Below are 57671 nucleotides of genomic sequence, written 5' to 3'. Positions count from 1 at the left end.
GGCACGAGTCCGCCGTCGCCGAGTGCGACCGCCTGCAGGCCACTCTGCGCCAGGCCGAAGCCGCCGTCGATGAAGCCGAGGCGTCCGCCCGCTCGGCGCAGGAGCAGCTGGATGCCGCGCTGGAGGCGCCGCGCCCGATGCTCGACGCGTCGGCCCGCGACGGACTGCTGGACGAGCTCGAGGCGGCGCGGGACGCCGAGATGCGTGCCCGGCTGGAGGTCGAGACGCTCAAGGAGCGGGTGCGTGCCGAGGAGAGCCGCGCCCGATCGCTGGAGCAGCAGCGGGAGCGCGAGAAGGCGGCCGCCGCCGAGGCCGCCCGCCGCACCGTGATCCGGCGCGCGCAGCGCGACGTGGCCGCCGGGGTCGCGGAGCGGCTGCCGGCACTGCTCGACTCGATCGACCGCTCGGTCAGCGAGGCCCGCGTGGGGCTGGCCGCGGCCGAGAGCGAGCGGACGGCGGTGACCGCCGAGCTGGCGCAGCTGCGCGCCGACGACGCCGGCGTGCGCGAGCGGCTTGCCGGGCTGACCGAGAGCGTGCACGGGCTGGAGATGCAGATCCACGAGAAGCGGCTGCACGTGACGAGCCTGCTGGAGCGCGTGCACTCCGAACTCGGACTCGAGGAGGATATTCTCGTTTCGGAATATGGTCCGGATCAGGAGGTCCCGAACGACGACGACCCAGATGATGCCCCGACCGCCTTCGACCGTGCCACCCAGGCACGACGGCTGCAGGCGGCGGAGCGCAAGCTCGCACAGCTCGGCCGGGTCAACCCGCTGGCTCTGGAGGAGTTCGAAGCGCTCGAGCAGCGTCACAAGTTCCTCACCGAGCAGCTGGGTGATCTGACCCAGACCCGCACCGATCTGATGGCGATCATCGACGAACTCGACGAGCGGATGCAGTCCATCTTCCTCGCCGCCTTCGAGGACACCCGGGTCGCGTTCGGAGAGGTCTTCCCGATCCTGTTCCCCGGCGGCGCCGGCTCGATCTCGCTGACGAACCCGGATGACCCGCTGACGACCGGGATCGAAGTGGCGGTGCGCCCGGTGGGCAAGAAGATCGAGCGCCTGTCGCTCGCTCTCCGGTGGGGAACGCTCCCTGGCGGCGGTGGCGCTGCTGACGGCGATCTTCAAGGCGCGCCCGAGCCCGTTCTACATCCTCGACGAGGTCGAGGCCGCGCTGGACGATGCGAACCTCGGCCGGCTGCTGGGCGTGTTCGAACAGCTGCGGGTCTCCAGCCAGCTGATCGTGATCACCCACCAGAAGCGGACGATGGAGATCGCCGACGCCCTCTACGGCGTCTCGATGCGCCAGGACGGCGTCTCGGCGGTCGTCGGCCAGCGGGTCGGCGACCGCAAGGCCCGTGAGAGCGAGCCCGCGGCGGTCTGACCGGCAGGGCCTCCGCGTGCGCGCAGTCCCGCGCCCCGTAGGCTGGACCGCATGGCGGAGAAGTGGTCATTGGGCGCGCGCTTGCGCGGCATGTTCGTCAAGCCGACGATCGACGAGACGACCTGGGACGACCTGGAGACGGCGCTGCTGACGGCTGATTTCGGCCCGGAGATCACCGAGCGGATCGTCGACGACCTGCGCGCGAAGGTGGAGCGGTTCCACACGACCGACCCGCAGGATCTGAAGCGGATGCTGGTGGAGACCCTCGAGGAGCACTTCGCCGCGTTCGACACCACCCTGACCCTCAGCGAGCGTCCGGCCGTGGTGCTGGTGGTGGGTGTGAACGGGGTGGGCAAGACCACCACCATCGGCAAGTTCGCGAAGTTCCTGCAGCGCTACGACCGCTCCGTGGTGGTGGGCGCGGCCGACACGTTCCGTGCGGCGGCGGTGGACCAGCTCGCGACCTGGGCCGAGCGTGCAGGTGCGGCGATCGTACGCCCGCAGGGAGGGCCAGGACCCGGCATCCGTCGCCTTCCAGACCATCGAGTACGCGAAGACCCACGGCACCGAGATCGTCATCGTCGACACCGCCGGCCGGCTGCACACCAAGGGCGGCCTGATGGACGAGCTCACCAAGATCCGGCGCGTGATCGAGAAGCAGGCCCCGATCAGCGAGGTGCTGCTGGTGCTGGATGCCACGACCGGGCAGAACGGCGTGATGCAGGCGCAGGCCTTCCTGGAGCACGCGGGCGTGACCGGTCTGGTGCTGACCAAGCTCGACGGCTCCGCCAAGGGCGGCTTCGTCCTCGCGGTGCAGGAGCGCACCGGCATCCCGGTCAAGCTCCTCGGCCAGGGCGAGGGCATCGCGGATCTCACCGGTTTCACCCCGCACGTGTTCGCCGCCGCGCTGGTGGAGTGAGCGGACGGACTACCGCATCCGTGCCACGCCTGGTTTCATAAGGGCATGGCGATCGAACACGACTACTTCGGACTTCTCGAATCCGGCCCCGACGGTTCGATCTTCTGGTCCGAGACGATCGAGCTGGGCGACCAGGCGGTCTCGGTCGACTTGACCGCTCCGGACGAGGACGACGTGTCGCAGGCCGCACTGGATGTGGCGGCCGCCATGATCACCGCGATCGAGACGGTCGACCGCGCCGCCCGCAACGCCATGGTCTCCGAGCTCGACGACCGCACCAGCGAGGTGATCGAGTACATCCTGCAGCAGCAGGAGAGCCTCGGCGACGAGCTCGAGGCGCTGCTGGTGGACATCTCCGGCGACACGCACGTGGACGTCATCCGCTCGCTCCGGCTGATGAGCATGACGATCCTCGCCGACGAGCACGGGGGGTCCGAGCCGTTCGCCGTGATGGAGTACGCGCTGGATCCGGACAGCGACGAGGTGCTGCTGGTGAACCTGGACACCAACGGCGACGTGCAGTCGGTCACCAGCGCCGACTGAGCCGACCCGGCATCACACCGCCTGGGCGAACCCGCGCTCGGCGTGCACGTCCGCGGCGATGTGCGCGAGGTGGGGCGGGATGTCGCGGCCCTGCGTGAGCATCGACTGCGCCCAGAGGCGCCCAGCCCGATACGAGGAGCGGACGAGGGGTCCGGCCAGCACGCCGAGGAACCCGATCCGCTCGGCCTCCTCCTTGAACGCGACGAACTCGTCGGGCTTGACCCACCGCGCCACCGGCAGATGGCGAGGAGAGGGGCGCAGGTACTGGGTGATGGTGATGATGTCGCAGCCGGCCTCGCGCAGGTCGGCCAGGGCGCGGACCACCTCGTCCGGCTCTTCGCCCATGCCGAGGATGAGGTTCGACTTCGTGATCAGTCCCGCGTCGCGCGCCTGGGTGAGGACATCCAGGGAACGTTCGTATCGGAACGCGGGGCGCACGCGCTTGAACAGGCGGGGCACGGTCTCGACGTTGTGCGCGAACACCTCGGGCCGAGCCTGGAAGACCTCGGACAGGAGCGCCGGGATGCCGTTGAAATCGGTCGCCAAGAGCTCGACGCCGGTGCCGGGGTTGACCTCGTGGATCTGCCGGACCGTCTCGGCGTTCAGCCAGGCGCCGCCGTCATCCAGGTCGTCGCGGGCCACGCACGTCACGGTCGCATATCGAGCCCCATCCGGCGCACGCTCTCGGCGACCCGGCGCGGTTCGTCCGCGTCGAAGTCGGCGGGCTTGCCGGTGTCGATCTGGCAGAAGTCGCAGCGCCTCGTGCACTGCGAACCGCCGATCAGGAACGTCGCCTCGCGATCTTCCCAGCACTCGTAGATGTTCGGCAGCCGGCCTCCTGGCAGACGGTGTGCAGCCCTTCGTCCTTGACCAGCTGGTGCAAGCTCGGTGTATTGCGGACCCATTTTCGCCGTGGTGCGGATCCACTCCGGCTTGCGCTCGATCGGGGTCTGCGCGTTGCGCACCTCGAGCCGCAAGCCGGCGCCCCTCCGGGACCGCCGCGCTCATGCCAGCACCCCGGAGTATTCGGCCGCGAACGTCGCCGAGACCGCATCGAGGATCTCGGCGGGGAGACGTCGCGCCCGACCACCTCGGTCACGGTGGTGACCCCGGCGTCGGCGATCCCGCATGGGATGATGCCGCGGAAGCCGGCGAGTGCGTTGTCGCAGTTGATCGCGAAGCCGTGCATCGTCACGCCCTTCTCCACCCGCACGCCGATGGCGGCGACCTTGTCTTCGGACGGGCCGCGGCGCACCCAGACGCCGCTGCGGCCCTCGACCTGGTATCCGTCGACGCCGAGCGGATGGAGGATCCCGATCGAGCAGCCGCTCCAGTCGCCGCACGTGTGCGACCACGTCGATCGGCTCGCCCAGCCGCACGATCGGATAGCCCACCAGCTGCCCGGGTCCGTGCCAGGTGATCTTTCCGCCGCGATCGACATCGATCACTTCCGTGCCGTCCTGCGGCCGCTCGTGCGGCTCGGTGCGCTTTCCGGCCGTGTACACCGCCTCGTGCTCGAGCACGATCAGCGTGTCGCGCCGGATGCCGCGGACGACCTCGTCGTGGACGCGGCGCTCAGCGCCCAGCCGTCGCGGTACGGGACCAGGGCCGGCGCGAGTCCGGCGTTCAGGATGTCGAGCACGGATCCTCCTGCGATGCGTGTTGTTGGCTGCGGTCCAACAATACGCCTCCGGTCGCCGCGTGCCGACCCGCACGCGCCGCCCGTACCCTGGGGACATGTCCGCATCGCCCGAGGCCCGCGCCGGCCGTCCGCGCGCCTCGTCTCGCGAGACGCTGGCCGAGGCCGCCTGCGAGCTGTTCCTCGAGCAGGGCTATCACGCGACCTCCGTGGCCGACATCACCACCCGGGCCGGCGTCAGCCGGTCCAGCTTCTTCAACTACTTCTCGGCCAAGGGCGACATCCTGTGGGCGGCCTTCGACGAGCGGCTGGATGCCGCGGTCGAAAGCCTGCGTGCCGGGGTGTCGGTGCGCGAGGCGATGCGCGGGATCGCCGCCGACTTCGCCCCGGACAGCCTCGCGCTGGCCGTCGCCAACGCCGACGTGATGGGGCTGGGCGAGGAGCTGGAGCGCGAGCGGGCGATCCGGCAGGCGCGGCTCGCGCGTGCGGTCGCCGACCGGATGCGCGGCGACGGCGCCGTGCCGCTGAGGGCCGAGGTGCGCGCGGCGGGCGTGGCCGGTGCGGTGCTGGCGGCGGTCTGGGACTGGGCCGAAGCCGGCCCGGGCCGCAGCGCACTGGCCGGAGTGCTCGCCGAGGCCCTCGACATCGCGCTGGGAGCCGCGCCGACGGCCGGGCCCCGGCATCCGCTCCCGTAGAATCGGGGGATCATGGCTACCTTCGGCACCCTCTCCGACCGGCTCACCGAGACCTTCCGGAACCTCCGCACCAAGGGCAAGCTCTCGCCCGCCGACGTCGACGGCACCGTCCGCGAGATCCGTCGCGCGCTGCTGGACGCCGACGTCGCGCTGTCGGTGGTGAAGGACTTCACCGCCACCGTGCGCGAGCGTGCGCTCGGCGACGAGGTGAGCCGGGCTCTGAACCCCGCCCAGCAGGTCGTGCAGATCGTCAACGAGGAGCTCGTCGGCATCCTGGGCGGCCAGCAGCGTCGGCTGCAGTTCGCGAAGAACCCGCCGACCGTGATCATGCTCGCCGGCCTCCAGGGGTCGGGCAAGACCACGTTCGCCGGCAAGCTCGCGAAGATGCTGGAGAAGGACGGGCACACGCCCCTGCTGGTCGCCGCCGACCTGCAGCGGCCGAACGCCGTCAACCAGCTGCAGGTGGTCGCCGAGCAGGCTGGGGCGACCATCTACGCACCCCAGCCCGGCAACGGCGTCGGCGATCCGGTGCGGGTGGCCCGGGACGGCGTCGAGCAGGCGCGACGGGCCCAGCACGACGTCGTCATCATCGACACCGCCGGCCGGCTCGGCGTGGACGCCGAGCTGATGAAGCAGGCCGCCGACATCCGTGCCGCCACCGAGCCGGACGAGGTCCTGTTCGTCATCGACGCGATGATCGGACAGGATGCCGTGAACACGGCCAAGGCGTTCCAGGACGGGGTCGACTTCACCGGTGTCGTGCTGTCCAAGCTCGACGGCGACGCCCGGGGCGGTGCCGCGCTGTCGGTGGCGTCCATGACCGGACGCCCCATCATCTACGCGTCCACGGGCGAGGGCCTGGACGACCTGGAGCCGTTCCACCCGGACCGCATGGCCAGCCGCATCCTGGACCTCGGCGACATCCTCACCCTGATCGAGCAGGCGCAGGAGGCCTTCGACGAGGAGGAGGCCCGCAAGGTCGCGGACAAGCTGGCGACCGAGCAGTTCACGCTCGAGGACTTCCTCGAGCAGATGCAGCAGATGCGCAAGATGGGCTCGATGAAGAAGATGCTCGGCATGCTGCCGGGCATGGGCCAGATGAAGCAGCAGCTGGACGACTTCGACGAGCGCGAGATCGACCGCACCGAGGCGATCATCCGATCGATGACCCCGAGCGAGCGACGGAGCACGAAGCTGCTGAACGGCTCGCGGCGCCTGCGCATCGCGCGCGGATCGGGGATGACCGTCACCGACGTGAACCAGCTCGTCCAGCGGTTCGAGCAGGCCGCGAAGATGATGAAGACGGTCGCCCGCGGTGGCGTGCCCAACGTCCCCGGCATGGGCTCGATGGGCAAGCCGGGCGCTTCCAGCAAGCGCGGCAGGCAGCAGAAGAAGAAGGGGTCGCGATCGGGCAACCCCGCCCGCCGGGCCGCCGAGAACGCCGGGATCGCCGCGGAGCCGGCCGCCCCCACCGGATCAGGCTTCGGGCTCGGATCGGGCAAGGCCGCCGGCACGGGCGCTCCCACCGAGAGCGACCTCGCCGAGGTGCAGAAGCTGCTCGGCGGGCGCTGACCCCGCCGGTCAGAGGGGACCCGGCCGGCCGGGTGCCGGATCGCCGCCGGACCGGACGAAGCCGGACTCGTACGCGAGGACCACCGCCTGGACCCGGTCTCGGACGCCGAGCTTGGCGAGCATCCGCGCCACGTGGGTCTTGACCGTGGTCTCGCCGAGGTACAGCCGCATCGCGATCTCGGCGTTGGACAGACCCTGCGCGACGAGCCGCAGCACCTCGGCCTCGCGGTCGGTGAGCGTCGCGAATGCGCGGTTCGCGGAGGCCTCGGACGGGCGTCCCGCGTATCGCTCGATCAGCCGCCGCGTGATCGTCGGCGCCAGCAGGGCGTCACCCGCGGCCACCTGTCGGATCGCCGAGACGAGCTGCTCGCGCGGCGCGTCCTTGAGCAGGAATCCGGTCGCCCCCGCCCGCAGCGCGTCGTAGACGTACTCGTCGGCGTCGAACGTGGTCAGGATCAGGATGCGCGCGCCGCCGCCTTCGGCCGACAGCCGCCGGGTCGCTTCGATGCCGTCCATGACCGGCATCCGGATGTCCATCAGGACGACGTCCGGATGCCGCGCGTGCGCCACGTCGAGGCACTCCCGGCCGTCGGCCGCCTCACCGACGACATCCATGTCGGATTCGAGGTCGAGGATCAGGCGGAAGCCGGTGCGCACGAGGAGCTGGTCATCGGCGATGAGCACGCGGATCATGAGTCGGCTCCCTCGTCGTCCAGCGGGATGTCCACCGTCAGCGCGAACCCGCCCTCCGGCGTCGGCGCGGTGCGCAGCCGGCCGCCCAGCGTCCGCACCCGCTCCGCGATCCCGACCAGGCCGTACCCGGTGGATGCCGACAGTGCGGGTCGCTTCGTGCTGGGCCCGTTGCGCACCTCGATGTGCAGGACGGACGCCGCACGCCGCACACCCACCTGCACCGACGCGCCCGGTGCGTGGTGCAGCGCGTTGGTCAGCCCCTCCTGCACCGTGCGGTAGGCGACCAGGTCCACCGCTGCCGGCAGCGCAGCGGTCAGGTCCTGCACGTCCAGGGTGACATCCACCCCCGCGGCCCGTGCGCGCTCGGCGAGCTGGGCGATCGCGGCCACCCCGATGGCGTCGGCGCCGTCGTCGGCACGCAGCACGTCCAGCAGCGACCGGATCTCGGTGAGCGCCTGGCGCGCGGTCGCGCCGATGGCCTCCACCGGCGCGGCCGCCCGCGCCGGGTCCTTGGCCAGCGCGGCCTGCGCGGCATCGGACTGCACCGCGATCACGCTGAGACTGTGCGCCACGACGTCATGCAGCTCCCGTGCGATGCGCACGCGCTCCTGCGCGGTCGCCAGGCGTGCGGCATCCTGCTGGCGACGCTCGGCAGAGCTCACCCGCAGCCGCCAGTACCGGCTGGCGCGACCGAGCAGCCACAGCCCCCCGAACAGCAGGACGATGAAGAGGAAGTCGATGCCGTTCCCGATGCGCTCCTGGATCAGCAGGGACGCGACGAACACGACGCCGGCAACCGCCGCGACCCCCTCGGTGCAGTGCGCGGCCAGCGAGTACATGCCGATCGCGTACACGGCCAGCGACCACAGCGAGCCGGGCGGCTGGGACAGCAGCGTCTGGACGAAGCCCGTCACGATGAGAAGTCCGATGCACACGAGCGGGGAGCGCACTCGCCAGGCCAGCGAGCCGGCCGAGAGAACCGCGACCGGCAGGGTCAGCGCGAGGGGTCCTTCGGCGGGATTGCCGGTAAGCACGCTGAGAACAGCGATGACGACGAACAGCCCCGCCAGCGCCGCGTCGGGCGCCGGCACGCCGGCGACCGTGGCGAGCCCGAAACGGCGCAGCGCTTGCGCGCACCTGCTGCATGGCGCCACTCTATGGCCGCGTGCGCGGCCGCACGTCCTCCGCAAGGAGGACGGGGTCCTCCGGGCTGGCGAGGCGGATCGGCCGCACGCCGGACGCGGCGCGCCCCCGCTCGGCGAGAGCGTGGCCTCAGCGGCGGGCATCAGGGCTCGTCCGAAGCGAAGGAGCACGACATGGACGACACCACGCACACGAGCGACACGCGGATGCGCCGGATGGCCGCGACGACCCTCACGATCGGCGTGCTGAGTCTGATCATCGCGACGATCATGCAGTGGATGCTGCAGCCGACGTCGCCCGCCGCGACGCCGGCCGACGTCGCGGCGCAGTTCCCGGTCGCGTGGAACGCTCTCGGCCTGATCTCGGTCTTCGGACCGATCGCGTGGCTGGCGGCGATGCCGGCGATCATGCGGCTCACAGCGCCACGCGGCCGGATGGTCACCGTGATCGGCGGCGCCCTCACCGCGCTCGGACTGGCCGTGGGCATCGGACATCTCGCGCTGTTCTTCGGGCTGTTCGGAACGATCGCCGGGTCCGGACTGGATGCCGCCGGCGTGCAGCATCTGATGGCGGGTTCGGACGCCGATCTGCTCACCACCGTGCTGCTGATCGTGTTCCTGGTTGCGTTCGCCGTCGGCCCGATCGTGCTCACCGTCGGCCTGCGGATCGGCCGGGCGGTGCCGGTGTGGGTGCCGGTCGCGGCACTGGTCACCGCGGCGGCGAGCTTCTTCGGCGGACCGATCGCCGGGATCGTGCAGCCTGCTGGCGCTGATCGCCGTGCTGGGCCCCGGTCGCGGGTGCGCTCGCTGCGCCGCATCCCGAGCCCCGCGGCGGCGGCCATCTCGGCGGGGGAGAGCACGGCGACGCGCCGGTGACGGCCGGTTCGCGGCATCCGCTCCGATCTGGCAGAATTGAAGGCTGGAGCGCCGCCCGACCCTCTATCCGGCGTGCGTCTCCACCTTCGAGCTTCCGCCGGGTGTGCACCCCACTCTCCAGGCGACCGGTTCATCACCACTACACACATTCAGGAGAATCGTGGCTGTCAAGATCCGTCTCAAGCGGCTCGGCAAGATCCGTGCCCCGTACTACCGCATCGTCGTCGCCGACTCGCGCACCAAGCGCGACGGCCGGGTCATCGAGGAGATCGGCAAGTACCACCCGACCGAGGAGCCCTCGCTGATCGAGGTCGACTCGGAGCGCGCGCAGTACTGGCTGGGTGTCGGCGCGCAGCCGACCGAGCAGGTGCTGGCCCTCCTCAAGCTCACCGGCGACTGGGGTCGGTACAAGGGCGACAAGGACGCCGTCTCGACCGTCAAGGTCAAGGCCGAGAAGGTTCCGTTCGAGGTCGACTCCGCCAAGAAGTCGGTCGTCAAGCCGAAGGCCGAGAAGAAGGCCGAGCCCGCCCCCGAGGCGGCCGAGCCCGAGGCCCCCGCGGCCGACGCCGAGTAATCGCCGTGCTGACCGCCGCGCTCGACCACATCGTCAAGGCGATCGTCGATCACCCCGACGATGTGCGCATCGATGAGTCCACATCACCCCGTGGTGATGTGCTCGAAGTGCACGTGCACCCCGATGACCGGGGCCGCGTGATCGGGCGCGGCGGACGCACCGCCAAGGCACTGCGCACGCTCATCGCCGCTCTTGCGGACGGTCGACGCGTGCGCGTCGACGTCGCGGACGACTGAGATGGTGCGGCAGGACCCGCCGGCAGGGGCTGACACGCCCGGGAAGTCGGCGAAGAGGCACGCCCCGAAGCCGGTCGGCACCCAGCTGCGCGCCGGCCGTCTGGTCAAGGCACATGGGCTGAAGGGCGCGCTCAAGCTCGAGCTGTACACCGACGACCCGGACCGCCGCTTCGTCCCCGGAGCCACGTTCACCCTGCAGGTTCCCGAGTCCTCACCGTGGCATGGCAAGACGGTGACCGTGCGCGAGCTGAAATGGCTGAACTCGAACCCGGTGGTGTTCCTCGAGGGCGTCGAGGACCGGACCGCTGCCGAAGAGCTGGTCAAGGCGATCCTGTGGGTCGAAGCCGACACGACGGTCGAGAACGACGCCTGGTACGACCATCAGCTGGTCGGCCTCGAGGTGCTGCGCGACGGCACGCGCGTCGGCCGCGTCGCACGGGTCGACCACCTGCCTGCACAGGACCTGCTGATCGTCCAGCAGGGGGATCGCGAGGTGCTGGTCCCCTTCGTGAAGGCGATCGTGCCCGAGGTGGATGTCGTCGCCGGGCACGTCGTCGTGACCCCGCCGGCCGGCCTGTTCGAAGAGCTGCCGGCCGAAGATGACCCGCCCGCCGCGCCGGCGGGCGAAGGCTGACAGCCGCCGTCACACCGGCCCTGCTCGTCGCTGGCTAGGCTCGATGGGTGCGCATCGACATCCTCACGATCTTCCCGTCGTACTTCGATGTCCTGGCGGTCTCGCTGCTGGGCCGGGCTCGCAGCTCGGGCTCGCTGCAGGTGGACGTGCACGACCTCCGCGACTGGACGCACGACCGGCACCGGACGGTCGACGACACGCCATACGGCGGCGGCGCCGGCATGGTGATGAAGCCCGAGCCCTGGGGTGAGTCGCTGGATGCCGTCGCCGGCCACGCCGAGCGGCCCACCATCATCTTCCCGTCGCCGGCGGGCGAGGTCTTCACCCAGGCGACCGCGCGCGCGCTGAGCGACCGTGAGCACCTGATCTTCGGATGCGGTCGGTACGAGGGCATCGACGAGCGGGTCTTCGACTACGCCGCCGAGCTCGGCGACGTGCGGCTGATCAGCCTCGGCGATTACGTCCTGAACGGGGGAGAGGTCGCCGTCATGGCGATGGTGGAGGCCATCGGCCGGCTGATCCCCGGCGTCGTCGGAAATCCGGAGAGCCTGGTCGAGGAATCGCACGAAGACGGACTGCTGGAGTACCCGAGCTACACGAAGCCCGCCGTGTGGCGGGATCGGGCGGTTCCGCCGGTGCCGCTCAGCGGCAACCACGGCGCGGTCGACGCCTGGCGGCGCGAACAGCAGCTCGAGCGGACTCGCGAGCGCCGGCCCGACCTGCTCGAGTCGTAGCCGACGGCGGGTGCCGAAGAGGCCCGCCTATCCTCTCCAGTGTCGTAACCCCGTTCTATCGTGGGGAGTATGGAAAGACAGGGTGACCCGGATACAGCATCCGGTACGACGGTCCGCGGCCACGCGGTGTTGCCCGGTGCAGTGTCGGACGTTCTGGCTACGGTGGAATCATGAACGCCGACCTGATCGACGCCGAGGCGGCCCTGGCCGAGTACGACGAGTACGCCGCCGCGCAGGGCGGCGCGGACTGGGGCGACCGACTGCTGCGGTCCGGGGCCGCACACGAGCGCGGGGTGGATGCGCTCGAGACCGCGACCCGACAGGCGCGCATCGCGACCGCGGAGCAATACGCGCTGTGCGGCGAGCTGCTCGCCGACGCGAGGGCGTTTCCCGACCCGTGGTGCGGGCCCGATCCCACGACCGATCCGGACTGGGTCGATCCGCGCGAGCGGACCGCCGCCCAGGTGCGGGCGTCCCGGGTCGAGTTCGCGGAACGCGCCGCCGTGGCCGACCTCGCCGTGCGGATCCGGGTCAGCGAGCGCACCGTCCGGGCCTGGGCCGACACCGCCCGGACGCTGCAGGAACGCTGCCCGGTCACCTGGCGGGCCTTCCGCGCCGGGCGGGTGGATGAACGCAACGCCGACACCGCCGCATCCCTGGCCGGGTCTCTGCCCGCCGACGACCGGCAGGCCTGGGAGCGGTTCGACCAGGCCGCCGCCGACGCCGCCTCCCGGCTGCCGGCCGGAAAGTTCCGCACCCACGCCCGGGCCCTGCGCGAACGCGTCCACCCCGAGGGCATCGACGCCCGCCACCGCAGAGCGGCCCGCGACCGTGCCACCTGGCTGAGCCCCGAACTGGACGGGATGGCCACGTACAGCATCTACGGGCCGGCAGCCGGCTGCTCTCCCTGAACGCCCGGGTCGACCGGCTCGCCCGCCACCTGCACGCCCAGCCCGGCGAGACCCGCACCCTCGCCCAACTCCGCGCCGACGTGGCAACCGGACTCCTGCAGGATGGGATCACCGACGACACCGTGGGAGTGACAGTGTCCGCCCCGTCGGTGGCCATCACCGTGCCGGTCATGACCCTGCTCGGGCACGCCGAAGAGCCGGCGATCCTGGACGGGTACGGGCCCATCGACCTCGAGACGGCGAAGAATCTGGCCGGCGGCGCGACCTCGTGGGTGCGCATCCTCACCCACCCGATCAGCGGGACGATCCTGGACGTGGACCGTTCCACCTACCGGGTCCCCGCAGCGCTGCGACGGTGGCTGAACATCCGCGACAAGGTCTGCACCTTCCCCGGCTGCGGCCGCCTCGCCCGCGACTGCGACATCGACCATAAGGCGGAATGGCAGCACGGCGGCGGCACCAGCGCCGACAACACCGGGCCGCTCTGCGAGTCTCACCACCAGGTGAAGACCGAAACTCTCTGGCGCCCGCATACCGACCCCGAAACCGGCACCACGTGGTGGATCTCACCCACCGCCCACGCCACCGACGCCGACCCGCCGCCCTGGTGAGCGGCTGGTCCCGCCCGGTATCTTCGGGGAGTGCCCACCCCTGACTTCGTCGTCGATCTGCGAGCGCGGATCGGTCACCTGCCGATGCCCCTCGTCGGCGTGACCGCCGTCGTCTTCCGCGAAGATCATGTCCTGCTCGGCCATCGGTCTGACAACGGCGAGCTTGGAGCCTGTTTCGGGGATCGTCGAGCCGGGCGAGGAGCCCGCGGATGCCGCAGTCCGCGAAGTGCTCGAAGAGGCGGGTATCGCGGCACGTGCCACCCGACTGGCCTGGGTGCACCAGATGGATCGAGTGACGTACGACAATGGCGACGTCGTCGACTATCTCACCCTGACGTTCCGATGCGAGTGGGTCTCCGGCGAGCCCCATCCGACCGACGGCGAACTGACCGATGTCGGGTGGTACGCGGTCACCGACCTGGACGCGCTCGGCATGCTTGACGACGATCATCGCCAGCGCATCGCGCTGGCGACGGCGAGCGAAGGTGCGACCCGCTTCGAGGGTGGATGCTGATCGTCACGGCAGGAGTGCGAGCTTTCCGCCCGGATGTCCCTCCTGCAGGAACCGGAGCGCATCCTTCGCCTCGGCCAACGGGAAGGTGCGCGCCACCGGCACAACGAGGTCGCCGGCGGCGGCCAGCGCTATCAGCCCCGCACGCGCGCCGTCCCGGAACGCCTTGCTCGCCGGCATCGAACCGCCGATGGCGGTGAAGCCCGCTTCGCGGCTGCGCGGACCGGCCACGATCGTGACGGCGCGATCCGGATGCCGGAGCAGGGTGCCTGCGGAGTCCACCGCCTGATCCGTGCCCGCGGCATCCAGCACGGCGTCCACCCCATCCGGGGCGAGCGTGCGCACGCGTTCCTCCAGTCCGGGACCATAGGCAACCGGTTCCGCGCCGAATTCGCGGACGCGATCGAAGCTGTGGGGACTTGCGGTGCCGATGACACGCGCACCCAGGCGCCGCGCTTGCTGGATGGCGCTGACGCCGACCGCGCCGGATGCCGCGTGCACGAGGATGATGTCACCGTCCGACACGCGGGTCACGTGCAGCATCTCGGCGGCGGTGGTCCCGGCCAGCAGCAGATTCGCCGCCTCGGGGTCGCTCAAGGCAGCCGGCTTCGCATAGACATCCGCCGCGGGCACCGTGATCGCCTCGGCATAGCCGCCGCTCACGCGGAAGGCGATCACCTCCGTCCCGGTGGTGTGCTCGCCGGTGGCGATCGCCGAATCCGGGCCGAGCGCCGCGACCACGCCGGACACCTCATAGCCCAGACCGGCGGGGAACTCCTCCAGTCGCGCCAGATGCTTGTAGTCTGCGGGGTTCATGCCGGCCGCCCGCACCGTGATCGTCACCTCGCCGGGGCCGGGGGCCGGCACCTCCGCGTCGACCAGTTCCAGAACATCGATGCCGCCTGCGCGCGGCGCGATCCATCTCTTCGCCATCGCCCCAGTCAACACCCTGCCGGTAGCATTCGGACATGGACGCCGCCACCCTCGCCGCATCGTTCCAGAGCACCGGCGAGGACTACGACCGGTATCGACCTGGCTTCCCTGAGGCCGCCGTCGATGTCCTGCTCGCGGAACCGGTCGCGGCCGTGCTCGACCTCGGGGCCGGCACCGGCAAGCTCACCGCGGCGCTCCTCCCGCGCGCGTCCCGCGTCATCGCCGTCGATCCGTCCGAACAGATGCTGGCGGTCCTGCGGCGCAAGCTGCCGCAGGTCGAGGCACTCCTCGGCACCGCTGAGGCCATCCCCCTGCCCGATCAGAGCGTGGATGCCGTCGTCGTCGCGCAGGCGTTCCACTGGTTCGATCGTGACGCGGCGTGCGCGGAGATCGCCCGCGTGCTCGTCCCCACCGGGACGCTGGGACTGGTCTGGAACGGACCGGACCCGACATGCCCATGGGACCAGGCCTGCGGGCGGATCGCGCATCCCGAGCGCTCCCCGGATGAGCCCGGCGACGAGGACGCGGAAGCACTGCCCGGATTCACGCTCCTCGCCCGGGAGCAAGTGCGGTGGCGGGAGCAGATCGCACGGGCCGACTACCTGGCACGCTGGCACACGGTCAGTACATTCCTCGCTGCAAGTGCGGGGAGCGGGCCCGGATGGCGGGCGAGGTCGAGGACATTCTGGATGCCGACGCGCAGACTCGTGGCCGCGACATCCTCGATCTGCCGACGGTGGCGGGGACCTGGCTCTACCGCCGCGCCCGGTGAGTGCTACGCGACGTTGAGGAACGACCGGTCGGACAGCACGATCGGGCCGTCGGCGGTGACCGCGATGGTGTGCTCGGAATGTGCGCCGCGGGAGCCGTCCGCGCTTGCGCAGCGTCCAGCCGTCCGGGTCGGTGATCAGCTCGTCGGTGGTCTGCAGGAACCACGGCTCGATCGCGATGACCAGTCCCTCGCGCAGCGGATAGCCGCGCCCGGCCCGGCCGTCGTTGGGCACATGCGGGTCGCCGTGCATGATCCGGCCGACCCCGTGACCTCCGAAGTCGGTGTTGATCGAATAGCCGTCGCCGTGTGCGACCGCGGCGATCGCCGCCGAGATGTCGCCGAGACGGTTGCCCACGGTGGCGGCGGCGATCGCGGCATCCAATGCCCGCTCGGTCGTGTCGATCAGAGCGAGATCCTCCGCCCGCGGTGTGCCCACGACGAATGAGATCGCCGAATCGGCGACCCAGCCGTCGATCGCGACGGCGAAGTCGAGCGAGACAAGGTCGCCGTCGCGCAGGTCGTAGTCATGGGGCAGCCCGTGCAACACGGCGTCGTTGACCGAGGTGCAGATGACCTTGCCGAACGGGCTCGCGCCGAACGAAGGGTGGTAGTCGATGTAGCACGACTGCGCTCCCGCCTTGTGGATCAGCTCATGCGCGCGGTCGTCGATGGCCAGCAGATTGGTGCCGACCTTCGTCTCCTCGCGCAAGCGTCGCCAGCGTCTCGGCCACGAAGCGGCCGGCCGGCCGCATGGCCTCGATCTCGGCGGGGGTGCGCAACTCGATCATCGTGTTCCTCTCGTTGCGTCCATTCTCGCCGATGACCGCCGCCGTGGTGACGCATCCTGCCCGCCCGACGCGCGCCCAGCCGGCGCAGAGACACGCGGCGTACGATCAAGGCATGTGGCTGCGACGTGGGTTCTTCGGCTGGCTGTTCCCGGCGGCGATCGTCCTGCCGCTGTGGCTGATCGTGGGCTGGGCCGTCTTCAACGCCGGCGGATGGGCCTTCCTCGGCGTGATCTTCGTCGCGGCACCGGCTGTCCTGATCGGCGAGCTCGTGCTGGCGTTCATGATCCGCGCGCGGCCGACGGTGCGCCGAGACCGCGCGGTGTCGTGGTGGGATGTGCTCGGCCTCACCGTCTGGCATGGCCTGGTCATCGCCTACGGCTGCTACATCCACGTGGCCTTCGCCGCGGTCCTGATCTTCGCGATCCTCGCGTTCCTGGCGGTCTTCTGGTCCTCGCTCGCGCAGCTGTGGGCCGAGGCGCGCGGCACGTTCGCCCGGATGGCCCCCGGCACTGGCCCCGCCGACATCGGCGGACCCACGGCCCCGATGGGTCGGCCGCGCATGTGCGACGAGGTGATCGTCGTGCACGAGGTGGGCAGCCCGGGGGACGGCCGCACCGCGCACTGACCCGCGACGGCGACCGCGACAGCGTTTTGGCGGGCCGCGGCATCCGTGGCAGAATGGATGCTTGTGCTCGCGCACCGATTCTGCCTCAGGGGAATCCGCGCCTTCTCGTGAACGCGCAGCGAGCACCGATCCTCTCATCCCATTCACTTCGCGGTCGACCTGTGGCGGCCGCAGGAAGACACGATCATGCAGATCCTCGACGCCGTTGATGCGGCCTCCCTCCGAAGCGACATCCCGGACTTCAACGCCGGCGACACCGTCAAGGTGCACGTGAACATCACCGAGGGCTAGCGAGCCGTATCCAGGTGTTCCAGGGCGTGGTCATCGGCCGTTCCGGCGATGGCGTGCGCGAGACCTTCACCGTCCGCAAGATCAGCTTCCAGGTGGGCGTGGAGCGCACCTTCCCGGTGCACAGCCCGGTGATCGACCACATCGAGGTCGTCACCCGCGGTGACGTCCGCCGCGCCAAGCTCTACTACCTGCGCAACCTTCGCGGCAAGAAGGCCAAGATCAAGGAGAAGCGCGACCGCTGACCCTGACGTCACGACGCCCCGAGGCAGATGCCCGGGGCGTCGTCGTCTGCACCGACGAGAGTGTGCGACGCTGTAGTGTGCGAGCGGTGGAGGGCCTGGAATGACTGAGCAGTCGACTCCCGTGCAGGCGGGCGAGACCCGCTCCCGCCGACGCGGAGCCCTCACCTTCCTCCGCGACATCCTCGTGATCATCGTGATCGCACTGCTGGTGTCGTTCCTGGTGAAGACCTTCCTGGTCCGCTCGTTCTACATCCCCTCGGGCTCGATGGAGAACACACTGCAGATCGACGACCGCATCCTGGTCGATGAGATCACCCCGCACTTCGGCGGATATCAGCGAGGGGACGTCGTGGTGTTCCGCGACCCCGGCGGGTGGCTGCCGGTGACCGTCGGCGCCGACAGCCGGCCGTGGATCGTCGAAGCCGTGGACTGGGTGCTCTCCCTCGTCGGCGTGTCCGCGCCGGACAGCGACGATCACCTGATCAAACGTGTGATCGGTCTGCCCGGCGACCATGTCGCCTGCTGCGATGCGATCGGGCACATCACCGTCAACGGCGTCCCCATCGACGAGACGTCGTACGTGAAGCTCGAAGCCGGGCGAGACCGAGCCCGAGGTGGTCCCGTTCGATGTGACCGTCCCGGCCGGCTCGCTGTGGGTGCTGGGCGACAACCGCGACCGGTCCCGCGACTCGCGCTACAACCAGGACCAGCCGGGCAAGGGCTTCGTCCCCATGGACAACGTCGTCGGCCGCGCCTTCCTGATCACGTGGCCGTTCGACCGGTTCGGCCTGATCGACTTCCATCATGCGGTGTTCGCCGGTGTCCCCGCTGCCGAGAAGGCCGGCGCGTCGCCATGACCGTCGTCGAGCCGCGTCTCACCTTCGAGCGCCGGCTTGCGCGAGCATCCCCTCGTCATCGCGTGCGACGAGGTCGGGCGCGGCGCACTGGCCGGCCCGGTCGCCGTGGGCGCGGTGATGATCGATGCGCGCGCCGCACGCCGACGGGTGCCCGAGGGGCTGCGCGACTCGAAGCTGGTCGCCGAGGCGCGACGGCCGGATGTCGCGGCCCGGGCGGCATCGTGGGTGTGCGCCGACGCGGTCGGCTGGGCGTCGGCCGCCGAGATCGACGAGGTCGGCATCATCCGCGCGCTCGGACGGGCAGCGCTCCGCGCGATCGACGCGCTGCGCGCCGCCGGCGTCGCGCCCGAGGACGGCATCGTGCTGTTGGACGGCAACCACGACTACATCTCGCCCGCGGGCGGCAGCGCACTGACCGTCCTGCCCCGGATCAAGGCCGACCGGGACTGCGCCAGTGCGGCCGCGGCATCCGTCATCGCCAAGGTGACCCGCGACGCGCAGATGGTTCAGCTACACGCCGAGCACCCGCGGTACGAGTGGGAGCACAACAAGGGATACGCGAGCCCGACCCATCGCGCGGCGATCCGCGAGTGCGGACTGAGCCCCTACCACCGCGCGTCCTGGGCGATCGCGGACGCCCCCACACTGTTCTGATCGGAATGCGGCGGCGGGAGCCGACCGACCTAGGATGGAAGCACCATGGATGACGACTTCGACGACTACGATCGCGAACTCGAGCTCGCCCTGTACCGCGAGTACCGCGACGTCGTCTCGCAGTTCCAGTACGTCATCGAGACCGAGCGCCGGTTCTACCTCGCCAACGAGGTGAACGTGGTCCGGCGCGACACCGAGCACGACTTCTACTTCGAGATCTCGATGACCGATGTCTGGGTCTGGGACATCTACCGCGCCGACCGCTTCGTCAAGTCGGTGCGCGTCCTCACGTTCAAGGACGTGAACGTCGAGGAGCTGCAGCGCCGCGACCTGCACCTGCCCGAGGAGCTGTCCCTGGACTCCTGATCCCTCTCACCCTCGCCGGGTGATGGCTTGTGGGCGGCGTGCGCGAAGCCTGAGAGACTGCCCACTGCCGCCGGGCGCTGTCCGGTGCGGACCGGGAAGGGAAGTCGATGGGCGCTGTCATCGGCGAGATCCTCCCGCTGGCGCTGGGCATCGCGATCAGTCCGATCCCCATCATCGCCGCGATCCTCATGCTCCTCTCGCCGAAGGCGCGGGTCACCAGCGTCGGATTCCTCCTCGGCTGGGTGGCGGGAATCGTCGTCGCGGTCGTGGTCTTCACCCTTCTCTCGTCGATCCTGCCGGCCGACGACCCGAGCGTCTCGAAGCCGATCCTGGGCGTGGTCCGGCTCGTGCTGGGCGCGCTGCGCTCCTGCTCGCTCTCCGGCAATGGCGCGGGCGGCCGAAGGGCGACGCGCTGCCGGCGCTGCCGAAGTGGATGCAGGCGATCGACACCGTGACCTTCCCGGTCGCGCTGGGGCTGGGCTTCCTGCTGTCGGCGCTGAACCCGAAGAACCTGATCATGGCGGTGGGCGCCGGCATGTCGATCGGCTCGGCGTCTCTGAACGGCGGAGCGATCGTCGTGGTGATCGTCGTGTTCACGATCATCGCGGCCTGCACCGTCGGGGTTCCGGTGATCGCCTACCTGCTCGCCGCCGACACGCTGCGCGGTCCCTTGGACGCGCTGCGCGGATGGCTGGTGAAGGAGAACGCCGTGATCATGGCGATCCTGCTGGTCATCGGCGTCTCGATGATCGGCAAGGGTCTGGCGAGCTTCTGATCTGAACAGCACGGGTCTCGCCTCCTCCCCAACGGGCGCGAATGCCGGCTCCGACGTGATCGATCCACAGATCGGCAGAACCGCCCGCGCGGGCGATGCCGATCGCGGGAACATGCCTACATGGCAGCCAAGGACGAGCGGGGGAGGGCGGGCGAAGGCCGCGCGGCCGCCCATCTGACGGCGCGCGGCTTCGAGGTCCTCGAACGCAACTGGCGCGCACCCGGCGGCGAAGTGGATGTCGTGGCCAGCCGCGGCGACACCCTGGTCTTCGTCGAGGTCAAGACCCGGCGCAAGCGACGGCTTCGGCGATCCGCTCGAGGCCGTGGACGCCCCCAAGCGGGCCCGCCTGTGGCGGCTCGCCCACGCCTGGTGCGCTCAGCATCCGGACCGCGCACGCGGGCGCGAGGTGCGCCTGGACGTGATCGGCATCACCGGCGCGGATCCCGCCACGGCACGGCTGGAGCACCTCGAGGACGTGCCATGGGTGTGACGCGCACGTGGGCCGTGGCGCTGTCCGGGCTGGAGGGCACCCTCGTCGAGGTCGAGGCGGACCTGACCCATCAGCTGCCGGACTTCCGCATCATCGGGCTTCCCGACAAGGCGCTCGGCGAGTCCGTGCAGCGCGTGCGCAACGCCAGCGAGAACAGCGGCCTCGCCCTGCCCAAGCGCCGGCTCACCGTGAACCTGTCGCCGGCGAGCCTGCCCAAGCAGGGCTCGGGATTCGACGTGGCGATCGCGATCGCCGCCCTGGCCACCGGGGGCCTGATGGACCTGCGGTCGGTGCAGACCACCGCCCACATCGGCGAGCTCGGGCTGGACGGGCGGCTGCGTCCCGTTCTCGGCGTCCTCCCGGCGGTCCTGGCCGCCGCACGCGCCGGCATCCGGCGGGTCGTGGTCCCGTGGGCGAATCGCGACGAGGCCGCCCTCGTGTCCGGCGTCGAGGTCACCGGGGCGGTGAGCCTGACGGATGTCGCGGTGCTGCACGGCGCCGAGTTGGAGCCCGCTCCCGCGCTCGAGCCGGTCGCCGCCCCGGACGCGCCCTCGCCCGCCGCGCCGGTGCTCGATCTGGCGGATGTCATCGGGCAGGATGCCGCGGTCGAGGCCCTGATCGTCACGGCTGCCGGCGGCCACCACATGCTCATGACCGGGCCCCCGGGAGCCGGCAAGACGATGTTGGCGCGACGTCTGCCCGGAATCCTGCCGGAGCTGGACGACGAGGCCGCGCTGATCGCCGCCTCGCTCAGATCGCTGGCGGGTGCTCCGGTGACGCACCTGGACCGGACCCCGCCGTTCGAGGCACCCCATCACAGCGCCAGCGTCGCCGCGCTGGTCGGCGGCGGGTCGCGGCTGGTGCGTCCGGGCGCGATCGCCCGAGCGAGTGAAGGCGTGCTCTTCCTGGACGAGGCGGGCGAACACAGCGCCCGCACCCTCGACGCGCTGCGGCAGCCGTTGGAGACCGGGTCGATCGTGATCCACCGGGCCGGCTTCACCGCGTCCTTTCCGGCGCGGTTCCAGCTGATCCTCGCGACGAACCCGTGCCCGTGCGGCAACTACGGGGTGCGCGGCGCGATCTGCGACTGTCCGCCGGCAGCGATCCGTCGGTATCTCGGCCGACTGTCCGGGCCCCTGCTGGACCGCATCGACATCGAGGCGTCGATGGAACGAGTCTCGGTCGCGCAGGCCACCGGAGGGAAGGCGCAGACGACCACTGCGGTGGCACGCGGGCGCGTGGCCGAGGCGCGTGAGCGTGCGATGCGGCGTCTGCGCGGGACGCCCTGGCGCCTGAACTCCCAGGTCGATGGAACGTGGCTGCGACAGGGGCCGCTGGCCCCGCCCCCGGTGGTGCGGAGGCCGCTCGACGCCGCGCTGCACCGCGGCTCGCTCAGCCTGCGCAGCTTCGACCGCGTGCTGCGGGTGGCGTGGTCGGTCGCGGATCTGGCCGGTCGCGACCGCCTCGAGCTGGAGGACATCGGCCGGGCGCTGTTTCTGAAGAAGGGAATCCGAACGTGAAGAGATTCAGCTGGGACCCCACCGCGGTGCACACGGTGTCACCGCTGCTGACGGTCGAGACGAACGACCCGGATCGGTGGGAGCGGGCATACGCGACCGCCGTGTGGAGCTGCCTGGTCGAACCCGGCGACGCAGTCGCCGGGATCCTGGTGGGGGCACTGGGCGCGGTCGACGCGCTGCAGGAGGTGCTCGCGGGCGCGCGGGCAGGCCTGGCCGCCGATGCATCCGGGATCGCGGGCGGCGAGCTGCGGGCGGGGATCAAGCGCTGGCAGCTGCGGCTGGACGCCGAGCAGATCGCGTTCTCACTGGAGACGGCCCGTGCCCGTGGCATCCACCTGCTCACTCCAGACGACTCGGCGTGGCCTCGCGCGCTCGACGACCTCGGCACGCACGCCCCGCTCTGCCTATGGGTGCGCGGCGACGTCGGCGCGCTCGGCACGCTCGAGGCCGCTCACGGTCCTGCGATCGCCCTCGTCGGCGCCCGCGCCGCCACCGGCTACGGTGAGCATCTGGCCGCCGAGTTCGCCGCGGATCTGGCCGGCCGGGGCGTCCCGGTCGTGTCCGGCGCGGCATACGGCATCGACGGCGCCGCGCACCGCGGGGCCCTGGCCGCCGGCGGGCCCACGGTCGCGCTGCTGGCCGGGGGAGTGGACCGGCCGTATCCGGCGGGGCATGCCGACCTGCTTGCGCCGCATCGCCGACCAGGGCGCAGTGGCCAGCGAGGTGCCCTGCGGGTCGGCACCCACTCGCTGGCGGTTCCTGCAGCGCAACCGGCTCATCGCCGCCCTGGGCACAGCCACGGTCGTCGTCGAGGCCGGGTGGCGCAGCGGATCCCTGAACACCGCCGCGCACGCCGCAGAGCTCGGCCGCCCGCTCGGCGCGGTCCCCGGTCCGGTCACCAGCGGCTCGTCGGCAGGATGTCACCGGCTGCTGCGCGAGTTCGACGCCCGCTGCATCACCACCGCCGACGACATCGCCGAGATGCTCGGCCTGTCCGGGCCTGCTTCCGGCTCGGATGCGCGCGAGGCCGCCGGATACACCGGTGCCCGCACGCGGGTCAGCGACGCGCTCAGCACCCGCGTGTGGCGGGATGTCGCCGACATCGCCCGACGCTGCGGAATGGCGCCCGACGAGGTGTCGATGCAGCTCGGCCTGATGGCGCTGGACGGCGCGGTGGAGGTGCAAGGACCCCGCTGGCGACGCCGCGCACCGGCGGGTGCGGCGCGCCGCGAGGTCGCCGTCCCGGCGGGCGGCATGCTGGAGGGTGAGGATCGACCCGGCAGCGGACGCATACGCACGGCACCTGTCCGAGGTGCGGCGCCTCTCCCCGGCGACCGTGCGCGCGTACCGATCCGACCTGGCCGATCTGCGCACGGCGATCGGCGACCTGCCACTCGAGCAGGTCGGACTGGAGAACCTGCGGGAATGGCTGTGGACGGCGACCCGGCGCGGCGACGCGCGATCGACGATCGCCCGCCGCACTGCCGCGGCCCGCGGATTCTTCGCCTGGGCCGCCGAGACCGGGATGGCCCCGGCCGATCCGAGCGTGCGTCTGGTCGCACCCAAGCGCGGTCGCACGCTGCCACACGTCGCGACGGCCGACGGGATGGCCGCGCTGCTGGACGCGATGGCCGCCGCAGCCGCCGACGGCGACCCGATCGCATTGCGCGATCACGCGATCATCGAGCTGCTCTACGGCGCAACCGTCCGCGTGTCCGAACTGTGCGCGCTGGACCTGGACGACTTCGATCACGAGCGGCGCACCGTGCGCGTGATGGGCAAGGGCGCGAAGGAGCGCGTCGTCCCGTATGGGGTGCCTGCGGCCCGGGCGCTGGACGCATACCTGGTGCGCGGACGACCGACGCTGCGTGCCCGTGGCACCGCCCCCACCGCCTCGACCTTCCTGGGGGCGCGCGGAGGTCGCATCGGCCCGCGCACGGTCTACGAGCTGGTCGCGCACGCCCTCGGCCCGGTCGTCGGCGCCCAGACCGTGGGTCCGCATGCGCTGCGGCACTCGGCGGCGACCCATCTGCTGGACGGCGGCGCGGACCTGCGCACGGTGCAGGAGCTGCTCGGCCACGCGAGCCTGGGCACCACGCAGATCTACACCCACGTCTCGAGCGAGCGGCTGCTGGCCACGTACCGCCTCGCGCATCCGCGCGCCCAGCGCTGAGACAGGCGTCCTCCGCGTCACCGGCCGTCAGGAACAGCAGGGCAGCAGCACGGCGCGGGGGACAGTGCCGAACAGGAGCATCGGGTTGATGTAGGCGCCATCCCAGCGGACGCCGAAATGGATCGTCCCCGCCGCTGCGTGCCCGCCCCGGGCGACGGTGCCCACGACCTGGCCGCGGGCGACGGCCTGGCCCGCCGCGAGGTCCGAGTCGATCGGCTCGAGAGTCGTGACCAGTCCGTCCCCGTGATCGATGGTGAGGATGCCGCGGTCCACGATCCGCCCCGAGAAGGCGACCACGCCGCCTGCCGGGGCGCGCACCTCCTCGCCGCCGGCCGGAGCGAGATCGATCCCGCGGTGCCCCGGCCCGTACTCGTGCGCCGGGGCCGCATACGCCTTCGCGATCCGGAACGCCGCCAGCGGCCAGACCCAGTCATCCCTCGGATCCGGCGCCCCGTCGCTGGAAGCGCCGGCCTGCGCGTCGAATGTTCGAACAGCTTCCAGACCCCTCCCCGCGGCCGTCGAGGGGACGCCGAGCACGCAGCTCACCGCCAGGGCGGCGGCGATCGCCGTGCGGAGGGATCCGGGGATGCGGGACACGAAAGCAATGCTGGCCGCCCCTCGTCGCCCGCGGGGAGCGGACGCCGCATCTGTGGAGGAACGGCGTGCGGGCCGCCCCTGCGGGCACCGGGGGAGGAGTCGCTGCCTGATACACTGAGAGGGCATCTCGCGTGTCGAGGTGACTTCGCGTGTCCTCAGCGTGCGGCTTCCGCATGTGGCATCCCATCCCATCGGTCCCTGAAACCAGGGCGGGAAGTGTGTCGGGCACCAGGATTCTCCGGCATCCGCCGGAGAGAGCAACCGAAAGCGGCGCCGCGGCGCCGAGAACAGGAGAACGGCCATGGCCGTCGTCACGATTCGCCAGCTGCTGGATGCCGGCGTCCACTTCGGACACCAGACCCGACGGTGGAACCCGAAGGTGAAGCGCTTCATCCTCACCGAGCGCAGCGGCATCCACATCATCGACCTGCAGCAGTCGCTGGCCTACATCGACCGCGCCTACGAGTTCGTCAAGGAGACGGTCGCCCACGGCGGCACCATCCTGTTCGTCGGCACGAAGAAGCAGGCCCAGGAAGTGCTCGCCGAGCAGGCGACGCGGGTCGGCCAGCCGTACGTGAACCAGCGCTGGCTGGGTGGTCTGCTGACCAACTTCAGCACCGTGAGCAAGCGCCTGCAGCGCATGAAGGAGCTCGAGGAGCTCGACTACGAGAACCCCTCGGAGAGCGGCTTCACCAAGAAGGAGCTCCTGCTGAAGAAGCGCGAGCTCGACAAGCTGCACAAGTCCCTCGGCGGCATCCGCAACCTGCAGAAGACGCCGTCGGCGCTGTGGGTCGTCGACTCCAAGCGCGAGCACCTGGCGATCGACGAGGCCCGCAAGCTCGGGATCCCGGTGATCGGCATCCTCGACACGAACGCCGACCCGGACGAGATCCAGTACCCGATCCCGGGCAACGACGACGCGATCCGCTCGGTCGCCCTGCTGACCCGCATCATCGCCGACGCCGCCGCCGAAGGCCTGATCCAGCGCCACCAGCCGGCCGATACGGCGGAAGAGCCCGCCGAGCCGCTGGCCGAGTGGGAGCGCGAGCTGCTGGAGTCCGGCGCGCCGGAGCAGTCCTCCGCAGACACCGAGAAGGTCGCCGACCTCGCCGAGGCGAAGGCGGAGGTCGCCGACCTCGCCGAGGCTGCGACCGACGAGGCACCCGCCGAGCCGGCCGCCGACGAGGCACCCGTTGAGGCGCCCGCCGACGAGGCACCCGTTGAGGCCGCCGTCGACGAGGCGCCCGCCGAGGCCGCGACCGACGAGGCCGCAGCCAAGTAGTCCTCGCCCGACTTCTGCCGCGGCGGGGCCGTCCCACGACCGCCCCGCCGCGGCATCCCCCACGAACTCACCTCAGATCAAGGAGCCGCCACCCATGGCAAACTTCACCATCGCCGACATCAAGGCGCTGCGCGAGCAGCTCGGCACGGGCATGGTCGACACGAAGAAGGCCCTCGAGGAGGCCGACGGCGACCTCGAGAAGGCCGTCGAGATCCTGCGCCTGAAGGGCGCGAAGGGCAACGCCAAGCGCGCCGACCGTTCCACCAGCGAAGGGCTGGTCGTCGCCCGCGAGGGCGCCGGTCAGGTCACGCTCATCGAGCTGGCCTGCGAGACCGACTTCGTCGCGAAGAACGAGCGCTTCATCGCCCTGGCCGACAAGGTCGCGGATGCCGCCGCTGCCGCGTCCGCGAACTCCGCCGTCGATGCGCTGGCCGCCCCCGCGGGCGACCAGACCGTCGAGCAGCTGATCTCGGACACCGCCGCCATCATCGGCGAGAAGATCGAACTGCGCCGCGTGCGCACGCTCACCGGCGACAAGTTCGAGGTGTACCTGCACAAGACCAGCAAGGACCTGCCCCCGCAGATCGGCGTGGTCGTGGCCTACACGGGCGACGACGCCGCCACCGCGCGCAGGCATCGCCCAGCACATCTCGTTCGCCAACCCCTCGTACCTGAGCCGGGCGGACGTGCCCGAGGCCGACGTCGAGAAGGAGCGCGAGATCGTCACCGAGATCTCCCGCAACGAGGGCAAGCCCGAGGCCGCCCTGCCGAAGATCGTCGAGGGTCGCGTGAACGCGTTCTTCAAGCAGGTCGCCCTGCTGGAGCAGGACTACGCGAAGGACAACAAGCAGTCCGTCGCCCAGGTCACCAAGGACGCCGGCATCACCGTCACGGACTTCGCCCGCTTCAAGGTCGGCGCGTAGGACGTCGCAGGGGCCCGCATCGCACATCGATGCGGGCCCTTGTCATGCCCGTTCGCTAAGGTGTCATCGCGACGAGAGGAACACACGTGATCAATGAGGCCACCGGGCGCCGTCGCGTCCTGCTGAAGCTGTCCGGCGAGGCGTTCGGCGCCGGATCGCTGGGTGTGAACCCCGATGTGGTCAGCCAGATCGCGCGCGAGATCGCCGCGGCCACCGATCGGGTCGAGATCTCGATCGTCGTCGGCGGCGGCAACTTCTTCCGCGGCGCCGAACTCAGCCAGCGCGGCATGGACCGCGGGCGCGCCGATTACATGGGCATGCTCGGCACCGTGATGAACGCGCTGGCGCTCCAGGACTTCCTGGAACAGGCCGGTGCCGCCACGCGCGTGCAGTCCGCCATCCAGATGACCCAGGTCGCCGAGCCGTACATTCCGCTGCGCGCCGAGCGGCACCTGCAGAAGGGGCGTGTCGTCATCTTCGGGGCGGGCGCCGGCCTGCCCTATTTCTCCACCGACACGGTCGCCGCCCAGCGTGCACTGGAGATCCGCGCCGACGAGGTCCTGGTCGCCAAGAACGGCGTGGACGGGGTCTACACGGCCGATCCGAAGAAGGATGCCTCGGCCACGAGGATCGATCGGATCACCTACCTGGAGGCGCTCCAGCGCGGGCTGAAGGTGGTCGACTCGACCGCGTTCAGCCTCTGCATGGACAACAAGATGGACATGCGGGTGTTCGGGATGGAGCCGGCGGGCAACGTCACCCGCGCTCTGCTGGGCGAGCAGATCGGCACGCTGGTCACCGCCTGACCGCGGCCGGGCACGACAGTCCGCCGATACGAGGCAACTAGAATGGGCGGGAACGCCTGAGCGAATGGAGAGACCGTGATCGCGGACGTGCTGGCCGATGCCTGCCACCCGGATGGACAACGCCGTCGAGGCGGCGAAGGACGACTTCGCCACCGTGCGCACGGGCCGGGCGAACCCCCAGCTCTTCCAGAAGGTGCTGGTCGACTACTACGGCACCCCCACGCCGCTCGCGCAGCTCGCCTCGATCAACGCCCCCGAGGCGCGGTCGCTGATCGTGACGCCGTACGACAAGTCGGCGCTGAAGGCCATCGAGCAGGCGATCCGCGACATGCCGAACCTCGGCGTCAACCCCACGAACGACGGCAACATCGTCCGGGTGACGCTGCCGAGCTCACCGAGGACCGCCGCAAGGAATACGTCAAGCTCGTCCGCACGAAGGGCGAGGACGCGCGCGTGCACGTCCGCGGCATCCGCCGCAAGATCAAGGACGACCTGTCCGACCTGGGCGTCGGCGAGGACGACCTCGCGCGGGCGGAGAAGGAGCTGGACGCTCTGACCCGCACGCATGTCGACGCGATCGATGACGCGCTCAAGCGCAAAGAAGCCGAGCTGCTCGAAGTCTGAGGGGTCGCAGTGACGGACGCGTCCGAACAGCCTCCCGGCGGCGAGCAGAGCCGCCGGGACGCTTCGGCGCGCCCGGAGCCGCCGGATGAGGTCGGCCCCGGCGATGGGGCCGCCGAGCCCGCCCAGCCCGCCGACCTGGCCGGCGATCCCAGTGCGCAGCTGCACGCGCACCTGCGCGCCGCGCGCAGCGAGATCGAGAGCCAGGTGGCCCGCACCCGCGCGGACTTCGAAGAGGCGAACGAGCGGATCAAGCAGCGCACCGGGCGCAACCTCATCATGGCCGTCCTGATCGGACTGGCCATCGGCGCGGTCCTGGTCCTGTCCCTGGTGATCTGGAAGCCGGTGTTCCTGCTGCTGGCCCTGGCCGCCGCCGCGCTCGGGGTGTTCGAGTTCACCCGCGCGCTGCAGGCCTCCGGTCGCCGGGTCGACGTCATCCCGCAGCTGTTGGGCACGCTCGCGCTGCTGGCCTCGGCCTGGTTCCTCGCGCTGTGGCTTGCACTGGGTCGTCGTCTGCGCCGTCGTGGTGGTGATCGTCGTCTGGCGGCTGCTCGCGCAGATGATCGTGCGCGACGGTCGCGGGTACGCCGAGGTCTGGGACGACGTGCTCGTGGGCACCTTCGTCCCGCTGTACGTCTCGTTCAGCGCCAGCCTGTGCGTGATCCTGCTGCGGCAGGACGCCGGCGAATGGTGGGTGCTCGCCTTCATCGTCCTGGCGGTGGCCGCCGACACCGGCGCCTACGCCACCGGGCTCGCGTTCGGCCGGCATCCGATGGCCCCGCGGATCAGTCCGAAGAAGACCTGGGAGGGATTCGGCGGTGCCGTGGTCGCCGCCCTTGTCGCCGGCGTCCTCCTCGCCGTCTTCATGCTCGCACCTGCCCTGGTGGACCGGCCTGATCATCGGCCCGGTCATCCTCGCCACAGCCACGATCGGCGACCTCGGCGAGTCGATGATCAAGCGCGACCTGGGGATCAAGGACATGAGCTCGTGGCTGCCCGGGCACGGCGGCGTGCTGGACCGGCTGGACTCCATCCTTCCCTCGGCCGGCGCCGCCCTGGCCCTGTACCTGCTCCTGACCCCCCTGGTGACACCATGACGACCCGCTCCTCCGACGCGCGATCGGCCACGACGCGCGCGCCGTTCCCGATGACCTCCGGCCGTGCCAAGGGATACGCGCCGACCGTGGTCGACGACTTCCTCGCCCGCGCCCGCGCGGCCTTCGAGGACGACCACGACGCGACGGCGCTGACCGCCAACGACGTGCGCTCGGTGTCGTTCCCGATGGTCCGACGCGGCTATCGCCCCGAGGCGGTGGATGCCGCGCTGGCGCGCGTCGAGGATGCCTTCGCCGCACGGGAACGCGAACAGGTCCTGGCTCACGCCGGGACGGGGAGTGGGTCGATCGCACCCGTGCCCGCGCCCAGGAGATCCTGGATCGTCTCAGCCGTCGACCCGGTCACCGCTTCGATCGCGCGCGGGGTCTCGGCTTCGGCTACCGGATCGACGAGGTCGACATCGTCGCCGACAAGATCGCGGCCTTCCTCGCCGAGGGCACCCCGGTCACCGTCGAGCAGGTGCGCACCGTCGCGTTCCGGATGCAGCGGCGCGGGTACCGCGAAGCACAGGTGGATGCGGTGCTGGACGCCGTCGTCGACGTCATGCTCGCCGTCGGCTGACGACGCACGGGGCGGGAGATGGCGCCCGCCGCGCGACGCAGGTAGACTCGGGCGCACTGTGACTTCCGGCGACGAGACGATACCCGAGGCATCCCGCGCGATCCTGCGCCGTGATCTGAAGGCCGCTTCGGTGACCAGCACGGCGTCACGGCGCAGACGCCCCGCCCGCCCCGCACCGACGCGGCTGTCCCGCAGTCGCGGCGTCATGTCCGGATTCGCCGCGTTCGCCGTCGCCGGGCTGGCCGTCGCCACCCTCAGTCCGCTGGGCGCGGCCCTGTCCACGCCGGCCAACGCCGAGATCGCCGCCCCCGTCACCCTGTACGCGAGCACGGTCGACGACGCGCAGACCGTGCAGGTGGCGTCGGCGGTCAGCGCCGATGCCGCCGTGCTGCGAGCGGGACAGCTATACGGCGGCGCTCAAGCCGAAGCCCAAGCCCAAGCCTGCGCCCGCCGCCTCGTCGCCGCGGGTGGTCGGGGCCGCCGCCTCGGTGCGCCTGGTCTACAGCGGCGGCGGGTCGCCGGCGGACTGGATGGCGGCCGCCGGCATCGCCCAGAGCGACTGGGGCTACGTCGACTACATCGTCGGCCGGGAGAGCGGCTGGAACCCCAACGCGACCAACCGCTCGTCGGGCGCGTGCGGGCTGGTCCAGGCGCTGCCCTGGACCAAGGTTCCGGGCAACGGGTACAACCCCGTCGACAACCTGCGCTGGGGCAGCGGGTACGCGAAGGGGCGCTACGGCGGATGGCAGGGCGCCTACGCGTTCTGGATCTCTCACGGCTGGTGGTAGCCACAGCGATGCCGCGCTCTCATCGAAGGCGTCCCGATCCGCCGCTCGGTGACTCGTTCGACCGCTTCGTCCAGGGGTTCTCCCGCACCGAGATCCGCCGCGGCGCCGAATGGACCGTGCAGCCGGTCTCGGCGGCGCAGGCGCAGAAGACGTACACGTGTCCGGGTTGCACCCGCGACATCCCGCCCGGCATCGCGCACATCGTCGCCTGGCGGGCGGACGGCGTGCTCGGGAATGCGGCGGACCTCGCCGCCCGGCGGCACTGGCACACGCACTGCTGGAAGGTGTTCTGAGTGGAGATCCGCGGACCTGTCCTCCTGCCGGCGCGCCGCGAGGACGTCGAGCTGCACACGTCCGACGGGCTGACGCTCGTCGGTGAACTGGCGCTGCCGTCCGATCGCGAGCCCGTCGCCACGCTCGTCACGCTCCACCCGCTGCCGACAGCCGGCGGATTCATGGACTCGCACATCATCCGCAAGGCGGCCGCCCGGCTGCCGGCCCTCGCCGATCTGGCCGTGCTGCGCTTCAACACGCGCGGCACCGCCTCGCCGCGCGGGACGAGCGACGGCGTCTTCGACGGCGGCGAGGCGGAAGGGCTCGACCTGGCCGCCGCGATGGCGCTGGTCGCCGAGCGCGGGCTGCCGCACCCGTGGCTGGTGGGGTGGTCGTTCGGCACGGAAGTGGCGCTGGAGCACGGCCGACAGCACGCGGTCGAGGGCCTGATCCTGCTGTCGCCGCCACTGCACCGCACGAGCGAAGCCGAGCTGGCAGCGTGGGCGACCGACCCCCGCCGCATCGTCGCACTCGTGCCGGAGCTCGACGACTATCTGCGCCCGGACGAGGCGCGCCGTCGGTTCGCGGTCGTCCCGCACGCCGAGGTCATCGGCGTCGACGGCGGACGGCACCTCTGGGTGGGGGAGAACCAGACCCGGCGGGTGCTGACCGAGATCGTCTCGGCGGTCAACCCCGCCGCACTGCCGCTGCCCACCGTCTGGGACGGGCCCGCGGCGGACTGACCGGCCTCAGCGCTCGTTCTGCCTCAGCGCTCGTTCTGCCGGGGGATGACGACCTGCCGGTAGATGATCAGGATGCTGGCGGCGACCGGGATCGCGATGAGCGCCCCGAGCAGTCCCAGCAGCGAGCCGCCCGCCAGCGCCGCCACCACGACGACCGCGCCCGGGACCGAGACGGCCCGGTTCATGATCCGCGGCGAGATGACATACGCCTCCAGCTGCATGTACACGAGGTAGTAGATCGCGGCGATCAGCGCCGTGGTGGGCGAGCCGAGCCCCGGGATCAGACACGTCAGGACGATGATCGCCGAGCCGGTGAGGGTTCCCACCAGCGGGATCAGCGAGAAGAAGAACGCCACGACGGCCAGCACCGCGGGGAACGGGGCGTGGATGATCGACAGGAAGATCGAGCTGAGGATGCCGTTGATCACGCCGAGCGTGACCTGGCCCATCACGTAGTAGCCCACCGAGTCGGTGATCTGCTCGGCGAGGTCGATGAACCGCGGTCGCTTCGAGGCCGGCACCAGCTGATACACGGCCCCCTTCAGCGAGGGGGTGGATGCCGTGAAGTAGATCGTCAGGATCAGCACGATGAACGCGCCGGTCAGCCCGGAGAAGAACGCGATCCCGGCCTTCAGCACGCCCTGCCCGATCGACCCGCTGATGTCGGCGAGATTGGTGACCAGCCAGTTCTGGACGTAGTCGAAGACGTCCTCCACCTTCAGCTGCGGGAAGGTGTGCGCCATCCAGTTCTTGAACTCCTCCAGCGCGTTCGGATTCTGCGCGATCTGCGTGATCGAGTCCACCAGCTGCGTGATCTGGCTGACGATGATCGGGACCACCAGCAGCACGATTCCGGCGAACACGGCCAGCACCACGAGGATCGTGACCAGCACCGCGGCCCAGCGCGGCAGCTTGCGCCGCACCAGGAAGGCGACGACCGGTTCGAGCCCGAAGGACAGGAACAGCGCCGTCCCGATGTAGAGGAGGATGGTCGACAGGGTCTGGATGCTGCTGATCAGCACGAGGCCGAGGCCCACTCCCAGCGTCGCCACGAAGGCGACGCGGAACGGATTCTGCACCTTCATGGTGCTCCTCTCCTCGGTGACCGGGTCGTCTGGTCAGGATACTTTCCCGGCACCGGTCTGCGTGCCAATGACCCTCCCGGTCCGCACACAGGTCGGATTCGCTAGTCTGGAACGTCGAAATCAGTTGGGGGACGACCGACCCGATGGTCGACCCTGGGAGGATGTATTCGTGCGTTTCGTGTGGGCTGTCGCCGCGTTCGTGCTGGCCGCCGTGATGATCGCGACCGGTATCGCTGCGCGGACCGTTTTCCAGGGACCCAAGATCGAGACCTCCGCGGTGGAGGGCAGTGGCACCACCGCCTACACCCTGATCGACGGGCACGTGCTGAATCGGATGCCGGGGTCGCAGACGCTGCGGGCCGCGCAGGAGGGCACGATCTTCGCCGCGTACGGCCGCACCGACGACATGAAGGCCTGGCTGGCCGACAGCGAGTACACGGCCGTCACCCTCGGCGATGACGGATCCGTGGACAGCGCCGTGGTCGCCCCGACCCAGACCGGCGCGGACGCAGAACCCGCGCACCGCAACCCGGCCGGATCGGATCTGTGGCTGGACGAGTTCGAACAGGACGACATCCTCATCCAGCACCTGCAGCTGCCCGACACGATGAGCGTGCTGGTGGCCACCGACGGCACCAAGCCCGCGCCCGCCGAGATCTCCCTCACCTGGCCGCTGCAGACCTCCACGCCCTGGGCCGGACCGCTCATCGTCGGCGGCGGCATCCTGATGGCCGTCGGCGTGTTCCTGTACATCCTCGGCCTCCGGCGCCTGCGCCGCTCGCGCGGCCCGCGCCGCAAGGCGCTTCCGCCGCTGCCCGAGACGGAGTCGATCGACCTCTCGGTATCGGCTGCGGACAAGGGCGTGATCAGTGCGGGCCGTGCACAGAAGGCCGCCACGGGTCGTCGCCGCGGCTTCGTGATCATCCCGGTCCTGGCCGTGTCGTCGCTGCTGTTCGCCGGGTGCTCGGCGGACGCCTGGCCGCAGTTCGGCGGAACGCCGAGCCCGACGCCCACCCAGACGGTCGTCGATCCGGAGGGCGCGCAGTCCCCGGCCGTCACGCCGACCCAGGCCGACCGAATCCTCTCGCGCGTCTCGACCACGGTCGCCAAGGCCGACGAGAAGAAGGACGGCACACTGGCGGCCACCCGCCTCGCGGGGGCCGCCCTGGCCGAGCGGAAGACGAATTACACGCTGCGCGGAAAGATCTCCACCGAGAAGGCCCTTCCCGCCGTCCCGGCCACGGGCGTCGAACTCGTGCTGCCGCAGGCGTACGAGGGCTGGCCGCGCACGGTGATGCTGATCGCCGAGCACAAGAGCGGTGACAAGGTCTCGTCCACCATGATGATGCTGGCGCAGCAGGATGCGTGGTCGCCCTACAAGCTCGCGTACAGCGGACAGCTCGAAGCGGCGAAGCTCCCCGAGGTGGCCCCGGCGTACGTGGGGGCGGCCGCGGTCCAGCCCGACTCGTCGTTCCTGGTGATGGCGCCGGGCAAGATCGCCGCGGCCTACGCCGACGTCATGGACAAGGGCGACAAGAGCGCGTCTGCCGGTGCGTTCGACACCGAGAACGACGTCTTCCTCAAGGGTGTGGAAGCCAAGCGCAAGGAGCAGGTCGCCACCTTCAACAAGACCGCCTCCAAGACCGGGAGCCTGGCCTTCGCGGCGAAGACGGGGTCGCAGAAGCCGGTGGCGCTGGCCACTCTGGAAAGCGGCGCGATCGTGGCGGTCAACGTCGACGAGACCGAGACGGTGAAGCCGACGAACAAGGACGCCGTCATCAAGCTCGACGACAACCCCCGGGTCAAGGCGCTCACCGGCGTGAAGGAGTCGGCGACCGGCTTCACGACCACGTACAGTGATCAATTGTTCTTCTACGTCCCGGGTGTGGGTGCAGGTGATGCACAGATCCGCCTGCTCGGGTACGCGTCAAACATCCTCGGTGCGAAGGTGGTCAGCAAATGAGTGAGCCCAACCCCGGCGCGGTGCTGCGCGGCGCGGTCGATCTGTCGACCCTGCGCAGCCGCGCAGCCCAGCCCCCGGCGCAGCCGGCCGCGGACGGCGCCCCGCAGGCGACCGGCGGGGTGGTGATCGATGTCACCGATGCGACGTTCCCGCAGGTGCTCGAGCTGTCCCGCACGGTGCCGGTCGTGGTCGACCTGTGGGCGGAGTGGTGCGGGCCGTGCAAGCAGCTCAGCCCCATCCTGGAGAAGGTGGTCACCGAGCTCGGCGGCCGGATCGTGCTGGCCAAGGTGGACGTGGACGCGAACCCCCAGCTGGCCCAGGGCTTCCGCGCCCAGTCGATCCCCATGGTCGTCGCCCTGATCGGCGGGCAGCCGGTGCCGCTGTTCACCGGCGCGGTGCCCGAGCAGCAGGTGCGCGAGGTGTTCGACCAGCTGCTGCAGGTCGCCGCGCAGAACGGCGTGACCGGCACCGTCGACCCCGGCAGCGTCGAGCCCGGCAGCGAGGCACCGGCCGAATCCGAAGAACCGGCCGAGGAGCCGCTGCCGCCGCTGCATGCCGAGGCGTACGCGGCCATCGAGGACGGCGACTACGCGCGCGCGATCAGCGCGTACGAGCGGGCGCTGGCCGAGAACCCGGGCGACGAGCAGGCGCGGGCCGGTCTCGGCCAGGTCCGTCTGCTGGCGCGGGTGCAGGACCTGGACGCGTCGTCCGCGCGCGAGGCCGCTGCGGGCGCGCCGCAGGACGTGGACGCGCAGCTGGCGGTCGCCGACCTGGATGTCGCGGGCGGGCACGTCGAGGACGCGTTCGGCCGCCTGCTCCAGCTGTTCGCAGCGCTGCCGTCCGATCAGCGCAGCGCGGTGCGCGAGCGGCTGCTGGAGCTGTTCGCGCTGATCGGCGATGCCGACCCCCGTGTGGCCACCGCGCGCCGTTCCCTCGCCTCGCTGATGTTCTAGCCCTCGGGCTCCAGCCAGAGCACGCCCAGCGGCGGCAGCGCCATGCGTGCCAGGCCTCCTGTGCCCGCCTGCACCGACCCGAGATTCCCGATCCCGGCGCCGCCGTAGTCTGCGGCATCCGTGTTCAGGATCTCGTGCCAGACTCCCGCCACGGGCAGCTCGAGCTCGAAATCGTCGATCGTCGCGCCGGAGAAGTTGCACACCACGGCCACCGTCTGCCCCGCCCCATCGCTGCGGGTGAACGCGAGCACATTCGGGTTCCAGGTCGGCGCGCCCAGGCGGGCGAACGCGGAGCCGTCGCCGTCACGGGCCCACAGCGCGGGTCGCGCGGTGTAGACGCGGTTCAGCGTCGCCACGAAGCCCTGCAGCTGCTGGTGGCTCGGCTGGTCCAGCAGCCACCAGTCCAGACCGCGATCCTCGGACCACTCGGACAGCTGGCCGAACTCCTGCCCCATGAACAGCAGCTGCTTGCCCGGGTGCGCCCACATGTAGGCCAGGAAGGCGCGGGCGTTCGCCAGCTTGTGGGCGTGGTCGCCGGGCATCTTGCCCAGCAGGCTGCCCTTGCCGTGCACCACCTCGTCGTGGCTGATCGGCAGCACGAAGTTCTCGCTGAACGCGTACACGAACGAGAACGAGAGCTCGCCGGCGTGGTGCGACCGGTACAGCGGGTCGCGTTGGATGTAGACCAGCGAGTCGTTCATCCAGCCCATGTTCCATTTGAAGCCGAACCCCAGGCCGCCGCGGTCGGTGGGCGCGGTCACCCCGGTGAAGCTCGTGGACTCCTCGGCGATCATCGCGATGCCGGGGTGCAGCCGGTACGCGGTGGCGTTGACCTCCTGCAGGAACTGGATGGCCTCCAGGTTCTCCCGGCCGCCGTGGATGTTCGGCTCCCACTCGCCGTCCTCCCGCGAGTAGTCCAGGTAGAGCATCGAGGCGACGGCATCCACCCGCAGTCCGTCGATGTGGAACTCCTCCATCCAGTACAGGGCGTTGGCGACGAGGAAGTTGCGCACCTGCGGCCGGCCGTAGTCGAAGATGTAGGTGCCCCAGTCCCGGTGCTCGCCGCGCCGCGGGTCGGGATGCTCGTACACCGGCTGTCCGTCGAATCGGCCCAGGGCGAAGTCGTCCTTGGGGAAGTGCCCGGGCACCCAGTCCATGATCACGCCGATGCCGGCCTGATGCAGACGGTCGATGAGGTAGCGGAGGTCGTCGGGCGACCCGAACCGGCTTGTGGGGGCGTAGTAGCCGCTCACCTGGTAGCCCCACGAGCCGCCGAAGGGATGCTCGGCCAGGGGCATGAACTCGACGTGGGTGAACCCGAGCGCCTGCACGTGGCCGATCAGCTGGTCGGCCAGCTCGCGATAGCCGAGGCCGGGCCGCCACGACCCGACGTGCAGCTCGTACACCGACATCGGGCGCTCCACCGGCTCGCAGGTCCGCTCGGGCCGTCATCCACTGCGCGTCCTCCCACGCGTGGGCCGCTGCGGTGACGACCGAGCCGGTCGCCGGCGGCACCTCTGCGCGACGAGCCATCGGATCGGCCTTGAGGATCCATTCGCCGGCCTGGGTGAGGATCTCGAACTTGTACACGGTGCCGACGCCGACCTCGGGCACGAACAGCTCCCAGACCCCGGCGCCGCCGAGCGAGCGCAGAGCGTGGCCCTCGCCGTCCCACGAGTTGAAGTCGCCGACCACGCGGACCGCCCGCGCGTTCGGCGCCCACACCGAGAAGGCCGTGCCGGCCACCCCGCCGTCGGTGCGCACGTGAGCGCCCAGCACATCCCACAGCCGCTCGTGCCGGCCCTCGCCGATCAGATGCAGGTCGAGTTCGCCCAATGTGGGCAGATGCCGGTACGGATCGTCCACGGTGTGCGTCGTCCCGTCGGGGTAGGCCGCCTCGATCGCGTACGGCCGCGGGCGTGCGGTGCGCGCCCCTTCCCAGATGCCCGCCCGGCGATGCTCCAGCCGCACCCGGTCGCCGTCCGCGAACACGGCGGTCACGGTCTGGGCGAGCGGGCGGCGGACGCGCACGGTCCAGACCGCGCGACCCGCGGCATCGGTCTCGGCGTGGATGCCCAGCACGTCGTGCGGCGCGTGGTGGGCCCCGTGTGCGACGGCATCCAACTCCCCATCGGTGAGGGTCATCGTCATCCCTTCACGTGCACGATGTGCACCGGCTCAGTGAATGCGTCCAAGCGCACGAAGTTGTGGTCTGACCACGTCCACTCGGCGCCCGTGATCAGGTCCTGCACCGGGTAGTGGTCCCCGGGCCGGATGCCGAAGGCCGCGGTGTCCAGATGGATCATCGTCTGGCGCACCGAGTGCGGGTCGACATTGGCGACCACGATGATCGTGTCGGCAACCCCGGCGGGGGAGAAGGCGGCGTCGAGATGCTTGACGAACACGAGCACGGCGTCGTCATCGCTGTCGTGCACGGTGATGTTGCGCAAGCTGACCCAGCGCGGGGTGGGTGGCGCGGATCTCGTTCAGCCGACGCAGGTACGGTGCCAGCGAGTCGCCGGATGCCTCGGCGCGGTCCCACTCGCGGATCTTGTACTCGTACTTCTCGTTGTCGATGTTCTCTTCGGAACCCGGCCGGGCCACGTTCTCGTACAGCTCGTACCCGGCGTAGACGCCGTACGACGGCGCCGCAGTGGCGGCGAGCGCGGCCCGGATCCGATAGGCCGGCCGTCCGCCGAACTGCAGATACTCGGTGAGGATGTCGGGGGTGTTCACGAACAGGTTCGGCCGCAGGTAGTCGGCCGTGTCGGTGGCGATCGATACGAGGAACTCCTCGAGCTCGGCCTTGGTGTTGCGCCAGGTGAAGTAGCTGTAGCTCTGCTGGAATCCGGCGCGGGCCAGGGCCTGCAGCGGGGCGGGCCGGGTGAACGCCTCGGCCAGGAAGACGACATCCGGGCTCTCGGCGGTCACCGTGCGGATCAGCCACTCCCAGAACTGCAGGGGCTTGGTGTGCGGATTGTCCACTCGGAAGATGCGCACGCCCTGGGCGACCCAGTGCCGCACGATCCGCAGCACCTCGGCGCGGATGCCGACCGGGTCATTGTCGAAATTGACCGGATAGATGTCCTGGTACTTCTTCGGGGGTTCTCGGCGTACGCGATCGTGCCGTCCGGCAGAGTGGTGAACCACTCCGGGTGCGCGCGCACCCACGGGTGATCGGGGACGCCTGCAGGGCGAGGTCGAGCGCGACCTCCAGCCCCTGGGCGACCGCCTTCTTCACGAACGCGCGGAAGTCCGCGAGCGTGCCCAGATCGGGGTGCACCGCATCGTGGCCGCCTGCGGCATCCCCGATGGCCCACGGTGAACCGGGGTCGGCGGGCCCGGCCTCGAGGGTGTTGTTCGGTCCCTTGCGGTTGGTGTGCCCGATCGGGTGGATCGGCGGGAGGTAGACGACGTCGAAGCCCATTGCCGCGACCGCGGCGAGGCGGCGGGCGGCGGTGCGGAACGTGCCGGTGCGGATCGTTCCGTCGGCTGCCCGCACCGCACCCTCCGAGCGCGGGAAGAACTCGTACCAGGCGCCCACCCCGGCGCGGGTGCGCTCGACCCGCAGCGGCAGGCTCTCGCCGATCGTGACCAGCCCCATCAGCGGACGCCGGGCGAAGACCTCGGCAAGCGCCGGATCGCGTGCCACGCGCAGCGCGGCCTCGGCATCCACGGGTCCGTCTCCGGCAGCGTCCAGAGCGGCGGCGGCGGCGCGCAGTGCGGACCGCTCGCGGACCGGCCGGTCACGCTGCCCGGCGGCGCGGGTGCACAGCGCCGCACCGAGGGCGCACATGACCGCGACATCCACGCCCGCCTCGATCTTCAGGTCGGCGGCGTGCCGCCACGTCTCGAACTCGTCGGCGAACGCCTCGAACCGGAACGTCCAGTCGCCCTGCTCGCGCAGCGCGATCTCGGTCCGCCACCGGTCGAAGCCGTCCTGCAGCGCCACCATCCGGTGCAGCGACTCGTCGCCCGAGGGGGAGGAGAGGCGCACCTGCACGCCGATCGCATCGTGTCCCTCGCGGAACGCGGTGACCCGGAACGGCACGACCTCGCCGGCGAAGGCCTTCGGGTGCAGGTCGGAGGCGCCGGTCAGCGCGGGACCGGGCTCGAGCAGCGGATCCGGCCGGTCGCGGTATCGGCGTCCGTCTGCCACGGCTGTGCGGGGCGGACCGGGATGGCCGTCGGACTGAGCCAGGCGGGATGCGGCTGCTGCCGGGAACGGGAAGCCATGCCACGAACCTATCGCGCCGCATCCGTCTCACCCAGATGCATCTCGTCGCCAACTTGAAAAAGGCCCCTGACGGGACCTTTTCCAATCGGATTCCGATTGTGTCGGAGATCTGTGCGCGAGGGGGACTTGAACCCCCACGCCCTATACGGGCACTAGCACCTCAAGCTAGCGCGTCTACCTATTCCGCCACCCGCGCAGGTGAAGTCGGTTTCGCAACCGAGGAACGACATTATCACGTTCTGCCTCCGAGTCAGAACCGGCCGAGCACCCCGCGCACCCGGTTCTCGCGCACCCAGCGAGTAGCCTGGAGCGCATGCCGACCCGACCGGACGCCGCCCTCACCGAGGTGGCGCGCATCGCCCGCGACCTGATCCGGTTCGACACGACGAACTGGGGTGGCGGGCGCGCCCGGGGGAGCGCGAGGCCGCCGAATACGTCGTGGCGCACCTGGAGGGGCTGGGCCTGCGCCCGGAGGTGTACGAGCCGGTCGATCGGCGCACGAACGTGCACGCGCGGGTTCCCGGGCGCGATCCGAGCAGATCCGCGCTGGTGCTCCACGGCCATCTGGACGTCGTCCCCGCCATCGCCGAGGACTGGAGCGTCGACCCGTTCGCCGGAGAGATCCGGGACGGCGTGCTGTGGGGCCGCGGCGCGGTCGACATGAAGAACATGGACGCCATGATCCTCACCGCGGTCGGCAACCTCCTGCGAGCCGGCCGGCAGCCCGAACGCGACCTCATCCTCACCTTCTTCGCCGACGAGGAGGACGGCGGCGGCGAGGGATCGGCCCTCGTCATACGAGACCGGCCGGAATGGTTCGCCGGGGCCGCTGAGGCGATCAGCGAGGTCGGCGGGTACTCGATCGAGCTGGGAGAGCAGCGCGCCTACCTCCTCCAGGTGGGGAGAAGGGGCTGCTGTGGCTGCGCCTGCGCGCCCGCGGACGGGCCGGCCACGGCAGCGGGCACCATCTCGACAACGCCGTCACCCGTCTCGCCGAGGCGGTTGCGGCGATCGGACGGACCTCGTGGCCGATCCGGCTGACGCCGGCCACCTCGGCCATGCTGGAGCGCTTCGCGGCCCTGACCGGCGACCATGACGCGGACCCGGACGCCCTCGCCGACCGTGCCGGTGCGGCGGCGCCGTTCCTGCGCTCGACGCTGCGAACCACCACCAACCCCACGGGCCTCGCCGCCGGATACAAGCACAACGTGATCCCGGATGCCGCCGAGGCGCTGATCGACGTCCGCGTGCTCCCCGGGACCGAGGACGAGGTGCTCGCCGAGATCCGCCGCATCGTCGGCACCGACATCGAGATCGAGACGGTCACGCGGGATGTCGGACTGGAGGCGCCGCTGCGGGGAGCCTGGTCGACGCCATGGTCGCGGCGCTGGACGCCCACGATCCGGGCGCCCCCGTGGTGCCGTATCTGATGGGCGGCGGCACGGACAACAAGGCGCTGTCCCGACTGGGGATCACCGGCTACGGCTTCGCTCCGCTGCGCCTTCCGCCCGGACTCGATTTCACCGGTATGTTCCATGGGGTGGACGAGCGCGTGCCGCTGGACGCGCTCGAGTTCGGCGCGGCGGTGCTGACCGACCTGCTGCGCACCTACTGACACCCCTGCCGAGACCTCGGCACCGAATCCTCCCGCACGAAAGGCGCCGATGTCGCACTTCCTCGAGGCCGTCTTCCTCGGCCTTGTGCAGGGACTCACCGAGTTCCTGCCGATCTCCTCCAGCGCCCACCTGCGCATCGTCGGCGCGTTCCTGCCGGAGGCGGGCGACCCCGGCGCGGCGTTCACCGCCATCACGCAGATCGGCACCGAGGCGGCGGTGGTGGTGTTCTTCTGGCGCGACATCGTGCGGATCATCGGCCACTGGTTCCGCGCTCTCATCGGGCGCATCCCGCGCAATGACCCGGATGCGCGGATGGGCTGGCTGATCATCATCGGCACCATCCCGATCGTCGTCCTCGGGCTGGTGTTCCAGAACGCGATCGAGACGACCCTGCGGTCGCTGTGGATCGTGGCGGCCACGCTGATCGTGTTCGGCGTGATCCTCGGCATCGCCGACATGATCGGCGCGCAGCGGCGCAAGCTGGATGACCTCACCGTCGGGCACGGCATCATCTTCGGCCTGGCGCAGTCGCTGGCGCTGATCCCGGGGGTCTCCCGCTCGGGCGGCACGATCACCGCAGGGCTCCTGCTGGGCTACACCCGCGAGGCGGCCGCGCGATATGCGTTCCTGCTGGCCATCCCGGCGGTGTTCGGCAGCGGGCTGTTCGAACTGGCGAAGGTGATCCGCACGCCCGAGCACGAGGTGTTCTCGATGGGCGAGACCGCGGCCGCCACCATTGTGGCGTTCGGCGTGGGCCTGGCCGTGATCGCGTTCTTCATGAAGTGGATCACCCGGCACAGCTTCCTGCCGTTCGTGGTCTACCGGGTCGCGCTGGGCGCGGCGCTGATCGTGCTGCTGAGCCTGGGCGTGATCCAGCCCTAGCGGCGGGGGTCGTCCCGGCCCGGCTTGCCCGGACCGTCGCCGCCGTGGCGCAGGTACCGCTCGAACTCGCGCGCGATCGACTCGCCCGACGCCTCGGGCGAGTCCCAGGTGTCGCGGGTCGCCTCCAGCTGCTGGATGTACGCGGTCATCTCCTCGTCGTCCGCCGCGGCGGCATCGATGGACGCCTCCCATGCATCTGCTTCGGCCGCGAGGTCGCCGCGCGCGACCGGCGTGCCGACGAGCTCCTCCAGCCGATTCAACAGCGCCAGCGATGCCTTCGGCGACGGCGTGTGGCCCCCGACGTAGTGCGGCACGCTGGCCCACAGCCCCACCGTCGGGATGCCGACAGCCTCGGCGGCGTCCGCCAGCGCCGAGAGAATGCCGACCGGCCCCTCGTAGGTGCTGCGCTCCAGCCCGAGACTGTCGCGGAGCTGCTCGTTCTCGCTGCCGGCGAAGACCGAGATGGGGCGGGTGTGCGGCACATCCGACATCATCGATCCCAGCGCGACGAAGCCGGTGACATCCTCGCGGAGCATGACGTCGACGAACTCGCCCACGAACGCCTGCCACGCCCGGGCCGGCTCGACCCCGGTCATCAGCCACAGCTGGGTGCCGCGCGAGCGCCGCACCGGGCGGTGCAGGGTGGCGTCCGGCCAGCGCAGGATCCGACGACCGTCCGGCTCGGTGACCTGCTGCGGACGCGTGTACTGGTAGTCGAAGTACAGCTCGGGGTCCACCGCGAACACCGGCTCGTACGGCACGCTGTCCTTCAGCACGCTCGCGGCCGACGTCGCGGCCTCGCTCGCGTCGTTCCAGCCGTCGAACGCGGCGACGATCACCCGGCGACCCAGTCCCTCCACACGCGCTCCCTCCGGCTCGGCGCTTCCCTCCAGAATAGGCGTGCGGGCCCGGACGGGTGCGTCGCCGGGCGGATGGCCTGGATACGATGGACGGATGACCACACGACTGCCCGCCGCCGTGCTGTGGGACATGGACGGCACGCTGGTGGACACCGAGCCGTACTGGATGGCCGCCGAGACTCCGCTGGTCGAATCGTTCGGCGGCACCTGGTCGCACGAGCAGTCGCTCGAAGCTGGTCGGCCTGGGGCTGGACGACGCGGCCCGCATCTTCCAGGACCACGGTGTCCGGATGGACGTCGATGCCATCGTGGACCGTCTCACCGACGACGTGCTCAGCGGCCTCGCTCGAGACGGCGTGCCGTTCCGGCCGGGCGCACGCGAGCTGCTGCAGAGTCTGCGGGATGCCGGGGTCAAGACGGCCTTGGTCACGATGTCGATGCGGCGGATGGCCCAGGCCGTCGTGGACCTCATCGACTTCGACGCGTTCGATGTGATCGTGGCCGGTGACGACGCGACACGCCCCAAGCCCCATCCCGATCCGTATCTGCAGGCCTGCGAGGCGCTGGGGGTTGATCCGGGCGAAGCCGTGGCGATCGAGGACTCGCCCAACGGTCTGCGCTCCGCCCTCGCCTCCCGCGCGATCTCGCTCGGGGTGCCGAACATGATCTCGCTGACCGGCGTCGGCGCACACGCGCTCTGGCCCACGCTGGCCGAACGCAGCGCCGACGACATCGCCGGACTGTTCGCCGCGCACCGCGACGCAGGTCGGGAGGGCGTCGCGTGACCGGGGCCACGCCGCCGCGGGGCCCGTTCCGCTACGGCGACCGCGTGCAGCTGACCGGCCCGAAGGGCCGGCTCCACACGATCACTCTGCGCGAGGGCGGCGAACTGCACACGCATCGTGGCGTGCTCCGACACGACGACCTCGTCGGGCTGCCCGACGGATCGGTCGTCACCGGCGGCGACGCGGACTATCTGGCCCTGCGCCCGATGCTGCGGGACTTCGTGATGTCGATGCCGCGCGGAGCGGCCATCATCTACCCGAAGGACGCGGCGCAGATCCTCGCGCAGGCCGACATCTTCCCCGGAGCCCGCGTGGTCGAAGCCGGCGTCGGCTCCGGCGCCCTCTCGCTCTGGCCTGCGGGCGGTCGGCGCGTCCGGGAGCCTGGTGTCATTCGAGCGACGCGAAGAGTTCGCCGAGGTCGCCCAGGCGAACGTGGCGACCTTCCTGGGGGAGCGGCCCGCGAACTGGGAGGTGATCCTCGGCGACCTCGCCGACCGGCTCCCGGCCACACAGCCCCCGGGCAGCGTCGACCGCGTCATCCTGGACATGCTCGCGCCCTGGGAGTGCCTGGACGCCGTCGCCGGGGCGCTCACTCCGGGCGGCGTGGTGCTCTGCTACGTCGCCACGGCGACGCAAGCTCAGCCGGATCGCCGAATACCTGAGGGGCACGGGCCTTTTCACCGAGCCCGAAGCGAGCGAGATCATGGTCCGAGGCTGGCATGTCGAGGGGCTCGCCGTGCGCCCGGACCATCGGATGGTCGCCCACACCGGGTTCCTCCTCACGGCGCGCCGGCTCGCTCCCGGCGCCGTGCCGCCGGACGTGCGCCGCCGCGCGATCCGCAAGACGGCGTACGGCGACGAGGACGTGGAACTGTGGACGCCCGGCGCCGTGGGGGAGCGGCAGATCACCGACAAGAACCTGCGCAAGCGGGTCCGCGAGGCCCAGCGGGCCGAAGAGGGCGCGCTGCGCGCGGCCGCCGCGACCGAGGCCGACCCGTCGGGGCCGCCGGAGACGAACGCCTAGACTTATCCCGTGCGCAAACTCCCCGCTGCCTTCGCCGTCCTGTCCCTGACAGCCGTCGCTCTCGTCGGCTGTGCGTCGTCCTCCGGTGCGGCCTCGTGCCCGCGGACGACGGACGCGGGTTCGTCGACGATGGGCCTCATCTCGGTGAGCGGTTCCGAATCGACCGCCCCGACGGTGGACGTGCGCACCCCGCTGCACACGAAGACCACTCAATTCGCCGATGTGACCGCCGGCAACGGCAGCGTCCCGATCAGCACGGACTCCCAGGTCGTGGCACTGGATGTCTCGCTGGTCAGCGCGACCACCGGCAAGAAGCTCGTGAGCACCGCCTACAGCGCCGACCAGACGTCGGCGTTCGCCCTGTCGCGCTGGACCCAGTCGTTCCCGGCGTTCGGCCCGGCGCTGCACTGCGCCACCGCCGGCACCCGGGTCGCCATCGCGATCCCCCCGGACGGCGTGGAGCCCTCGTCGGCGCAGAGCCTCGGCCTGACCAAGGACGAGTCCGTCGTGGCCGTGATCGACGTCCGCCAGGTGTTCCTGTCGGCGGCCGACGGCTCCCACGTGTACAACTCCGGCTGGGGCAAGCCGGCCGTGGTCCGCGCCCCGGGCGGTCGGCCCGGCGTGATCGTGCCCGACAGCCCGGCTCCGCAGTCGTTGTCGGTGTCGGTGCTCAAGCGCGGCGACGGCGAGAAGGTCACCGGCGAGCAGCCGGTGCCGCCTGCACTACACGATCGTCAACTGGACGGACAAGTCCGTCGCGGACAACACCTGGGACGGCGAGCCGCAGTTCGTCACCCTGTCGACCAAGTCGAAGGGGTTCCAGAAGGCCGTCGAGGGCCAGACCGTCGGCTCCCAGGTGATGGCGATCATCCCCAAGGCCGACGGTGACGCCGCCGCCAAGGACACGCAGATCGTCGTCATCGACATCCTCGGCATCGGCTCGGCCGCCGACCTGCAGCAACAGCAGTAGCGCCGCACGGCCGGTCGCCACGCCCCTAGGATTGAGGCGTGCCGACCGCTCCCGAATCCTCGACGTCCGCCTCGGGCGAGCGCAACGCGCCCGAGGAACGGCTCCTGAACCTCGTCGTCGCCCTGATGGCGACCGAGCAGGGGCTGACCAAGGACACCATCCTGGGCTCCGTCTCCGGCTACCGGGAGCAGGCCGAGGCCGGGGCGTCCAAGGACGCGCTGGAGAAGATGTTCGAGCGCGACAAGGAGAACCTGCGGGGCCTGGGCGTGCCGATCGAGACCATCGGCGACCGCCTCGACCCGGACGACCTGCGACAGGCCCGTTACCGGGTGCCGACGGCCGAGTACGCGCTGCCGGCGGACATCACTTTCACACCCGCGGAGGTCGCGGTCCTGAACCTGGCCGGCGGCGTATGGAGCCAGGGCTCGCTGTCGGCCGACGCGCGCAGCGGGTCGCGCAAGATCCGCTCGCTGGGGATCGACGTCGATGAGCCGATCATCGGCTACTCGCCGCGGATCAGCCTGCGCGAAGCATCCTTCGCCCCCCTCCAGCGCGCGATCGAGCAGTGCCGCGCGGTGGGCTTCGCCTACTTGAAGCCCGGTGAGGACGCCCCGCGCACACGCACCGTCCAGCCGCTGGCGCTGGTGGAGTTCGAGGCGCGCTGGCACGTGTTCGGCATCGACGTGGATGCCGGTGCCGACCGCACATTCCTGCTGTCACGGATCGTCGGTGATGTGAAGGTGACCCGGCAGGAGTTCGACCCGTCGCTTGCGCCAGGGGGCGGGGAGCGGGCCCTGGCCGGTCTGCGGGCGGTGGCGGCCCGCAACAGCGCCCTGCTCGAGGTCAACCCCGGCACCGAGGCGGCGCTCGCGTCTGAGCCGGCGTGGGGAGGCCGCGGAGCAGGGCATCCGAGTGCCGTACGTGGACGTGCACATCTTCGCGGACGAACTGGCCTCGTACGGCCCCGAGGTGCGGGTCGTCGAGCCGCACGACCTGCGCGACCACGTGATCGCCCGGCTTGCGGCGCGCCCTCGCGGTGCATGGAGGAGGGCAGTGACCCCGACACGACCGGTGCTGGCCACCGAGCGGGCCGCGCTCATGCTCCAGCTGGTGCCGTACCTGATCAACGAGGGAGAGGTCTCGGTGGCCGACGCCGCGCGCGACTTCGACGTCACGCCGGATCAGATGCGCGAGATGGTCGAGAAGCTCACCGTCATCGGCCGTCCCGGCGAGGGCGGGTACTGGCAGCTGCCGAACGACCTGTTCGACATCGACTGGGACCTCCTGGACGAGCAGGACCGGATCGTGATCACGAACGCGGTCGCTCTGGAAGGCTCGCCGAAGCTGACCGCACGTGAGGCCGCGGCGCTGCTGGCCGGGCTCGAGCTGGCCCAGTCGCTGCCCGGCGTCGGATCCAGCGGCGTGATCTCCGGGCTGCTCGACCAAGCTCGCCGCCGGCGCGTCCGCCGTGCCCGCCGATGTGATCGTCGCACCCGAGCCGGTCGACGAGGTCCGGCTGACGGTCGACGAGGCACTGCGGCACGGGGTCGCCGTGTCGTTCTCGTACAAGGCGCCCGACGCGCCGGTCACCACCCGCACCGTCGACCCGGTCAAGGTGCACATCGCCAACGGGCAGTGGTATCTGCAGGGATGGTGCCATCTGCGTCAGGCGATGCGGACCTTCCATCTCGACCGTGTCAGCGCCCTCAGCCTCACCGACATCGCGATCACGCACGGCGAAGAGCCGGTTCCCGAGCTGTTCGAGGTCGCCCAGACCGACATCCGCACGCGCATCCGCTTCGCCGCGGCGGTGGCGCCGCTGCTGGGCGGCTACCTCGATCAGGCGCAGGTGCAGACCCGCGACGGGATGTCGGTGGCGACCATGCGGATCGCGGCGGCCCAGAGTCTGAAGCGCCTCGCCGCCGGTCGCGGGGGCGACCTGGAGATCCTCGAACCCGAGCAGGCGCGCACCGCCGCGGCCGAGTGGGCGCGGGCGGCGCTCGCCCAGTATCCGGACGACGTCTGAGAGTCTGAACCGGCGCGCCGGGGCGCGGGACCGTCTCGCGCCGGCGCGGGTTAGACTCTATCGATGGCGTACCGATAAGGAGACACCATGCCCAACATTTTCACCGGGTGGCACCTACTGCTGATCCTGGCTGTCATCTTGCTCTTGTTCGGGGCCGCCAAATTGCCCGCTCTCGCCAAGAGCGTGGGGCAGTCTGCGCGTGTGTTCAAGGGTGAGATGAAAGCCATGAAGACCGAGGACGGTGGGACGGCCGAGCCCGCGGCCGACGCACCAGCCCATGTGGACGCATCTGCTGAGGCGCCGCCGGCACGTGGGACGAGCGAGTCCCAACCGTAGCCGCACGTGACGCAGACCGGGTCGCCGCACATCGAGGAGCCGGCGGCGCCACCCCGTGAGAAGCGGATGTCGCTTGCGCAGCATCTGCGCGAGCTTGCGCAAGCGGCTGTTCATCGCCGCCGCCGGGCTGATCGTCGGCATGGTGGTCGGGTTCATCATCAGCGAACCGGTCATCAACCTGCTCTCGCAGCCGATCGCGCAGATCGCCGCCACCCACGGCGACAGCTACACCGCGCTGAACTTCAACACCGTGACCAGCGGGTTCGATCTGCGCATGCGGATCGCGTTCTCGATCGGCCTGCTGCTGTCGGCACCCGTCTGGCTCTGGCAGCTGTGGGCGTTCATCATGCCGGGCCTGACCCGCAAGGAGATGCGGTACACCGTCGGCTTCGTCGCCTCGGCGATTCCGCTGTTCGCTGCGGGACTGTATGTCGGCTGGCTGATCATGCCGCACATGGTCGAGATCATGGCGCTGTTCGTCCCCGACACCCAGGGCGTCGCGCGGTTCTACGACTATTCGACCTACTACGACTTCGTCTTCAAGCTGCTGCTGGTGGTCGGCGTCTCGTTCGTCACACCGGTGTTCCTGGTGGCGCTGAACCTCGCCGGCATCATGTCCGGCCGCGCGATCCTGAGGGGCTGGCGCGTCGCCATCATCGTCATCGTCGTGTTCGCCGCCGCCGCCACGCCGGCCGCGGACGTGACCTCGATGCTGCTGCTGGCCGGGATCCTGTGCGTGCTGTACTTCGCCGCCGCCATCCTGTCGCTGCTCTTCGACCGGCGCAAGGCGCGCCGTGCTGCGCTGGAGCCGACGGCGTGACGGACGCCGATCGACATCCCGCCACAGCGCGGTTCGCGGCGGCGCAGCGATTCACCCTCGATCCGTTCCAGGTGGCCGGCTGCGAGGCACTCGAGGACGGCAAGAGCGTCCTGGTCGCGGCCCCCACGGGGGCGGGCAAGACGATCGTCGGCGAGTTCGCCATCCATCTGGCGATGCGCCGGGAGCGCGACAAGGCGTTCTACACCACCCCGATGAAGGCGCTGTCGAACCAGAAGTTCCGCGAACTGGTGGACGCGTACGGCGCCGACGAGGTGGGGCTGCTCACCGGGGACGTGAGCATCAACTCGGGCGCGCGCATCGTGGTGATGACCACCGAGGTGCTGCGCAACATGCTGTACGCCGATGCGGCCGCGCTCCGCGACCTGCGGTTCGTGGTCATGGACGAAGTGCACTACCTCGCCGACCGGTTCCGCGGGGCGGTGTGGGAGGAGGTCATCATCCACCTCCCGCAGTCCGTCAAGCTGGTGTGCCTGTCGGCGACCGTGTCCAACGCCGAGGAGTTCGGCGACTGGCTGGACACCGTGCGCGGCGACACCGCCGTGATCGTCTCCGAGATCCGACCCGTCCCGCTCGAGCAGCACGTCCTGGTCCGCGGTGATCTGCTCCCGCTGTTCGACGACCGCGCCGGCGTCGCCACCGCCCAGGTGAATCAGGAGCTCATGCGCATCCGTTCCAGCACCGGACAGCGGTACGAGGCGAACCGCCGGTCGTCCGCGCGGTCTGCACCGCTCGCGAGCGGCGGCCGGATGGAGGCATCCCGCCGTCGACCGCAGCGCGGTCACCAGCGACCGGTGCGCGCGGCCAACGTGCGCCGGATCGAACGGATGGATCGCCCGGAGGTCGTGGAGCTGCTGGCCCGGGACCGCCTGCTCCCGGCGATCTTCTTCATCTTCAGCCGGGTCGGCTGCGAGGCGGCGGTCGCGCAGGTGCGACGAGCCGGCGTGCGGCTGACCAGCCCCGAGGAGCGCCGCGAGATCCGACGCGTGGTCGAGGAGCGCACCCGAACGCTGGAGGACGAGGATCTGGACGTCCTGGGCTACTGGGAATGGCGCGACAATCTGGAGCGGGGGATCGCGGCGCACCACGCGGGACTGCTGCCGGCGTTCAAGGAGGTCGTCGAGGAGCTGTTCCAGCGCAAGCTGGTCAAGGCCGTCTTCGCGACCGAGACCCTCGCCCTCGGCATCAACATGCCGGCGCGCACCGTGGTGCTGGAGAAGCTGGAGAAGTTCAACGGCGAGGCGCGGGTGGCCATCACCTCGGGCGAGTACACGCAGATCACCGGGCGGGCCGGCCGCCGCGGGATCGACGTGGAGGGCCACGCGGTCATCCAGTGGACCGAGGGCATGGACCCCCAGTCCGTGGCCGCGCTCGCCTCGCGCCGCACCTATCCGCTGAACTCGAGCTTCCGGCCCACCTACAACATGGCGGTCAACCTCATCGACCAGTTCGGACGACCGAAGGCGCGCGAGATCCTGGAGTCCTCGTTCGCGCAGTTCCAGGCCGACCGGTCCGTGGTGGGCCTGGCCCGGCAGGTGCGGGAGCACGAGACATCCCTCGAGGGCTACGAGAAGGCCATGACCTGCGACCGGGGCGACTTCCGGGAGTACTCCGGGATCCGCCGCCGGATCAGCGACCTGGAGAAGCTGCACCGCAAGGACGCGACAGCCTCGCATGCGCGACGGCAAGCGGCAGCGCGAGATCCAGAGCCTGCGCACCCAGCTTGCAGCGGCATCCGTGCCACGATTGCCCCGATCGGGAGAACCACGCCCGCTGGGCGGAGCGGTACTGGAAGCTCTCGCGCACGGTCGACCGGATGCGCCGGCAGATCCAGACCCGCACTGGGACGGTCGCACGGCAGTTCGACCGCGTGGTGGACGTGCTGACCGCGTTGGACTACGTCCGCGTCGCCGATGACGGCACGACCGCGCTCACCGAGGCGGGCGCCACGATGCGTCGCATCTACGGGGAGCGCGACCTGCTCGTGGCGGAGTCGCTGCGCACGGGCATCTGGACCGAGCTGGATGCCGCGGGGCTGGCCGCTCTCGTGAGCTGCCTGGTGTTCGAACCCCGCCGCGACGACGCCGGGCCGGGCGAGCGCGGGCTGCCTCGCGGCGCGTTCCGCACGGCGCTGACCGAGACCGAGCGCCTCTGGGCGCAGCTGGACGACCTCGAGCACGACCACGAGCTCCCCGGATCGACCGAGCCGGCCACGGGCCTTGCCGCCGCCGTGCATTCCTGGGCCCGCGGCCGGTCGCTGGAGGTCGTCCTGGCCGAGGCCGACATGGCCGCGGGAGACTTCGTGCGCTGGGCCAAGCAGACCATCGACCTGCTCGACCAGCTCAGCCTGGTCGCGCAACCGCCGCTCGCCTCGACCGCACGGGCGGCGCTGGATGCCGTGCGCCGGGGGATCGTGGCGTACTCCTCGGTCTGAGCCCGCACCGGGTGCACGCCCGTGCTGACCTAGGCTGGGACGGTGCCCGAACGCCGTGCCCTGCCGCGCCCGCTCCTGCCACTCGGCGTGGCGACGTTCGTCGCGGCGGTGGCGGGATTCCTGCTCACCCTCGCCTTCCCGGCGCTGAGCTGGTGGCCGATGTCGTTCGTCGCGGTGCCGCTGGCCCTGCTGACCCTGATCGGCCGGCGCGCGTGGGGCGCGGTGCTGGTGGGGTTCGCGTTCGGGGCGGTCTTCTTCCTCGTGAACGTGCTGTTCACCGCCCGCTATCTGGGCCCCGTGCCGTGGCTGGCCCTGTCGCTGTTCGAAGCGGTCCTGACCGCGGCCGCCGCGGTGCCGATCGCGCTGGCCTACCGATGGCTGCCGCGGGTGCTGCCCGCCGTGGGGGCCCGGTTGACGCTGCTGCCGGCGCTGGTCGCGGGCCTGTGGGTGATGCGTGAGGAGCTGCTGGGCACGTGGCCGTACGGCGGCTTCCCCTGGGGGCGGATCGGCGTCACGCAGGTCAACGGCCCGACCGCCCCGCTGGCGTCGTGGGTGGGCATGAGCGGACTGTCGTTCCTGGTCGTGCTGCTGGGTGCGGCGGCGATCGAGTACGTGCGGATCCGTCGGTTCCGCGACATCCGCGCGGCTGTGCCCGTGGTCGTAGTCGCGGTGCTGCCTGGCGGTTCCGCAGTTCCCGACCACCCCGGCCGGAAGCCTGCGCGTGGGCGCGGTGCAGGGCAACGGCCCGACCGGGTACTTCGATCAGCGGGCGCCCGGGGATGTGCTGAACGCGCAAGCTGGCGGCGACCGCGCCGCTGCTGGGCAAGAAGATGGATGTGCTGCTCTGGCCGGAGGGCGGCGTCGACTCGGACCCGACCTCGAATGCCGCCACGGCGGCGGTGCTGGACGATCTGGCCTCGACGGCGGATGCGGCGCTGATCGTGAGCGCCGTGACGCAGCGCGGGAAGGACCTGTTCAACTCGTCCCTGCTGTGGGAGGCGGGGGAGGACAACCCGATCGCGGTGTACGACAAGCGGCATCCGGTGCCGTTCGGCGAGTATGTGCCCGACCGGGCGTTCTACCGGTTCTTCGCCGCAGACCTCATCGACCTGATCCAGCGCGAGTACACGCCCGGCACCGCTCCGCCGGTCTTCGACGTGCACGGCGTCGGGGTCGGGCTGGCCATCTGCTTCGATGTGATCTACGACGACGTCATCTGGGACGGCGCCCGCGGCGGGGCGGACATCTACATGTTCCAGACGAACAACGCCGACTTCCGCGGCACCGACGAGAATCTCGGCAAGCTCGCCTTCGCGCGCATGCGGGCCATCGAGGCCGGGCGGTCGGTCGTCAACATCTCGACCGTCGGCACCAGCCAGATGATCGCCCCGGACGGCACGGAGATCGCCGGGCTGCCGCAGGACACCGCCGGCGCGCTGCTGGAAGACGTTCCGCTGCGCACCGGGTTGACGCCCGCGGTCGTGGCCGGCCCGGCGATCAACGCCGTCCTCGGGTGGGGGAGCGCGGCCGCGGTGGCGGCGCTGGGCATCGGCGTCCTGCTCGGTCACCGACGCCGCCCGCACATGAAGGATGCCGGCCCCACCGGGACCGGCATCGCATAGTGTCCGTCAGGCGGTGAGCTTGGAGACGTCTTCTCCCGCGCCGCGGCGGGCGCGGATGAAGGCGAGACGCTCTTCGAGCAGCTCCTCGAGCTCGGGGATCGTGCGTCGCTCCAGCAGCATGTCCCAGTGGGTACGCGGGATCTTGTCCTCGCTGTGATCCACGGATACCGTGCCGTCGCCGACGCGAAGGACGGCCTCGGCGCCGCAGGTGCGGCACTCCCAGGCCTCGGGAACCTCGGCATCGGCTTGCGAACGTCAGCGTGGTGTCACGCCCGCATTCGGTGCATGCGTAGGTCTTCTGCATGCGCTCATGGAAAACGACGCCCTCTTCGCTCTGTAGGCTCTGGGCGCCGAGTCGGATGCCGCGCAAGCTGCGGTCTGCCATTGTGTGGTCCTCTCGTCGCTACCCAGGTATAACGCTGTGACCTGTGCGCATCATCCGAACGGGGCGGCCTGGGCAGGGTTTCACAGGGGATGCTCAGCGGTCGCGATCCGCCGCGATCTCCAGGGCGAGATCGGCCCGGTCGGTGACCAGTCCGTCCACGCCGAGGTCCAGCAGCCGGCGCATGTCGGCGGGATCGTTCACGGTCCACACGTGCACTTCGACATCCCGCCGATGCGCGGCCTCCAGCAGGCCGCGGGTGACGATCTTCAGGGCCCCGCGTCGCTCCGGCACCTGCAGCGCATCGATGCCGCGCAGGACGCGGTCCAGCACACGCCCCGAGTGGGCTGCCGCACCCGCCAGCACGCGGGCCAGGGTGCTGCTGCCGGCCGACGTCGCGGGCGAGCCGCCGGCCGCATGCGCGGCCGCCAGGGCGGCCCGTCGACGGGAGTCCGAGAAGCTCGTCAGCAGCACGCGGTCGGCGTGGGGGGCGACGATCCGGCCGGCGGGCGCGGCGGCCGGTGCGGCCTTCACATCGAAGTTGAACCGGAGCGTCGGGAAGGCGTCGAGGGCCTGGGCGAGTGTGATCAGCCCGCCCCGGTCGGCCATGAGGTCTTCGAGCTCGGCCGAGGCGACGTCGGCGATCGGTCGGGGGTCGCCGGTCACCCGGCCCAGGTCGGCGTCGTGGAACAGCACGACGACGCCGTCCGCAGTGAGGTGGCAGTCCGACTCCACATACGCCGCGCCCGCCGCATGCGCTTCGGCGACGGCGGCGAACGAGTTCTCCGCGACGCCGTGCGCTGCGGCCGCCGCCGTCACCAGACCGCGATGGGCGAGAACGCGAGGCCGTGTCGACCCCGCGAACCAAGGGTGTGTCACGGAGTGGGCGGGGTGAGCGGCGGTTCGGTCTCGGGCGGGGGCACCTCGAAGTCCGGCACATCGTCCGCGGTCACGTCGGCGGCCGCATGGTGTCCCACGGTGGACGCGCTGGGAGCGAATGTGACCGGCGGGACGTCGTCCACCGGCCGCTGCGCGGCCGGGGAGTGGCGTCGGTGCCCTTGCCGATGAAGGCCCCAGAGAGCCCCTGCAGCGCGGAGGTGAACTCGCTGGGGATGATCCAGAGCTTGCTGGAGGAACTGTCGGCGATCTTCGGCAGGGTCTGCAGATACTGGTAGGCGAGGAGCTTGTCATCGGGATTGCCGACGTGGATGGCGTTGAAGACCGTCTCGATGGCCTTCGCCTCGCCCTCGGCCCGCAGCACCTGCGCCTGCTTGTCGCCCTCGGCCTTGAGGATCTCGGCCTGCCGCCGGCCCTCCGCTTCCAGGATCTGGGACTGCTTGGAGCCTTCGGCGGTGAGGATCACGGCGCGCCGGTCGCGCTCGGCGCGCATCTGCTTCTCCATCGAGTCCTGGATGGACAGCGGCGGGTCGATGGCCTTCAGCTCGACGCGGGACACCCGGATGCCCCACTTTCCGGTGGCCTCGTCCAGGACGATGCGCAGCTTGCTGTTGATCTCGTCACGGCTGGTGAGGGCCTCTTCCAGGTTCAGACCGCCGACCACGTTTCGGAGGGTGGTCGTGGTGAGCTGCTCGACCGCTCCCAGATAGTTGGCGATCTCGTATGTGGCGGCCCGCGCATCGGTGACCTGGAAGTAGACGACCGTGTCGATCGAGACCACCAGGTTGTCTTCGGTGATCACCGGCTGCGGCGGGAAGGAGACGACCTGCTCGCGCATGTCGATGAGAGGTCGCAGTCGGTCCACGAACGGCACCAGGAGGTTCAGACCGGGTTCGAGGGTCTTGTGATATCGGCCGAGCCTCTCCACGACGCCGGCGCTGGCCTGCGGAATGATCCGGATAGACCGGACGATGACGACCACCACGAAGATGAAGACCGCGACGGCCAGCACCCAGCCGATCGCCGTGGGGATGATCTGCTCTGCTGTCATGCGCGATTCTCCTGGGTCTGATCGGGGCGGACGTAGGCGGTCGCTCCGTCGATGCGGGCGACGCGCACGTGCGTCTGCGGGGCGAGCGAGTCCGGTGCGTCATCGACGGTGCGGGCCGTCCAGGTCTCGCCGTTGTCGAGCTTGACCAGGCCGCCCAGGCGCGTGACCGTGGACAGCACGAGCCCCGACATCCCGAGCAGCGCGGCCACGTTCGAGGGCGTGGGGTCCTCGCCGCGGCGCAGGCGATGCCAGCAGGGAGGGCGCAGCAGGAAGATCAGCAGCGCGGCCACCACGGCGGCGATGACGACCTGCGCCCACAGCGGCGCGCCGAAGAGGTCGGCGATCAGGCCGGCGAGGCCGCCGATGCCCAGCATCAGGAAGGTGAAATCGAGCGTCAGCATCTCGATCACGAGGAAGACCGCGATCAGGACGATCCAGCCGATCCAGGCGAACTGCTCGATCCCCGTGATGATGTCCACTCCGCCTCCCTCTGCGTACCGAGTGTGCTCCGAACCTAGCATGGGGCGGGCGGCATACCGGCTGGTTGGTAAGGTCGAAACGTGTCCCAGATTCTCCCCGCCGACGCGCTGCGCGGCAAGACCGCGCTCGTCACCGGATCGTCCCGCGGTATCGGCGCCGACACCGTGCGCTACCTGGCTGAGGCCGGCGCGAACGTCGTCGTCAACTACCGGAACAAGGCGCCCCGCGCCGAGAAGCTGGCTGCGCAAGCTGCGCGAGCGCGGCGTGCAGGCGCTCGTGGTCGGTGCGGACCTGACCGACCAGGCCTCGGTGGAGGGCATGTTCGCCCAGGTGAAGGACGCCTTCGGCGGACTGGATGTGCTGGTGCTGAACGCGTCCGGCGGCATGGAGTCGGGGATGGCCGAGGACTATGCCCTGCAAGCTCAATCGGGACGCACAGGTACGCGTGCTGGATGCGGCCACGGCGCTCATGCCGCCCGGCTCACGGGTCGTGTTCGTGACCAGTCACCAGGCTCACTTCATCCGATCCACCCCGACGATGCCCGAATACGAGCCGGTCGCGCTGTCCAAGCGCGCGGGGAGGATGCGCTGCGCGAGCGGATCCCCGCCCTGGCCGAGCGCGGCATCGAGTTCGTCGTCGTCTCGGGCGACATGATCGAGGGCACGATCACCGCGACACTGTTGGAGCGCGCCAACCCGGGGCGATCTCGTCCCGTCGGGACGAGGCGGGCAAGCTCTACAACGTGGCCGAGTTCGCCGCCGAGGTCGCACAGGCCGCCGTCGATCCGATCCCGGAGGACAACATCCGGTTGGTCGGGGACGTCAGCTCGTTCCGCGCGCAGTAGCTGCATCGACGAGAGCGGCCCCGGATGAATTCACATCCGGGGCCGCTCTCGTCTGCGCTGTCGCGTCACAGGTCCTTGCTGCTGAACGTGAAGGCGCGCACGATCTGGATGATGCCGAGCACCACCAGCGAGATCCCGAACAGCCACCACAGCACCACGGCGCTCCACAGCGGGGAGAACAGCACGATGAGACCGGCGACGATGCTCAGGATGGCGAAGAACAGCGACCAGCCCTTCGACTTCGAGCCGCCGAGTGCCGTCAGCGCGACGACGCCCTCGATGATCCACATGATGCCGACCAGGATGCCGAGGAACACCGCGAGCCAGGCGGTGGTGGCGCCGAGGTTCGCGAATGCGATGATGCCGGCGATGATGAACAGGATGCCGAGGATGATGTGGCCGATGCGGGACCAGCCACCCATCGCCTTGGAGAAGATGCCGAGGCCGGCATAGACGAGGCCGCCGGCGATGGCGTAGATGGCGATGATCGCGGTGATGACCGCCGCCGTGTGG

Annotated in this window: 39 protein-coding genes, 1 tRNA gene and 27 pseudogenes (2 of these 67 cut by a window edge); 50 read left to right on the top strand and 17 right to left on the bottom strand. The window is 70.7% G+C overall.

What is annotated here, in order from left to right; translation table 11 throughout:
• The 3 genes and pseudogenes from smc to L2X98_RS00930 all read left to right on the top strand — a co-directional run.
• Positions 1 to 1386, top strand: a pseudogene (smc, locus tag L2X98_RS00940) (chromosome segregation protein SMC) (it extends 2137 nt beyond the left edge of the window).
• A 51-nt stretch (positions 1387 to 1437) separates the two neighbouring features.
• Positions 1438 to 2305: pseudogene (gene ftsY / locus L2X98_RS00935) on the top strand (signal recognition particle-docking protein FtsY).
• A 45-nt stretch (positions 2306 to 2350) separates the two neighbouring features.
• Positions 2351 to 2848: a DUF2004 domain-containing protein gene (locus L2X98_RS00930; protein ID WP_259612048.1), complete on the top strand. Its 498-nt coding sequence runs from the start codon at positions 2351 to 2353 to the stop codon at positions 2846 to 2848.
• Positions 2849 to 2860: 12 nt separating this feature from the next.
• Here the strand turns inward: L2X98_RS00930 and lipA are convergent.
• Together lipA and lipB are read right to left on the bottom strand one after the other, a co-directional pair.
• Positions 2861 to 3856 (bottom strand): annotated as a pseudogene (gene lipA / locus L2X98_RS00925) (lipoyl synthase).
• Positions 3853 to 4490 (bottom strand): annotated as a pseudogene (lipB, locus tag L2X98_RS00920) (lipoyl(octanoyl) transferase LipB). The pseudogenes lipA and lipB overlap by 4 nt, the downstream one beginning before the upstream one ends.
• Before the next feature lie 95 nt (positions 4491 to 4585).
• Here lipB and L2X98_RS00915 point away from each other — a divergent pair.
• Both L2X98_RS00915 and ffh read left to right on the top strand, forming a co-directional pair.
• Positions 4586 to 5182, top strand: coding sequence for a TetR/AcrR family transcriptional regulator (locus L2X98_RS00915; RefSeq protein ID WP_259612047.1), 597 nt, complete (start codon positions 4586 to 4588; stop codon positions 5180 to 5182).
• A 12-nt stretch (positions 5183 to 5194) separates the two neighbouring features.
• Positions 5195 to 6754 carry a signal recognition particle protein gene (gene ffh / locus L2X98_RS00910; protein WP_259612046.1) on the top strand — a complete coding sequence of 520 codons (1560 nt, stop codon included), beginning with the start codon at positions 5195 to 5197 and terminating at the stop codon, positions 6752 to 6754.
• A 9-nt stretch (positions 6755 to 6763) separates the two neighbouring features.
• On the opposite strand, the gene L2X98_RS00905 is transcribed toward ffh, so the two are convergent.
• On the bottom strand, positions 6764 to 7447 hold the full coding sequence (locus L2X98_RS00905; RefSeq protein WP_259612045.1) for a response regulator: 684 nt from the start codon (positions 7445 to 7447) through the stop codon (positions 6764 to 6766).
• Positions 7444 to 8538, bottom strand: coding sequence for a sensor histidine kinase (locus L2X98_RS00900; RefSeq protein ID WP_259612044.1), 1095 nt, complete (start codon positions 8536 to 8538; stop codon positions 7444 to 7446). Before L2X98_RS00900 ends, L2X98_RS00905 begins: the two co-directional genes overlap by 4 nt.
• 225 nt (positions 8539 to 8763) lie before the next feature.
• Between L2X98_RS00900 and L2X98_RS00895 the strand changes: the two genes are divergently transcribed.
• From L2X98_RS00895 to L2X98_RS00860, 8 genes are all read left to right on the top strand, one after another.
• Positions 8764 to 9465, top strand: coding sequence for a hypothetical protein (locus L2X98_RS00895; RefSeq protein WP_259612043.1), 702 nt, complete (start codon positions 8764 to 8766; stop codon positions 9463 to 9465).
• 160 nt (positions 9466 to 9625) lie between these two features.
• Positions 9626 to 10039 (top strand): 30S ribosomal protein S16, encoded by a 414-nt coding sequence (gene rpsP, locus L2X98_RS00890; RefSeq protein ID WP_259612042.1) that lies wholly within the window; start codon positions 9626 to 9628, stop codon positions 10037 to 10039.
• A 5-nt stretch (positions 10040 to 10044) separates the two neighbouring features.
• On the top strand, positions 10045 to 10275 hold the full coding sequence (locus tag L2X98_RS00885; protein WP_259612041.1) for an RNA-binding protein: 231 nt from the start codon (positions 10045 to 10047) through the stop codon (positions 10273 to 10275).
• 1 nt (position 10276) lies between these two features.
• Positions 10277 to 10909: a ribosome maturation factor RimM gene (rimM, locus tag L2X98_RS00880; protein WP_259612040.1), complete on the top strand. Its 633-nt coding sequence runs from the start codon at positions 10277 to 10279 to the stop codon at positions 10907 to 10909.
• A gap of 47 nt (positions 10910 to 10956) precedes the next feature.
• Positions 10957 to 11643 carry a tRNA (guanosine(37)-N1)-methyltransferase TrmD gene (gene trmD, locus L2X98_RS00875; protein WP_259612039.1) on the top strand — a complete coding sequence of 229 codons (687 nt, stop codon included), beginning with the start codon at positions 10957 to 10959 and terminating at the stop codon, positions 11641 to 11643.
• Positions 11644 to 11813: 170 nt separating this feature from the next.
• A complete protein-coding gene (locus tag L2X98_RS00870; protein WP_259612038.1) occupies positions 11814 to 12554 on the top strand; it encodes a 13E12 repeat family protein in 741 nt (246 codons plus the stop codon).
• Entirely contained in the window at positions 12482 to 13165 is a 684-nt protein-coding gene (locus L2X98_RS00865) for an HNH endonuclease signature motif containing protein (RefSeq protein ID WP_354003089.1), read from the top strand. The genes L2X98_RS00870 and L2X98_RS00865 overlap by 73 nt, the downstream gene beginning before the upstream one ends.
• A gap of 163 nt (positions 13166 to 13328) precedes the next feature.
• On the top strand, positions 13329 to 13679 hold the full coding sequence (locus tag L2X98_RS00860; protein WP_354002863.1) for an NUDIX domain-containing protein: 351 nt from the start codon (positions 13329 to 13331) through the stop codon (positions 13677 to 13679).
• 3 nt (positions 13680 to 13682) lie between these two features.
• Here the strand turns inward: L2X98_RS00860 and L2X98_RS00855 are convergent, their stop codons facing one another.
• Positions 13683 to 14609, bottom strand: a complete 927-nt coding sequence (locus L2X98_RS00855) for an NADP-dependent oxidoreductase (protein ID WP_259612037.1) — start codon at positions 14607 to 14609, stop codon at positions 13683 to 13685.
• Positions 14610 to 14644: 35 nt separating this feature from the next.
• Here L2X98_RS00855 and L2X98_RS19625 point away from each other — a divergent pair.
• Positions 14645 to 14971: pseudogene (locus L2X98_RS19625) on the top strand (class I SAM-dependent methyltransferase); the annotation flags it as partial.
• A gap of 413 nt (positions 14972 to 15384) precedes the next feature.
• Here the strand turns inward: L2X98_RS19625 and map are convergent.
• Positions 15385 to 16169: pseudogene (gene map / locus L2X98_RS00845) on the bottom strand (type I methionyl aminopeptidase).
• A 112-nt stretch (positions 16170 to 16281) separates the two neighbouring features.
• Between map and L2X98_RS00840 the strand changes: the two are divergent.
• From L2X98_RS00840 to L2X98_RS00780, 10 genes and pseudogenes are all read left to right on the top strand, one after another.
• Positions 16282 to 16794, top strand: coding sequence for an MFS transporter permease (locus L2X98_RS00840; RefSeq protein ID WP_259612035.1), 513 nt, complete (start codon positions 16282 to 16284; stop codon positions 16792 to 16794).
• Between the two features lie 186 nt (positions 16795 to 16980).
• A pseudogene (rplS, locus tag L2X98_RS00835) lies at positions 16981 to 17327 on the top strand (50S ribosomal protein L19).
• Positions 17328 to 17427: 100 nt separating this feature from the next.
• Positions 17428 to 18184, top strand: a pseudogene (gene lepB / locus L2X98_RS00830) (signal peptidase I).
• Positions 18181 to 18838 (top strand): annotated as a pseudogene (rnhB, locus tag L2X98_RS00825) (ribonuclease HII). The pseudogenes lepB and rnhB overlap by 4 nt, the downstream one beginning before the upstream one ends.
• Before the next feature lie 45 nt (positions 18839 to 18883).
• Complete coding sequence (locus L2X98_RS00820) at positions 18884 to 19204, top strand: DUF2469 family protein (RefSeq protein ID WP_259612034.1); 321 nt, start codon at positions 18884 to 18886, stop codon at positions 19202 to 19204.
• 107 nt (positions 19205 to 19311) lie between these two features.
• Positions 19312 to 19979, top strand: a pseudogene (locus L2X98_RS19620) (GAP family protein).
• 120 nt (positions 19980 to 20099) lie between these two features.
• Positions 20100 to 21989, top strand: a complete 1890-nt coding sequence (locus L2X98_RS00795; RefSeq protein ID WP_435526233.1) for a YifB family Mg chelatase-like AAA ATPase — start codon at positions 20100 to 20102, stop codon at positions 21987 to 21989.
• Positions 21899 to 22615: pseudogene (locus L2X98_RS19615) on the top strand (DNA-processing protein DprA); the annotation flags it as partial. The gene L2X98_RS00795 and the pseudogene L2X98_RS19615, both read left to right, overlap by 91 nt.
• A gap of 46 nt (positions 22616 to 22661) precedes the next feature.
• Positions 22662 to 22916, top strand: a pseudogene (locus L2X98_RS00785) (DNA-processing protein DprA); the annotation flags it as partial.
• Between the two features lie 337 nt (positions 22917 to 23253).
• Positions 23254 to 24162 (top strand): tyrosine recombinase XerC, encoded by a 909-nt coding sequence (locus L2X98_RS00780; protein ID WP_259612033.1) that lies wholly within the window; start codon positions 23254 to 23256, stop codon positions 24160 to 24162.
• 27 nt (positions 24163 to 24189) lie between these two features.
• On the opposite strand, the gene L2X98_RS00775 is transcribed toward L2X98_RS00780, so the two are convergent.
• Positions 24190 to 24759 carry a murein hydrolase activator EnvC family protein gene (locus L2X98_RS00775; RefSeq protein WP_259612032.1) on the bottom strand — a complete coding sequence of 190 codons (570 nt, stop codon included), beginning with the start codon at positions 24757 to 24759 and terminating at the stop codon, positions 24190 to 24192.
• A gap of 301 nt (positions 24760 to 25060) precedes the next feature.
• Between L2X98_RS00775 and rpsB the strand changes: the two genes are divergently transcribed.
• The 11 genes and pseudogenes from rpsB to L2X98_RS00730 all read left to right on the top strand — a co-directional run bounded on the left by rpsB (position 25061) and on the right by L2X98_RS00730 (position 31872).
• Positions 25061 to 26041: a 30S ribosomal protein S2 gene (gene rpsB, locus L2X98_RS00770; RefSeq protein WP_259612031.1), complete on the top strand. Its 981-nt coding sequence runs from the start codon at positions 25061 to 25063 to the stop codon at positions 26039 to 26041.
• Positions 26042 to 26135: 94 nt separating this feature from the next.
• Positions 26136 to 26964: pseudogene (gene tsf, locus L2X98_RS00765) on the top strand (translation elongation factor Ts).
• Positions 26965 to 27050: 86 nt separating this feature from the next.
• Positions 27051 to 27770 carry a UMP kinase gene (gene pyrH / locus L2X98_RS00760; protein ID WP_259612030.1) on the top strand — a complete coding sequence of 240 codons (720 nt, stop codon included), beginning with the start codon at positions 27051 to 27053 and terminating at the stop codon, positions 27768 to 27770.
• Positions 27771 to 27845: 75 nt separating this feature from the next.
• A pseudogene (gene frr, locus L2X98_RS00755) lies at positions 27846 to 28394 on the top strand (ribosome recycling factor).
• A gap of 556 nt (positions 28395 to 28950) precedes the next feature.
• Positions 28951 to 29202: pseudogene (locus L2X98_RS19610) on the top strand (phosphatidate cytidylyltransferase); the annotation flags it as partial.
• A 7-nt stretch (positions 29203 to 29209) separates the two neighbouring features.
• Positions 29210 to 29488 (top strand): phosphatidate cytidylyltransferase, encoded by a 279-nt coding sequence (locus L2X98_RS19605; protein WP_354002862.1) that lies wholly within the window; start codon positions 29210 to 29212, stop codon positions 29486 to 29488.
• Positions 29485 to 29691 (top strand): annotated as a pseudogene (locus tag L2X98_RS19600) (DivIVA domain-containing protein); the annotation flags it as partial. The gene L2X98_RS19605 and the pseudogene L2X98_RS19600, both read left to right, overlap by 4 nt.
• A gap of 275 nt (positions 29692 to 29966) precedes the next feature.
• The gene (locus L2X98_RS19595; protein WP_354002861.1) at positions 29967 to 30068 is read left to right on the top strand and encodes a DivIVA domain-containing protein; all 102 of its coding nucleotides are present in this window, start codon (positions 29967 to 29969) and stop codon (positions 30066 to 30068) included.
• 377 nt (positions 30069 to 30445) lie between these two features.
• On the top strand, positions 30446 to 30856 hold the full coding sequence (locus tag L2X98_RS00740) for a lytic transglycosylase domain-containing protein (RefSeq protein WP_259612029.1): 411 nt from the start codon (positions 30446 to 30448) through the stop codon (positions 30854 to 30856).
• Between the two features lie 8 nt (positions 30857 to 30864).
• Entirely contained in the window at positions 30865 to 31149 is a 285-nt protein-coding gene (locus tag L2X98_RS00735) for an Rv1322 family protein (protein ID WP_259612028.1), read from the top strand.
• Positions 31150 to 31872, top strand: a complete 723-nt coding sequence (locus tag L2X98_RS00730) for an alpha/beta hydrolase (RefSeq protein WP_259612027.1) — start codon at positions 31150 to 31152, stop codon at positions 31870 to 31872.
• A gap of 23 nt (positions 31873 to 31895) precedes the next feature.
• Here L2X98_RS00730 and L2X98_RS00725 read toward each other — a convergent pair whose 3' ends face one another.
• Entirely contained in the window at positions 31896 to 32957 is a 1062-nt protein-coding gene (locus L2X98_RS00725; protein WP_259612026.1) for an AI-2E family transporter, read from the bottom strand.
• A gap of 169 nt (positions 32958 to 33126) precedes the next feature.
• Here L2X98_RS00725 and L2X98_RS00720 point away from each other — a divergent pair, with 169 nt between their 5' ends.
• Both L2X98_RS00720 and L2X98_RS00715 read left to right on the top strand, forming a co-directional pair.
• Positions 33127 to 34920, top strand: a complete 1794-nt coding sequence (locus L2X98_RS00720; protein ID WP_259612025.1) for a DUF8094 domain-containing protein — start codon at positions 33127 to 33129, stop codon at positions 34918 to 34920.
• Positions 34917 to 35873, top strand: a complete 957-nt coding sequence (locus tag L2X98_RS00715; protein ID WP_259612024.1) for a tetratricopeptide repeat protein — start codon at positions 34917 to 34919, stop codon at positions 35871 to 35873. The genes L2X98_RS00720 and L2X98_RS00715 overlap by 4 nt, the downstream gene beginning before the upstream one ends.
• On the opposite strand, the pseudogene glgB reads toward L2X98_RS00715, so the two are convergent.
• The 3 genes and pseudogenes from glgB to L2X98_RS00700 all read right to left on the bottom strand — a co-directional run bounded on the left by glgB (position 35870) and on the right by L2X98_RS00700 (position 40307).
• Positions 35870 to 38018, bottom strand: a pseudogene (glgB, locus tag L2X98_RS00710) (1,4-alpha-glucan branching protein GlgB). The gene L2X98_RS00715 and the pseudogene glgB sit on opposite strands and share 4 nt — an antisense overlap.
• Before the next feature lie 2 nt (positions 38019 to 38020).
• Positions 38021 to 39993, bottom strand: a pseudogene (locus L2X98_RS00705) (maltotransferase domain-containing protein).
• 228 nt (positions 39994 to 40221) lie between these two features.
• Positions 40222 to 40307 (bottom strand) — tRNA-Leu (locus L2X98_RS00700).
• A 116-nt stretch (positions 40308 to 40423) separates the two neighbouring features.
• On the opposite strand from L2X98_RS00700, the pseudogene L2X98_RS00695 reads away from it, so the two are divergent.
• Positions 40424 to 41725, top strand: a pseudogene (locus L2X98_RS00695) (M20/M25/M40 family metallo-hydrolase).
• A gap of 49 nt (positions 41726 to 41774) precedes the next feature.
• Positions 41775 to 42608, top strand: a complete 834-nt coding sequence (locus tag L2X98_RS00690; RefSeq protein WP_259612023.1) for an undecaprenyl-diphosphate phosphatase — start codon at positions 41775 to 41777, stop codon at positions 42606 to 42608.
• Here L2X98_RS00690 and L2X98_RS00685 read toward each other — a convergent pair.
• On the bottom strand, positions 42605 to 43468 hold the full coding sequence (locus L2X98_RS00685; RefSeq protein ID WP_259612022.1) for a PAC2 family protein: 864 nt from the start codon (positions 43466 to 43468) through the stop codon (positions 42605 to 42607). The two genes, L2X98_RS00690 and L2X98_RS00685, sit on opposite strands and share 4 nt — an antisense overlap.
• Before the next feature lie 94 nt (positions 43469 to 43562).
• On the opposite strand from L2X98_RS00685, the pseudogene L2X98_RS00680 reads away from it, so the two are divergent.
• The 10 genes and pseudogenes from L2X98_RS00680 (at position 43563) to lnt (ending at position 53503) form a co-directional block, all read left to right on the top strand.
• Positions 43563 to 44253: pseudogene (locus L2X98_RS00680) on the top strand (HAD family hydrolase).
• Positions 44250 to 45277, top strand: a pseudogene (locus L2X98_RS00675) (tRNA (adenine-N1)-methyltransferase). Before L2X98_RS00680 ends, L2X98_RS00675 begins: the two co-directional pseudogenes overlap by 4 nt.
• A 9-nt stretch (positions 45278 to 45286) precedes the next feature.
• A complete protein-coding gene (locus L2X98_RS00670) occupies positions 45287 to 46165 on the top strand; it encodes a hypothetical protein (protein ID WP_259612021.1) in 879 nt (292 codons plus the stop codon).
• 207 nt (positions 46166 to 46372) lie between these two features.
• Positions 46373 to 47304, top strand: a pseudogene (locus tag L2X98_RS00665) (helix-turn-helix transcriptional regulator).
• A 41-nt stretch (positions 47305 to 47345) separates the two neighbouring features.
• Positions 47346 to 48273 (top strand): annotated as a pseudogene (locus L2X98_RS22005) (helix-turn-helix transcriptional regulator).
• 87 nt (positions 48274 to 48360) lie between these two features.
• On the top strand, positions 48361 to 48609 hold the full coding sequence (gene tatA, locus L2X98_RS00655; protein WP_259612020.1) for a twin-arginine translocase TatA/TatE family subunit: 249 nt from the start codon (positions 48361 to 48363) through the stop codon (positions 48607 to 48609).
• A 66-nt stretch (positions 48610 to 48675) separates the two neighbouring features.
• A pseudogene (tatC, locus tag L2X98_RS00650) lies at positions 48676 to 49429 on the top strand (twin-arginine translocase subunit TatC).
• A complete protein-coding gene (locus L2X98_RS00645; protein ID WP_435526232.1) occupies positions 49426 to 51333 on the top strand; it encodes a DEAD/DEAH box helicase in 1908 nt (635 codons plus the stop codon). Before tatC ends, L2X98_RS00645 begins: the two are co-directional and overlap by 4 nt.
• The gene (locus L2X98_RS22000; protein ID WP_435526231.1) at positions 51264 to 51881 is read left to right on the top strand and encodes a DEAD/DEAH box helicase; all 618 of its coding nucleotides are present in this window, start codon (positions 51264 to 51266) and stop codon (positions 51879 to 51881) included. The genes L2X98_RS00645 and L2X98_RS22000 overlap by 70 nt, the downstream gene beginning before the upstream one ends.
• A gap of 42 nt (positions 51882 to 51923) precedes the next feature.
• Positions 51924 to 53503 (top strand): annotated as a pseudogene (lnt, locus tag L2X98_RS21995) (apolipoprotein N-acyltransferase).
• A 6-nt stretch (positions 53504 to 53509) separates the two neighbouring features.
• On the opposite strand, the pseudogene L2X98_RS19415 reads toward lnt, so the two are convergent.
• The 4 genes and pseudogenes from L2X98_RS19415 to L2X98_RS00615 all read right to left on the bottom strand — a co-directional run bounded on the left by L2X98_RS19415 (position 53510) and on the right by L2X98_RS00615 (position 56312).
• Positions 53510 to 53888 (bottom strand): annotated as a pseudogene (locus tag L2X98_RS19415) (RNA polymerase-binding protein RbpA).
• Between the two features lie 93 nt (positions 53889 to 53981).
• Entirely contained in the window at positions 53982 to 54764 is a 783-nt protein-coding gene (locus tag L2X98_RS00625) for a glycerophosphodiester phosphodiesterase family protein (RefSeq protein ID WP_259612019.1), read from the bottom strand.
• A gap of 70 nt (positions 54765 to 54834) precedes the next feature.
• Complete coding sequence (locus L2X98_RS00620; RefSeq protein WP_259612018.1) at positions 54835 to 55833, bottom strand: SPFH domain-containing protein; 999 nt, start codon at positions 55831 to 55833, stop codon at positions 54835 to 54837.
• Entirely contained in the window at positions 55830 to 56312 is a 483-nt protein-coding gene (locus L2X98_RS00615; protein WP_259612017.1) for an NfeD family protein, read from the bottom strand. The genes L2X98_RS00620 and L2X98_RS00615 overlap by 4 nt, the downstream gene beginning before the upstream one ends.
• Positions 56313 to 56393: 81 nt before the next feature.
• Here L2X98_RS00615 and L2X98_RS00610 point away from each other — a divergent pair.
• A pseudogene (locus L2X98_RS00610) lies at positions 56394 to 57158 on the top strand (SDR family oxidoreductase).
• Positions 57159 to 57223: 65 nt separating this feature from the next.
• Here the strand turns inward: L2X98_RS00610 and L2X98_RS00605 are convergent.
• Positions 57224 to 57671: the 3' portion of an HdeD family acid-resistance protein gene (locus L2X98_RS00605; protein WP_259612016.1), read on the bottom strand. Its footprint extends 116 nt past the window's final position; 448 of the gene's 564 nt are visible here — the last part of the coding sequence; its start codon lies beyond the right edge, outside the window; its stop codon occupies positions 57224 to 57226.

The organism is Microbacterium elymi (assembly GCF_021582895.2).
GTDB lineage: Bacteria > Actinomycetota > Actinomycetes > Actinomycetales > Microbacteriaceae > Microbacterium > Microbacterium humicola.
The sequence above is the reverse complement of the archived record's forward strand: the minus strand, read 5'-3'. Positions and strand labels throughout refer to the sequence as shown.

What these genes read in the sequence shown, in the direction of transcription:
- rpsB (WP_259612031.1), top strand. Translation starts at nt 25,061, where the DNA reads ATGGCCGTCGTCACGATTCGCCAGCTGCTGGATGCCGGCGTCCACTTC.
- L2X98_RS00930 (WP_259612048.1), top strand. Translation starts at nt 2,351, where the DNA reads ATGGCGATCGAACACGACTACTTCGGACTTCTCGAATCCGGCCCCGAC.
- L2X98_RS00690 (WP_259612023.1), top strand. Translation starts at nt 41,775, where the DNA reads ATGTCGCACTTCCTCGAGGCCGTCTTCCTCGGCCTTGTGCAGGGACTC.
- L2X98_RS00740 (WP_259612029.1), top strand. Translation starts at nt 30,446, where the DNA reads ATGCCGCCGTGCTGCGAGCGGGACAGCTATACGGCGGCGCTCAAGCCG.
- L2X98_RS00620 (WP_259612018.1), bottom strand. Translation starts at nt 55,833, where the DNA reads ATGACAGCAGAGCAGATCATCCCCACGGCGATCGGCTGGGTGCTGGCC.
- L2X98_RS00795 (WP_435526233.1), top strand. Translation starts at nt 20,100, where the DNA reads ATGGCAGCCAAGGACGAGCGGGGGAGGGCGGGCGAAGGCCGCGCGGCC.
- L2X98_RS00840 (WP_259612035.1), top strand. Translation starts at nt 16,282, where the DNA reads ATGTGGCTGCGACGTGGGTTCTTCGGCTGGCTGTTCCCGGCGGCGATC.
- L2X98_RS00855 (WP_259612037.1), bottom strand. Translation starts at nt 14,609, where the DNA reads ATGGCGAAGAGATGGATCGCGCCGCGCGCAGGCGGCATCGATGTTCTG.
- ffh (WP_259612046.1), top strand. Translation starts at nt 5,195, where the DNA reads ATGGCTACCTTCGGCACCCTCTCCGACCGGCTCACCGAGACCTTCCGG.
- tatA (WP_259612020.1), top strand. Translation starts at nt 48,361, where the DNA reads ATGCCCAACATTTTCACCGGGTGGCACCTACTGCTGATCCTGGCTGTC.
- L2X98_RS00715 (WP_259612024.1), top strand. Translation starts at nt 34,917, where the DNA reads ATGAGTGAGCCCAACCCCGGCGCGGTGCTGCGCGGCGCGGTCGATCTG.
- L2X98_RS00905 (WP_259612045.1), bottom strand. Translation starts at nt 7,447, where the DNA reads ATGATCCGCGTGCTCATCGCCGATGACCAGCTCCTCGTGCGCACCGGC.
- L2X98_RS00725 (WP_259612026.1), bottom strand. Translation starts at nt 32,957, where the DNA reads ATGAAGGTGCAGAATCCGTTCCGCGTCGCCTTCGTGGCGACGCTGGGA.
- L2X98_RS00895 (WP_259612043.1), top strand. Translation starts at nt 8,764, where the DNA reads ATGGACGACACCACGCACACGAGCGACACGCGGATGCGCCGGATGGCC.
- L2X98_RS00735 (WP_259612028.1), top strand. Translation starts at nt 30,865, where the DNA reads ATGCCGCGCTCTCATCGAAGGCGTCCCGATCCGCCGCTCGGTGACTCG.
- L2X98_RS00820 (WP_259612034.1), top strand. Translation starts at nt 18,884, where the DNA reads ATGGATGACGACTTCGACGACTACGATCGCGAACTCGAGCTCGCCCTG.
- L2X98_RS22000 (WP_435526231.1), top strand. Translation starts at nt 51,264, where the DNA reads ATGCGCCGGCAGATCCAGACCCGCACTGGGACGGTCGCACGGCAGTTC.
- L2X98_RS00915 (WP_259612047.1), top strand. Translation starts at nt 4,586, where the DNA reads ATGTCCGCATCGCCCGAGGCCCGCGCCGGCCGTCCGCGCGCCTCGTCT.
- rimM (WP_259612040.1), top strand. Translation starts at nt 10,277, where the DNA reads ATGGTGCGGCAGGACCCGCCGGCAGGGGCTGACACGCCCGGGAAGTCG.
- L2X98_RS00870 (WP_259612038.1), top strand. Translation starts at nt 11,814, where the DNA reads ATGAACGCCGACCTGATCGACGCCGAGGCGGCCCTGGCCGAGTACGAC.